Raw genomic sequence first — 55,389 nt, 5'->3', positions numbered from 1 at the left:
TGAAGCGCCTGACGCTCAAGAAGACGGGACCGGGCGCCGTCACCGCCGGCGACATCCAGGTGACGGGCGACGTGCAGATCCTCAACCCTGAGCTCGTCATCTGCACGCTCGATGAGGGCGCCGAGATCCGCATCGAGTTCACCGTCGCGAACGGCAAGGGCTATGCGCCCGCTGACCGCAACCGCGCCGAAGACGCGCCGATCGGCCTCATCCCGATCGACAGCCTCTATTCGCCGGTTAAAAAGGTCAGCTATCGCGTCGAAAACACCCGCGAGGGCCAGGTTCTCGACTATGACAAGCTGACGCTGACGGTCGAGACGAATGGCGCGATGAGCCCGGAAGATGCGATCGCCTATTCAGCGCGCATTCTGCAGGACCAGCTCAACGTCTTCGTCAATTTCGAAGAGCCGCGCCGCGAAGAGGCCGCGCCGTCGATTCCGCAGCTCGCTTTCAATCCGGCGCTGCTGAAGAAGGTGGACGAGTTGGAGCTTTCGGTGCGTTCGGCGAACTGCCTGAAGAACGACAACATCGTCTACATCGGCGACCTTATCCAGAAGTCGGAAGCCGAGATGCTGCGCACGCCGAACTTCGGCCGCAAGTCCTTGAACGAGATCAAGGAGGTGCTGGCGCAGATGGGTCTGCATCTGGGCATGGAAGTTCCCGGCTGGCCGCCGGAGAACATCGACGATCTCGCGAAGAGATTCGAGGAGCATTATTGAGTTTCCCCCTTCTCCCGCTTGCGGGAGAAGGCGTCGCGCGAATGCGCGACGGATGAGGGCGCGGGAAATACCCTCACCCGACCCCGCTTCGCGGGGCCACCCTCTCCCGCGAGCGGGAGAGGGAAATAATGGAGACGGCCGTTCCTTGGCACGGCGGCCGCATAATCAACGGAGAGCCGCATGTATCACGGTCACAAGAAGCGCCGCTTCGGGCGCACGCATGAGCACCGCAAGGCGATGTTCGCCAATATGGCGCAGGCGCTCATCAAGCATGAGCAGATTGTCACGACGCTGCCGAAGGCGAAGGATCTGCGTCCGGTCGTCGAGAAGCTCGTGACGCTCGGCAAGCGCGGCGACCTCCACGCGCGCCGGCAGGCGATCGCCAAGATCAAGGACGTCAAGCTCGTCGGCAAGCTCTTCGACGTGCTCGGACCTCGTTACAAGGATCGCAACGGCGGCTATACGCGCGTGCTGAAGGCGGGCTTCCGCTATGGCGACAATGCGCCGCTCGCGGTCATCGAATTCGTCGACCGCGACGTGAACGCCAGGGGGCAGGACTCCGGACCGGTCCACGAAGGTGAGGCGGCGGCGTAAACGGCTCAAGGACGAACGCTTCGATCGTCATGATGATCAACAAACGCGGCGTCGCACCCGGTCATCGGGATGCGGCGCCGAAAGTGTTTTAAGGGCAAGAAGCGTCCGAGAACTCGCACGCCGCCGGACGTCCGGCTGGCGCTCGACGACGCATCTCGCGCAGAACGAACATTGCGGCGCATTCTTATCGTCTCGCGTCTTTGCGTCTATAAATGCGCCGGCAAAAACGAGCTACGGAGCGCTTCATGAAGATTTCGGCGCGTCACATTTTTATGGCTGCGGCGCTCGCCTGCGCCCTCGCGGCGCCTTTGGCCTTCGCGCGCGCCGAAGTCTCGCCCGAGGCGGCTCAGACCGCCTCGCCAAGGCCGCCTGGCCGTGTCGAGAGCTTTACGCCGCCGGCGCCCGATCGCGCCGTGCCGACCAGCCGCGGCGAGCTGATGAATTCCTTCGCGCCGGTGGTCAAAAAGGCTCAGCCGGCCGTTGTCAACGTCTTCGCGTCGCGCGTCGAGCGCATGCCCGCCAATCCGCTGTTCGACGACCCGATCTTTCGTCGCTTTTTCGGCGAGGGTGGCGGCATGCCGGGGCGCAACATGGCGCAGTCGCTGGGCTCGGGCGTCATCGTCGATCAAAGCGGCCTAGTCGTCACCAACAACCACGTGATCGAGGGCATGACCGACGTGAAAGTGGCGCTCGCCGACAAGCGCGAATTCGCCGCCAAGATTTTGTTGCGCGATCCGCGCACCGATCTCGCGGTGCTGAAGCTGGTCGACGGCGCCAATTTTCCGACGATGGAGCTTGGCGATTCGGACGCGCTCGAGGTCGGCGATTTGACGCTCGCGATCGGCAATCCCTTTGGCGTCGGTCAAACGGTGACGCAAGGCATTATTTCGGCGCTTTCCCGCACCCATGTCGGCATCAGCGACTATGGCTTTTTCATTCAGACGGACGCGGCGATCAATCCCGGCAATTCGGGCGGACCGCTGGTCGATATGAACGGGCGCGTCGTCGGCATCAATTCCGCGATCTTCTCGAAGTCCGGCGGATCTGTCGGCATCGGCTTCGCCATTCCCGTCAATATGGTGAAGAGCGTGATCGCCGCCGCGAAGGGCGGCGGCAAGCAGGTGCGGCGGGCCTGGATGGGCGCGACGCTGCAGACGCTCTCGCAGGAGATCGCCGACGGCCTCGGGCTCGATCGTCCCACCGGCGCTCTGCTGGCCGACGTCGATCCGAAGGGGCCGTCAGCTGAAGCCGGCCTAAAGCGCGGCGACGTCATTATCTCGGTTGACGGCCAGACGGCCGATGACCCGGAGGCGGTCGGCTATCGGCTCGCCACCAAGCCGATAGGCGGGCAGGCGACGCTCGGCGTGTTGCGCGGCGGCAAAAAGATTGTCGCGCAAATTCGCCTCGCGCCGGCGCCGGAAACGCCGCCGCGCGACGCGATAAAGATAAAGGGCGCGTCGCCCTTCGCCGGCGCGACGGTGATGAATATTTCTCCCGCGGTCATCGAAGAGATGTCGGTGCAGGGAACGACCAATGGCGTCGTCGTGTCCGAGGTCGACGACGGCTCCTATGCGCAGCAGCTCAATCTGCAGCGCGGCGACATCATTCTCGCGGTCAATGATCAAAAGATCGGAACGACGCGCGATCTGGAGAGCGTAACGGCAGGGCGCGCCTACTATTGGAAGATCACCCTGGCGCGCGGCGGGCAGGTGTTCACGACCGTCATCGGCGGTTAAATCGGCATGAGCGGCCTTGTGATCCTCGTCACAACGATCGACGACGAGGAAAAGGCGCGCGCGCTTGCCCGGGCGGCGCTCTCCGCGAAGCTCGCCGCCTGCGTTCAGATATATCCCACTCGCAGCCATTACGTCTGGAAGGATGAGATGCGCGAAGAGCCGGAGTTTTTACTGCACATGAAAGCGCGCGGCGACGACTATCCCGCGCTTGCCCAACTGGTCCGCCGTCTGCATAGCTATGAGACGCCGGAAATTCTGCGCATCGACGTCGCTGAGGCGGACCGAGATTATCTCGCCTGGGCGATGGAGGCGACGCGACGGTAAGCGCGCCGGCGGAGCGTCTTCCAAAGCGTCGATCTCGGCATTACGTTCTGCGCGGCGAGCCTCCGCGCGCCACGCTAGCCATCGGGACCCCTGGATGTCACCTCCCACCGACTATTTCGTTGATCGCCGCAGGCTTCGCCGCAAGCTCGGCTGGTGGCGTCTCGCCGCTCTGATCGCTTTGGGTGTCGCGGGCCTCGTCGCCGTGGTTCGGCTCGGCGGAGCCGACTCGGCGGATAAGCTCACGCCGCACATCGCCCTTCTCGAGCTGCAGGGCGTCATCACTGGCGACGATGATACGATCGATATGATCAAGAAGATCGGGGAATCGAGCCAGACGAAGGCTCTGCTGCTGGAAATTGAGAGTCCTGGCGGCACGACGACGGGCTCGGAACGGCTCTATGAGGAGCTTCGGCGCGTCGCCGAGAAGAAGCCCGTCGTCGCCGTTGTCGGAACGGTGGCCGCGTCCGGCGCCTATATCGCCGCGCTCGCCGCCGACACGATCGTCGCGCGCGGCAATTCGCTGGTCGGCTCGATCGGCGTGCTGTTCCAATATCCCAACGTCTCGAAGTTGCTTAATAATTGGGGCGTCGAGGTCGAGACGATAAAATCGTCGCCGCTCAAGGCCGCGCCGAACGGGCTCGAACCGACGAGCCCCGCAGCGCGCGAAGCGATCGCCAGTCTTGTCGCCGACTCCTTCGCTTGGTTCAAGGCGTTGGTTCAGGAGCGGCGCAAGCTTGACGACGCGGAACTCGCGAAGGTCTCTGACGGCCGTGTCTTCACCGCGCGGCAGGGCGTGCCGCTGAAGCTCGTCGATCTCATCGGCGGCCAGCGCGAGGCCATTGACTGGCTGGTCGCCAACAAGGGAATTGCGAAAGACACGCCTGTGCGCGAGTGGAAGAAGAAATCCAGCCTCGAGCGGCTTGGGCTTGTCGGCGCCGCCGCCGGCCTCGCGCGGGTCGCCGGATTGGAATCGATCGCCGGTTTTTTAGAAAAATCAATTCTGCTCGAACGGAGCGGCGAGCTTGACGGCCTTTTGGCGATTTGGCAGCATTCGGCCGCAAACTGACTCGGGCGTCCGCGCTGTGTTCGACGCCAACATATTGGATCGGCTCATGATAAAGTCGGAACTTATTCAACGTATCGCGCGCCGAAACGGCCATCTGTACCAGCGCGACGTCGAGACGATCGTCAGCACGATTCTTGACGAGATCACCTCGGCGCTGGCGCGGGGCGATCGCGTTGAATTGCGAGGCTTCGGCGCTTTCTCGGTCAAGAAGCGCGATGCGCGCACCGGCCGCAATCCGCGCACGGGCGCGCAGGTGTCGGTGCAGCAAAAGAGCGTGCCGTTCTTCAAAACCGGTAAAGAGATGCGCGAGCGCCTCAACGAGAATTATCCGGGCTGAGGCGATTTAAAGCGGCTGCGTCCTCTGGGTCTCGGGACGCGCGGCAGCGGCGAAGCGGCGGCTGTATGTGGCGGCTGCCCAGCGTGTTGCGCGGCGCCGGCAAGAGGGAGATGTTATGAAGTCCATCCTGCGCGTCATCGTTTTCGTTCCTCTGGCGCTCATCATTTTGTTTTTCTCGATGGCCAATCGTGGCTCGGTGCGCATCGGGCTTGATCCCTTCGCACCGAGCGACGGATCGGGTCCTTCTTTCGAGGCGCCGATCTTCCTTGTCGTTCTGGCGTCGATGGCGATTGGCGTGCTTGCGGGCGGGATCTCTTCCTGGCTGGGGCATCTCTCCGTGCGCCGCGCCGCGAAGATCGCTCGCGCCGAGGCGCGCAAGACGCGCGTGGAGATCGATAAGCTGCGTCAGCAGGCGTTGGCGAGCCTGCCGGCCGATAAGAGAGTGAAGAGCAGTTAAGCGGCTGTTGCTGTCGCTGCGCCTTCAATGGAAATCCCGCGACTTCGGCAGAACGCGGACATTGCGCGGATGGCCGCCGCGCGGATGCTGGGGATGGATGAATTCGTCGGCGCGAGACAGGACGATTTCCGGCCGATGCGCTTCTGACAGCCTATTGAGATCCTGGCTGCGGTCGATAATGCGCTGCGCCATCAGATGCACGACATTTTCGGGGCTCTTCTGCACCCTTCCTTCCACCAGCATGAGTCGTGACGCCATCGTCTCGCGGCGGTAGCGCTCGAAGAGCCGCGCCCAGATGACGATATTGAGGATGCCGGTTTCATCTTCGAGCGTGACGAAAATGGCGTTGCCCTGGCCGGGCCGCTGGCGCACCAGCACGACGCCGGCGCCGCGCGCAAAGGCGCCGTCAGTGAGCGCCGAAACTTCCGCGCAGGTCCTGATGCGCTCGCGCGCGAAAATCGGCCGCAGCACCGCCATTGGATGGGCTTTCAGCGAGAGCCGCAGCGTCTGATAGTCGGCGGCGACATGTTCGCCAAGCGACATGGACGGCAGCAGCGGATCTTGTTCCTTGGCGAGTTCGCGCGCGTCGGCGGCGGCAAAGAGCGGCAGGGGTTTGGCGTCGGGCAGACGCCGCACGGCCCAGAGCGCGTCGCGGCGGTCGCTTTGCAATGAGCGGAAAGCGTCGGCGTCGGCGAGCGCGCGCATCGTCGCCCCGTTGAGCGCCGCCCGCCGCGCAAGGTCTTCGACGCTGTCATAGGGCTTCGTCCGCGCTTCGACGATGCGCCGTCCTTCGTTCTCATGCACGCCGTCCGCTTGCCGGAAGCCGAGACGCAGCGCCAAATCTCCCGTACGTTCCAGCGTATTGTCCCATTCGCTGAAATTCACGTCGACGGCGCGCACGTCGACGCCATGCTCGCGCGCGTCGCGCACGATCTGCGCCGGCGCATAAAAGCCCATCGGCTGCGAGTTGAGCAGCGCGCAGGCGAAGATCGCCGGATAGTGGCATTTGATCCAGGAGGAGATGTAGACGAGCTTGGCGAAGGACGCGGCGTGGCTTTCGGGAAAGCCATAGGAGCCGAAGCCCTTGATCTGCTCGAAACAGCTTTGCGCGAAGCCGCGATCATAGCCGCGCGCCGCCATGCGTTCGACCATCAGCGCCTCGAATTCATGGATGGTGCCAAGATTGCGGAAAGTCGCCATCGCGCGGCGCAGACGATTGGCTTCAACGTCGGAGAATTTTGCGGCGACCATGGCGAGCTTCATCGCCTGCTCCTGAAAGAGCGGCACGCCCTTGGTCTTTTCGAGCACCTTGCGCAATTCATCCGCCGGCCCGTGCTCGGGCGCCGGCGAGGGATAGATCACCGGCTCGCTTCCGGAGCGGCGGCGCAGATAGGGATGCACCATATTGCCCTGAATGGGTCCCGGCCGCACGATCGCCACCTGAATGACGAGATCGTAGAATTCACGCGGCTTCAGACGCGGCAGCATGTTCATCTGGGCGCGGCTTTCGACCTGAAAGACGCCGATGGAATCGCCCCGGCACAGCATGTCGTAGGTCGCTCTATCGTCGGCCGGGACGTCGGCGAGGCCCATGTCCTTTCCTTCATGGGCGCGCAAGTAATCGAAACATTTGCGAATGCAGGTGAGCATGCCGAGCGCCAGCACATCGACCTTCATCAGGCCGAGCGCGTCGATGTCGTCCTTGTCCCATTCGATGAAAGTGCGCTCCGGCATCGCGGCGTTGGCGATGGGCGTCAGCTCGTCGAGTCGTCCGCGCGCGAGAACGAAGCCGCCGACATGCTGCGAGAGATGGCGCGGAAAGCCGAGCAGCCGCGTCGCGAAACGAATGGCGCGGCGGATGATGGGATTTTCCGGATCAAGCCCGGTCTGGCGGATGTAAGCCTGCGGAATGTCGGAGCCCCAACTGCCCCATTGCGTGCTGGCGAGCGCGGCGGTCACATCCTCGGTCAGTCCGAAGACCTTGCCGACTTCGCGAATGGCGCTGCGCGGCCGGTAGCTGATGACGGTCGCGACGAGGCCGGCGCGCTCGCGGCCGTATTTGCCGTAAATATGCTGGATGATCTCTTCGCGCCGCTCATGCTCGAAATCGACGTCGATGTCGGGCGGCTCCTTGCGCTCCTGCGAGATGAATCTGGCGAAGAGCAGATCGTTCTCCGCCGGATCGACGCAGGTGACGCCGAGCACATAGCAGACGGCGGAATTGGCGGCGGAGCCGCGCCCCTGGCAGAGAATCCCCTTGTCTTCGGCGATCCGCACGATGTCGTGAATAGTAAGAAAATAACGTGCGTAGTCGAGCGTCTCGATGAGCGCCAGCTCCTCGCGCAGAAGCCTCTCGACCTTCTCCGGCACGCCGTCTGGATAGCGCATGACGGCGTGGCGATAGGTCAGCTCCTCGAGCCATTCCTGGGGATTGCGCCCCGGCGGGACAGGCTCGTCCGGATATTCATATTTAAGTTGATCGAGCGAGAAATCGACGCGCGCGAGAAAACATTGCGTCTCCTCGATCGCCTCCGGCGCGTCAGCGAAGAGACGCGTCATTTCGTCGGGCGTCTTCAAATGGCGCTCGGCGTTGATCTCGAGCCGGCGTCCAGCTTGCGCGAGCGTCACGCCTTCTCGAATGCAGGTCATGACGTCTTGCAGATCGCGCTGGGCGGGATCGGCGTAAAGCGCGTCATTCGTCGCGAGCAAGGGCGTCTGCGTTCGCGCGGCGATCTCTTTCAATCTGGAAAGACGCCGCCTGTCGTCGCCGCGCCGCGGCATGGTCGCGCCGAGCCAGACGTCGCCTTGCGCAAGATCGCTCAGACGCGCGAGCGTCGAGGGCAGGCGCGCCAGATTGCGTGAAGGCATGACGATCAGCAGCAGATCGCGCGCGGCTTGTGCAAGATCGTCGAAATAAAGACGGCATTCGCCTTTCTTGGCGCGAAGATTCCCTATCGTCAGCAGCCGCGTGAGCCGTCCCCAGCCGTCGCGGTTTTGCGGATGAACGACGATGTCGGGCGTCTCGTCGGCGAAGACGAGCCGCACGCCGACGACGAGCTTGAAGGATTGGGCGCGCTCTGCGTCGAGCTGCGCCAGAAGCGCCGCATCGTCGCCAGCTGGCGGATCGCTTAATTTTTCGCGCAGTTCCTTAAGCGCGGCATAGGCGCGCACGACCCCGGCGACGCTGTTGCGGTCGGCGACGCCAATGCCGCTATGGCCGAGCAGCAGCGCCGTCAGCGCCATGTCTGACGGATGCGACGCGCCGCGCAGAAAGGAGAAATTCGTCGCCGCGACGAGTTCGGCGAAAGGCGCGCTCATGCGAAGAGCCCATGCAGGAACCAGCGCGGCGCGGCGGTTTCGCTTTCATAGAGCCCTTCGCGAAACACCCAGAAGCGGTGGCCTTCGCGATCCTCCAGCCGGTAATAGTCGCGCGTTCGCCTGTCGCGGCCGACTGCGTTGCGCCACCATTCCGGCGCGATGCGCTCAGGCCCTTCGGCGCGGGCGATCATGTGGCGCACGCGGCGCCATTTGAAATGCATCGGCGGCCCGTCCGGCGTCTCGGCCATTGTGTCGATGGGCTGCGGCGGATCAAACAGAAACAGCGGCCGCAAGGGCGGTTCGCCCGGCTCCGGCTTCTCCCAGGAATTGGGTTTGGAAGGAGACGCCGCGTAAACATAGGAGGCGGCGCGCACGGGATCATGCGTCTCATGCGTCGCAAAGCGCAGCACGCGTTCGCGGCCAAAACGCGCCGCCAGGCGATCGACGAGATCGGCGACGTCGCCTTCCTGCGCGTCCTGCCGCTCGAAGCCGATCTGGCTTTGCGCCAGAGTTTCGGCGTTGAGGACGCAAAAGCGGATAACGTCGAAGCCGAATCCCGGATCGAGCGGATCGGCGAGCGACTCGGCCTTCAGGCGAAAGAGCCGCAGCAGCGCCTCGACATTGCGCGAGGGCGCGCCGGTTTCGAAATTGAGGGCCGCGACGGCGCCGTCGGTGCGAAAGAAGCGCGCTTCAAAAGCGCGCCCGCCCTCGCCGCGCCTTTCGAGAATGCCCATCGCTTCCGCGATCAGCGGCCGCAGAACATTCTCTATCGCGGAGAGATCGAGGAAAGGCTCGGCGAAGCGCCGCTCGACCATGCATTCCGGCAAGGGCCGCAAGGGCGTGATGCGCGCGTCCTCGCGTCCCAGAATGCGGGTCAGCCGCCGCATGGTTTCGTCGCCAAAACGCGCCGTCAGCGCGGCCGAGGAACGATCGGCGAGATCGCCCAATGTCGTAAGGCCGGCGCGCGTCAGCGCCACGCTCGTCTCTTTTGGCGCTTCGAGCGCGGCGATGGAGAGCGGGCGTGTGAAAATTTCATCTTCGCCCGGAGGCGTGACGCCCTCTTGGCCAAAACGCGCCAGAGCGCGCGTGGCGTCCGGCGTTCCGGCGACGGCGGCGCGTCCCGTGAAGGAGAGGCGCGCCATCGCCTGTAAGATGCAGGCCCGCATCGCCGCTTCGCCGCCGAAAAGATGCGCGCAGCCGGTCGCGTCGAGTATGAGGCCGCAGGGCGGATCGAGCGCGACGAGCGGCGTGAACTGTTCACAAAAGGCGGCCAGCCGCAGCATCAGCCGCTCGTCGGCGTCAGGGTCGGCCTGCGCGACTGAGAGATGGGGCGCGCGCGCCCTGGCGTCGGCGAGCGTCATGCCCGGCGTCAGGCCGAGCGCGATCGCCTTTCGATCGAGCGCGTCGATGCGCAGCGCGCTGCGTTCTTTTTTGACGAGGATGAGCGGCGCGTCATCCGAATTTGCGTCCGGCCCTCTGCGACGCGCCTTCGCCAGGCGTTCCGCCGACAGGAAGGGAAGCCACAGGGCCAGATAGCGACGATGCGTCGAATGTTCTGTCCTCGAAGGCGCCACGGTCACGGTTCCACTCCACACGCCACTCATGCGACTCTTGCCCCGCCGCGCCGCCGCGCTGGCGCAGCAGAAAAATCGTAAAAGCCGCTGATCCCGGCGCATTCGCCGCAAGCGCGCGGGAAGGCGCGGCGCGCACAAGCCAGCGGCTGGCGGCGGCGCTCGGCGCAGGGGAGGCGCCGACGCGGGCCACGAAGATCGGCGCGCCGGCGGTGGCGGCCGCCAGAGCCAGGCGCCGGCTCGCGGTCAGATCATAGGCGCGCGCTTCGCCGAAGAGTTCGATCAGCGTCGCGCCCACAGTTGCGCAGCGTCCGGCTTCGACGCCCGCCTGCAGCGCCTCCTTGGCGTCGCGCACGCGAATGAAGGCGACGGCGGCGGGATCGAGGCCGATGTCGGCGAGGCCCGGCGGATAGGGCGCGCCGGATTCGGCGCTCAGCGCCTCGGGGCGCGCCCAGAGCAGCGGCTTTTCCGCGCCCGCCAGTGCGCGCCTGGCGAGCGCCAAAGCGAAGCCCGTCGCCGCCGGAGCGTCGGCGGCGGTCTCGGCATAGGCCTCATGCAGCCCGGCGCGGAGAATGCCGCCGCCGAGCCGCCGATCGAGGCTTTCCGCTCCGAGCGCGATCGTCTCGGAAGGGACGGCCGAATAGGCGCAAGCCAGGCTTTGCCGCAGCGACGCCAGCGGTTGGGTCATCTCATGAGTTCCTGTTATGTTCTTATAATGACTCGCCATGCGGGAGAGTCAAGGCGGGGCTGCAGGGCTCCGTATCCAGGTTAACAAGGCGTCATCTCACCGCGTCATGGCCGCGCTTGTCGCGGCCATCCACGCGATGACACGACGCAAATGTCAGGACATGAGCCGAACATGCCGTCTCCACGTGATGCGTTTCGCGATGTCCCGGCGTGGATGCCCGGCACAAGGCCGGGCATGACGGCTGCGGGGAGGAAGATTCCGGACGGCTGATGCCCGCCGCGCCGGGCTTCGAATGTCACTTCGTCTTCAGATATTCGACGATCGCCATGGCGCCGGGGATGTCGTCAGACCAATCGAGCTTCAAGGTCTTGCCGTCCTCGACGACGTCCTTGTCGTGCCCCTTGTTGGAAAGCGCCGGAAAGGACGCCGTGTCGAAACGATAGCCCTCGCGCGAGAGCGTCTGCGCCGGCTCCCAGGAGAAGCCGACGAGCTTCTTGTCATAGTCGAGCCGGCTCTTGATGAAGACGGCCGGGCGCTCGCGCGGCACGAGGAGATGATAAAGCGTCGGCACTGAGCCGTTGTGCAGATAGGGCGCCTGCGCCCACACGCCGCCAAGCGGCAGGGCGTTATAGCCCTCATGCGTCGCGGGATCGGCCATGGAGACGTCGGCGCGGTTCTCCAGCGAGACGTCTTCGAACTTCGCGCAGGGCGCAAGCCGGTCGCCCGAGGGCGGCATCTCGACGACTCTCGTCGGCGGACAGATCTTCGTAAAACTGTCGCGGGCGTTTTTCGCAATCGTGTCGCTGACGACGCGCGCCCGTCCGAGATCGGTGCCGAGGTCGTAGACCTTGCCGTTATGCGGCCGATGACACGCCGCGCAGTTCTCGTCGAACAGCGCCGCGCCTTTTTTCGCGAGCGCGAGATCGACGGGGAAGGGGTACACGGGCGCCGGCAGATCGCGCAGCAGATCCTCGCTGAAGGCGGCGATGCGGATGTCGGTGTCGCGTCCGAGCCCCAGCGTCAATTCGGCGGCGAGGTTGCGGAAAATCGGAATCGGAATATTGCCGTTCCATTGCCCGCCGCCGTCGACGAGTTGCGTGTGATCCGGGGACCAGCGGGCCAGACGCTTCTCCTGCTCCCACACGGCCATGAAGTCGGTGATGCCCGGCGTCGGCGGCAGGCTTGTTTTCGGATCGGGAGTTTCGCCGCGCGCTTCGGCGGCGGCGTAGACCATCGACGTGCTGACGCCGGTCGCGTCGGCCATGCCGCCGAAGCCTTGCGTCATCTGCTCCTCGAAGCCTTTGTAGTTCTTGAAGACGAGATCGAGGAGCGAGACGTATTCGAGTCCGGCGCGCGTCAGGAATTTTTCGACGATCGCCGGCGCGTCCTGCATGAAGAGTTCGATCTGACGCGTCTCATAGGCGGCGTCGAAGCGGCGGCCGGCGAAAGAGTAATTCTTGTAGAAGTAATTTCTGTCTTGGGCATGCGCCTTGTCGAGCGCGACGAGAATGGCACGCGTCGCGCGTTCGATCTTCTCCTCGGGCGTTGTCGCGTCCGCGGTGATCTTCTTGATCGTGTTTCTCACTCTGACGCGATATTGGACGAGGTTGAACTGCGCGTTCACGCCGCCGTCGAGATAGCGCAGACTGCCGTCGTCGAGCCGCACCCGACCGATATGGCAGGCGCCGCAACTCAACGCCGCGTAGTCGAGGGCGCCGCTGGGATCGTTGCGCGCCAGGCCGGTCCAGCCGAAGCCGCGCGCGATGGGGTAGGTGGGATCGCGCTCGTCGATGAAGAGGCCGGCGACGTCGAGAAAATTATCGGCGCTTCCCCATTCTTCGGGCGCGAGCTTTGGCAGGAGCTTCAAAATGATGAACGGAGCGCCGTCGGTCAGGCCGAAGGGAAAATCCGCAAACCAGCGATAGGCGACCGGCTTTCGGCTGATATAGGCGTCGAGCGCCTTCAATCTTTTTTCCTGCTCGGCGCGCCACTCGCCGCCGGCCGGCGCCGTTTGCGCGAATGCCGGCGCGTGGAGACAGGCGTGTGACGCCAGAGTCAGGCATGCGACGAACGAAATGCGCGCGATCGCGCGTGTGAGACGCGTCACCACGGCCATTTTGGGAATCCCGTCGGCTCTTTGGGCTGGGACCGGAACTTCGAGGAGGCGATATAGACGTCGCGACGCAGCCGATTGATGCCGCCGATCGGCTGATGCGCCGTGAGTCCGTGCCATGGCGTGAACGCCATATGCTCGCATTCCGTCACCTGAAACGCATTGTCGAAATCTTGCTGGTCGATCTCGATGGTCGCGACATTTTGCGGCGGCGCGGTCGTCTCCGACCATTCGGCCGTCGCATCTTCGATCGGCAGCGAATCGTCATTACGCAGCTGGACTTTGAAATCGAAGACAGCCGGCTTGCCATTGGCGGGATCGAGGCTCTTCTTCATCGCCTCGCGCAGATAATTCGTGGTTGGATTTGCCGGCACGGGCGTCTTTTCCGCGCTTCTCGGCGTCACGCTGAATTTCGCGACCCTGTCGGAGCCATAAAGAAACGGCGCAGCCGAAAAATACGGACTCTCGAGCGGATTGCCGACATTGGTTTGCTGGATCTTCTTGACGACGCCCAGGGTCTTCTTCTTCTCGGGCGAGAGCGGCGGCGCAAAAAAAGACGAGATGTCGTCGTGTTTGGCGAGCTGGATTTTTGTAACTTCCAAATATTCGGAGACGTTCGGAAAGGCGAAGCCGGGAAGATTGATCAGCAGGAAATCCTGCGTCTTCGCTCCCGGCTCGTTCAGCAAGGTTTCTCCCTCGACGCCGATGAGCTTGATCGCCATGCCGCGGCTGTCGGGACCATTCTTGCCGAGATCTGGCGCGAGAAACGGCGTGGCGTTGGAGAAGCGAATCCAGGCGGGATATTTCTTGCCCGGCGTCGCGAAGACGCCAGCCCGGTAATTTGGGGGAATATCCGAATTGACGGTAAATGTCGCTTTGACACAGCCGTGATCTTTTGGATGCACGCCGCGCCGCGCCATCCCTTCCGGATAGCGCATCTGCAGAAGCTGCGTGGTGAGCGAAATGATCTGCCCGATCTGCTCGGCTTCGCCCTGAGGCGCTTTCTCGAATTTGGTGAGCGGGGCAGCCGGTACGGCGGCCGCCGCCTGTTCGGCGCTGGCTTGGCGCTGGCTTGCTGACATCGCCAAAAGCATGGCGGCCGTCGCGACAGACGCGCTCCGTCTTCTCATCATGTTTTCCCTCCCCTCGAGAAAGCGATTTCTTGAATTGCGCATTTGAAAGAAGTCCGCCGCAAGGACGTTATACGCCCGCGTGACCTTGACGCCTAGAATGGCGCTAACGACGTTGTGCAGAATGTTGAGCCGGCGACAGCAGATGCGGTTGCGGCGAAGTTCGCCGCAAGCAACTCGCTCAAGACCATTGTTCGCTCCCACCCGAATCGACGAAACTGAAAACGCTAACACTATCAGATTTGCAAACTGGCAAAGCCGCAATATAGGCTTGCCGCTTGTGGGGAACGCCGATCCTTCGTTAAGGTTCCGCCGGCAGTCGATTTTGCAGCGCAGGATGCGCAGCGCGCACCGCAGTGGCCGCGGTTGCGCCTATCCCTTGCGCGCAACTATAGTAGCGATCTCCAACATTGCGGAGCGCGCCCATTGCGCGTCGCCGTTTACGATCGGCTGCCGACGACATGAATCAGACAGCGGTTTTGCGGAAGCGATTCCGCAGAGCGGAAAATGTCATCGAACGGTCGTGAAAAGCGGGCTTCGATGCGCGTCAGACAATGTGCTCAATGATCCTGGCTGAAGCGAACTCAGAGAACGCGCCCGTAGGTTCACGTCGCTTCGGCGTGGAGTCCTGTGCGCAATCTGGCGCCGAGCTTATTCATGATGCTTGTTGCGGCCGCGCGCGGATCCGCCATATGGGGCTGCGCGGCCGCGCAGCGCTCGCGCGGGCCGTCGAGAAGCGGCTTCGACGTCTACCCGGCGTCCTTTTCGTTCGCTCCAGCGAATTGACGGGTTCGACTCTCATCGAATTCCAGCAGCCTCTCACGAGCGCGCGACTGATGCAGGCGCTCGAAGCGGCGGTCGCCGAAGAGCCGGCATGCGACGTCGGCGAAGGCGCGTCGCCAACGCCGGAAAACGCCGCTCACGCCGAGGCGATGGACGCGCTCGCGGCGCGGTTGGAAACGGATGTCGATCGAGGCCTAACGGCGGAAGACGCGGCGGAGCGACTGCGGAAATGGGGGCGCAACGAGCTCCGCCGCGCAGAGCCGCGCTCGGCTGCGATCGTTTTCGCGGAACAGTTGACCAGTCTCCCGATTGTTTTGCTCGGCGCATCGGCGGTGGTGTCGCTGGCCACCGGCGGCGTCGCCGACGCGGTGATGATCGCTGCGGTGGTGCTGATCAACGCCGGCATCGCCGCGGCCACCGAACGTCAGGCGGACCGAACGATTTCGGGCCTTGCCTCGGAGGAGTTGTCGGACGCCGCCGTCGTCCGCGACGGCGCGCGACTGAGGATTGACGCGCGCGATCTCGCGCCGGGCGACCTTTTGCTGATCGAGCGCGGCGCCTTCGTGCCGGCAGACGCGCGACTGATCGCCAGCGACGATCTGACCGTGAACGAATCGCCGCTGACCGGCGAAGCGCAACCGGCCCCGAAAGACGCAAAGATTGTTTTGTCGCCGGAAACGGGAGTCTCCGACCGTCGCAATATGGTGTTTCGCGGCACGGCGGTGACCGGCGGATCCGGCGTAGCCATCATCACCGCCATCGGCGCGCAGACCGAGATTGGCCGCGTGCAACAGTTGCTCGGCGCGCTACAACGGCCACAAACGCCGATTCAGCGCGAACTGGGCGACGTCGAGCGCGAACTTGTCATCGTCAATGGCGCCATTTGCGCGTGCGTCTTCGCTCTTGGCCTTCTGCGCGGCCACGGGCTTATCCCGACCTTGCGCAGCGCGATTTCGCTTGCCGTGGCCGCCATCCCCGAAGGGCTGCCCGCCGTCGCGACCACGACGCTCGCCTTGGGCGTGCAGGACATGCGCAAGCGCAAGGTGCTGGTGCGCAAGATCGACGCCGTGGAGACGCTTGGCGCGATCGAGACGATCGGACTCGATAAAACCGGCACGCTCACCGAAAACCGCATGGCGGCGGTTCGCGTTCACGTCGACGATGGCGCGTTTGAGCTACAGGAAGGCCGACTGTTGCGCGACGGCGTCGATGCCGACGCCGCGACAATCGCTATTGCGCGTCGCCTCTTCGAAGCCGCGACGCTGTGCAGCGACGCCGCCGTCGCGCCCGCGGCGAAAGGTTGGGAAATCGACGGCACGCCGACCGAAACAGCATTGGTGCAAGCGGGCGTGGCCATGGGCGTCGATCCCATCGCTCTGCGGCGATCTGCGCCTATGGCGACCTGCGTGGCGCGCGGCGAGGGCCGCAAGCGCATGAGCACGCTCCACGAAGCGACCGGCGGCGCGCGCGTGCTCTGCGTCAAAGGCGATCCGGTCGAGGTGCTGGCGCGTTGCGCGGCCCGCAGCACGGCCGATGGCGCCGCGCCGCTCGACGGCCCGGCGCGGACCGCCATTCTCAAGGCCAATGAGCGCATGGCCGGCGACGCGCTGCGCGTTCTCGGCGTCGCGGTCGGCGAAGCCGGCGGCGATCCCCGTGACGAGCATGATCTCGTGTGGCTCGGCCTTGCCGGCATCGCAAATCCGATTCGCGCCAGCGTCGGCCCGGCGCTCAAGCAGCTGCATCGCGCCGGCGTGCGCACGGTGATGATCACCGGCGATCAAAGCGCGACCGCCTTCGCCATCGCGCGGCGCCTCGATCTCAATCACGGCGGCGAGCTGCGCGTGCTCGAAGCCGGGCAGATGGCGAAGATGCAGCCCGAGATGCTCGAGGCGCTGGCGAGGCAGCCGCATGTCTTCGCGCGCGTCAGCCCCGTCGACAAGCTCAATATCGTCAAGGCGCTGCAAGGCCACGGCCATATCGTGGCGATGACCGGCGACGGCGTCAACGACGGCCCCGCCTTGCGCGCGGCGGACGTCGGAATCGCGATGGGCGGCGAAGGCGCCGACGTCGCCCGGCAGGTCGCCGACATCGTGCTCGCGACCGACGACATGGACGGCGTCGTCGAGGCCATACGACTCGGCCGCGCCACCTATGCGAATATTCGCAAGGTCCTGCGCTATCTCGTTTCGACCAACGCATCCGAAACGATCGCCATGCTCGGCGCCGCCCTTGTCGGGGGCGAGCCGTTGACGCCGATGCAGCTGCTCTGGCTCAATCTGGCGACCGACGCGCTGCCGGCGATCGCGCTGGGACTTGAGCCGCCGGAGCCCGACGTGCTCGACAGGCCGCCGCATGATCCGAAAGCGCCCATACTCGCCGCCTCCGATTTCCGGCGCATTCTTCGCGAGGGGTCGGTGATGGGCGTCGCGGCGCTGATCGGTTATTTCAGCCTCGGCGGCGGCGCCGGCGGCGCGCGCGCTGGCGCCGTCACCTTTCACGGCCTCACCTGCGGCCAGTTGCTCCACAGTCTGGCCTGTCGTTCGGAGTTACGCGGATTAAGCTCCGAGGTCGGCAGGCCGCCCAATTCGACGCTCTATGGCGCCGTCGGCGCGACCCTGCTGCTGCAGGCGGGCGTGCAACTCTTTCCGTTGACCCGGCGCCTTCTCGGCCTGTCGCCGCTCGGCGCCGGCGACCTGTTGCGGATCGGCGCCATCGCGCTCGGCAGTTCGCTCGCCAACGATATCATCGGCAGAATCGCCGATCGCGAAGAGACGCCGCCGCGCGGCAACGGAGAAAGCCATGTCGCCTGACATGATCTTCACGTCGGAGTCGGTGACTCCGGGGCACCCCGACAAGCTCTGCGATCAGATCAGCGATGCGGCCATCGATGCGCTGCTGCGTGAAGACGATCGCGCGCGCGCAACTGTGGAATGCGCCCTGGCGACGGGCGTCGTCTTTCTCGCCGCGCGATACGCCGCCGACGCGCTCGTCGATTTGCCGGCGCTCGCGCGCGCGGTCATGCAGGAGGCCGGTTACGCCGCTGGGAGCTTCGACGCGCGCAACTGCTCGATTCTGACGAGCTTCGTGGAATTGCCGCTCGAGGCGCGCGAGCCGCCTTTAGCGGAACTGGATGATGATGCAGCCGTCGGCAGGCGGGTGGCGCGCGAGCAGGCCAATGTTTTCGGCTACGCCTGTCGCGATACGCCTGAATTCATGCCGGCGCCGATCAGCCTCGCGCATAAGGTCGCCCGCGCCCTCGACGCCGCTCGGCGCGACGGATTCTCGTCGCTCTCGCCGGACGCCAAGACGCAAGTCTCCGTCGAATTTCGCGGCGGTCGTCCCGCGCGTATTTATGGGGTTTCGCTGACCGTCGCCTTTGACGGCGCGACGATCGACGACGCCAGTTTCGACCGGCTGCGCGCGATCGCGCTTGATGCGCTTTCCGCGGGCGACATGAGCCCCGACGCTCACACGACGGTTCACATCAACGCCGGCGAACCCTTTGAAATCGGCGGACCGGCGCGCCACGCCGGCCTGACCGGGCGCAAGAACGGGATCGATACTTATGGCGAGATCGCGCGCCAGAGCGGCTCCGCGCTGTCAGGCAAGGACCCTTCGCGCATCGAACGCGCCGGCGCTTACGCCGCGCGGCACGCCGCCAAGAACATCGTCGCGGCGGGCCTTGCCGAGCGTTGCGAAGTCCACCTGGCGTACGCGGCGGGGCGGGCGGAGCCCATCAGTCTCTCGGTTGAGACCTTCGGCACGGGCCATCTTGCGGATGAGAAAATCGCCAGACGCCTCACCGCGCTCCTTGATTTCCGGCCTGGCTCGATCGTCCGCCGCTTCGGCTTGCGCACCGCGCCCCAGATGTGCGGCCCGGCAGGCTTCTATCTGCCGCTGGCGACCTACGGACATTTTGGCCGCGCCGATCTCGATCTCCCGTGGGAAGCGACCGACGTCGCTGAGGCGCTTAGGGGCTAGGACTAATCGCCATTCCCGCCGTCGCCATCCAGCGACCAGACGCCGCCCAGTCGGCTCGCGTACCACAGCAGGGTGATCGCCGGCGGCAAAACGCTTTCCTTCGACATTTGCCACAGCGCGGCGGCAAAGAGCGCGAGCGCCGCGACGGCTTTCGGGTCGATCGAGACTGCTGGCGCCGCGCGCGCGGCGTGAGGCGCTTCGCCGACGACAAAGAGCCGCGCCTCCTGCGCCGCGACGCCGATGCGCGCCAAAGGTCCGCTGTGCTGAATGAGCACGCTGCCCGTCATTGGCGCCACTTCGACGTTGCGAACGCCGGCGATCGCCGAAAGGCCCTTGGAGACCGAAGCGAAATAAGCGGCGTCGCCGCGGCGGTCGGCGACGCGCAGCCGCGCGCGGCCGGGCATGGCGTGGGCCACCTGCGCGAGTGGCAGGATTGCGTCATTCATTTACGCGCTCTCGCTTGCGGCTCGCGACGCGTGAGCCTCGCCTGCTGGCGTCGCGCTCTCGGGCTTTGACGTCGCTTCGGGCTTGGTTTCGGGCTTGGTTTCGGTCTTTGTTTCGGTTCTGGCTTGCGCAGCCTTCGTCTGCGCGGCGGCCATCGCCGCAGCGAAAATATCGGCTACGGCCTCGGCCTTGGCTTCGGCGAAGAGATCTTCGGCGGCTTCGGCGAGTTCGGCGCCCTGCACGCGCGCTTCGTGATAGGCCATCACCGCGGCTTTCATCGCCGCCTTGGCGACCGGGCGCACGCGCTGCGTTCCCTGACGGTTCAGGAGCAAAACGGCGGCGGCGCCCGTCAACGCGCCCAACGCAAATCCAAAGGGTTTCATCACTTCGACTCCGGTCCGATTCGCTACGGGCCACCAGGGCCAAGCGAAGACGGCGAGGAAATTCTATCAAGACATCCTATCATGCAACAATCGACGCGCTCGCGAAAAGAGCGCGCGGACGCCGTCACATAATTGTAACGTGGCGCGTTCCTATGATCTGCGCTGCCCGCTGCTCAATTGGCCCGGACGCCGCTCGTTTCTCAGAACATCATGGAAGCCATGACCGCAATGCCCCGTATCTCGACGCTAGACCGCCTGCCTCCAGTGGAGACGAACGGCCAGACCGTGGCGCGCTATCTCGTGACGTCCGTGCCAGTGGCCCGCTCGCGGGAAAGCGCCGGCGAGGCGCGGGGGCGGTTGATCGGCCAGCGCTTCGACGACGCCTCGCATGTTTTCGTGCTTGCCGAAGACGGTCGCCTGATTGGCGTCGTCGCCATACGCGATCTGCTTGGCGCGCCGGAGTCGACGCCGCTGCATGACATTGCGCGAACGGCCGACGCCTACAGCGTCCCGCTCGGCGCGGATCGCGAAGCTGCGGCCAGCGTCGCCATTCACTCGGGCCTGTCGATCTTGGCCGTCTGCGACGCCGAAGGAAGATTTCTCGGCGCCGTGCCGGCGCGCGCGCTCATGACCATCCTGCGCGACGAGCATCTTGAGGATCTGCATCACATGGTGGGCATCCTCGGCAAGTCGGAGGCTGCAAGAGACGCGTTGACGGCCGCGCCGCACCGTCGTGCGCTTTATCGATTGCCCTGGCTGCTCGTCGGCATGGCCGGCAGCGCCGCGGCGACCGCCATGATGTCGCGCTTCGAAACCGCGCTCAGCGCGCATATCGCCGTCGCCTTCTTTATCCCTGCGATCGTTTATCTCGCGGATTCGGTCGGCACACAGTCGGAAGTCGTGGTCATCCGCGGCATGTCCCTGACGGATTCTGCGCTGCTGCCGCTTTTCGCCGGGGAGCTGGGCACCGGGGCGCTGCTCGGCGCGATGCTCGGCGGTCTCGCTTTCCCGATCGTCTGGTTCTTCTTTTCAAGCGTCGGCCTCGCCGCGACCGTCGGAATTTCGCTGGCGGTCGCGAGCACCATCGCAACGACGTTCGGATTTCTAATGCCCTGGATTTTCGCGCGGCTCGGCTATGACGCAGCGCTCGGCTCCGGCCCGGTCGCGACCGTGGTGCAAGACACGTTTTCCCTCTTGACCTATTTTGTCGTCGCTTCTTGGCTGGTGTTCTGAGCCGCGCGTTTAAAAGCGTGCGGCGGTCAGTCGCGACGCCTGAAGGCCGCGACGCCGCAGGGTACGAGAAGGCGCTCGCCGATCAAGAGAGTCTCTTCGCCGACCAGCGCCGAAATATCCGTCGTTGACGCGCCGTAATTGAAAATATAACGCATCGCCCCATTGTCGCGGACGCGGATATCTTCTGGAAGATCGAGCGTCGATACGCCGGCGACATGAACAACATGGCGCAGCAGGTTCGTCAGCAATTCTTCGTCCGGCCAACCGGCGAGATAAAAGACGTTGTCGGCTCGCGCGAGCGCAGTTTGGCCGTCTTCCGATGTGAACTCGGGCGCGACGCTCTCGCCGAGGGCCAAGAATTCGCGCCACCGCACGAAAGCGCCATGTCCAGAAAGCGTAATCCGTGCGCCGGGCCGAAGGCTCTCGACTCGTCTGACGCGAATGTCGATCACGCGTCGCAAAACTCCGGGAGGGAGATCCGCCGGTATCTGAAAATCCGCCGTCTTCGATCCCGTGCGCGGACCAAGCAGGATCGTCGCGCCGCTTTTCGCCAGCGCCTCTGCGAAGTTCTCAGACGGCGCAAAAAGCGCGGGCGCGATGATCAGCCTGCGTTCGGCGACCTCCGCCGCGGTCGGCGGAACGACGTCGACAGAAAGCCCCGCGCGCCGCAGCGCCCGATAGAAGCACATGACAAGATCGAAATAGGCGAAGTCCTGGCCTTGCGGCTCGATGCGCCACGCCCAGGCGCTTTCATAATCGAAGACCAGCGCCACCTCTGCGCGCGCTGTTTCGACGCGCGCATCGAGCATGGCGAGCTCCTCAGACATGCGCGCGACTGTGTTAGAGGCTTCGTTCGGTGCGGCGTTTGGCAGCAGCAGCGCTTCATGCATCTGCTCTTGCGCGAAAGGCGCCTGCCGCCATCGAAAATAACTCACTGTCTCGGCGCCGGCGGCGAAGGCCTCGAAGGTCCAGAGCCGTACGGCGCCTTTCGCGGGGGCCGGATTCCATGGCGCCCAGTTCACGGCGCCGGGCTGCTGCTCCATCACCTGCCATCGGCCGCGCCCGCAGGCGCGGTAGAGATCGTGATGAAAGGCTTGAAAGTCTGGATCGCCGACGCGCATGTAGCGCAGCTTGAAGGCGTCGTCGTGAGAGGAGCGTTCGAGAAAGCCGAGCGGGTAGCTGTCCCACGCGGCGACGTCGAGATCGTCTGAGAGCGCATAGTGATCAAAGTCGGCGAATGCGCCCATGAAATTATGCAGGATCGTCGCACCGGGCGCATGACGTCGGATGACCTGGGCTTGGCGCCGATTGAAGGCGACGACCTGATCCGACGAGAAGCGCTGAAAATCCATCAGATGCGATGGATTGGCTTCGGTGACGGTTAGGTTCGGCAGCTCGATCTCGTCGAAGCATCGATATTCCATCGACCAGAAGACATTGCCCCAGGCTTCGTTCAGTGCCTCGATCGAGCGATATTTAGCCTCGCACCAACGCCGAAACGCCTGCAGAGCGGCCGGCGAATAGCTGAGCACCGTGTCGTGGCAGCCATACTCATTGTCGGTCTGCCACGCCGCTACGGCGGGATGCCCGCCGAAAGCTCGCGCCAGATGCTCGACGATGCGCTCGCATTCTTGAGCGTAGCCTTCGTGGCTGAAGCAGTAATGCCGGCGCGAACCGAATTTGCGCGGTCGCCCATTGGCGTCGAACGCCGCCATCTCCGGCATCTTATCGACGAGCCATTTCGGCGGCGTCGCCGTTGGCGTGCCAAGCACGACCTTGAGGCCGGCGCGATCCAGCGTATCCACGGCGTGGCTTAGCCACTCGAAACGATAGGCGCCCTCGCTCGGCTCCAGCCGCGACCAGGCGAATTCGCCAATCCGCACGAAGGAGAGACCTATCTCCTTCATCATGGCCGCGTCTTCGCTCCAGCGTGACTGAGGCCAATGTTCAGGATAATAGCAAACGCCAAGCCGTTGACGTGTCATGCGCGGACTATCATTTGATCCCCTACCGCCGATCCGATGCGGCGTCGCCTTGACGATTTGATGACAATGGGATTGTGGCCGGAATGGAGTCGAGGATCGAGCAAGATCTGATTGCCGCCTTCCGCCAGAGTTTCGAGCGCGAGCCGCGCCTTTTTCGGGCGCCGGGCCGCATCAATCTGATCGGCGAGCATACCGATTACAACGACGGCTTCGTCATGCCGGCGGCGCTTGACCTCTCGATCTGGGCCGCGATCGCGCCGCGCGCCGACCGGCGCTTGCGCATACGCTCGCTGATTATGGACGAAGTCGTCGAATTCGATCTCGATGATGCGAACGCACAGCCGCGCGGCGATTGGACCGATTATGTGCGTGGCGTGGCGATTTTTCTTGAGCGCGCCGGTTACAAGCTGAGCGGCGCGGATCTCGTCCTCGACGGAAATCTGCCCATCGGCGCCGGACTCTCGGCCTCGGCGGCGTTCGAAGTCTCTGCGGGCTTTGCGCTTTTGACAATTTCCGGCGCCGAGGTCGACCGAGTCGAACTCGCCAAGATCTGTCAGCGCGCCGAAAACCAATTCGTCGGCGTTCGCTGCGGCATTATGGACCAATACATATCGTGCTGCGCCGTCGCTGGGAGCGCCCTGCTGCTCGACTGCCGCAGTCTCGTTTCGCGGAAAGTTGCGATAGATCCGGACGCGCGTCTTGTCCTTTGCGACACGATGGTGCGCCATCAACTCGCGAGCGACGAATATAATTCGCGTCGCGAGGACTGCGAGCGCGCCGTCGCGGCGCTCTCGACGCGACTCGACGGCGTATCGGCGTTGCGGGACGTGACATTCGCCCAACTGATACGTCACGCCGACGCGATGCCCGAGCTCATCTTTCGCCGCGCGCGGCACGTTGTCGGCGAGATCGATCGCACGCTGCGCGCCGCTGCGGCGCTGGACGCGGGGGACCTTAAGGAATGCGGCCGTCTCATGTATCTTTCGCATGAAAGTCTGCGCGACGATTATGAAGTGAGCTGCGCCGAGCTTGATCTCATGGTTGATATCGCCCGCAGCCTTCCGGGAGCCTATGGCGCTCGGATGATGGGCGGCGGATTTGGCGGCTGCACCATCAATCTGGTGGAAGCGAGCCGCGCTGAAGCCTTCGCGCAGGCGATGGCTGACAGATATCGCACAGCGACCGGCGTGACGCCGCCCATCCTCACCTGCGTGCCCGGTCCTGGCGTAGGCCCTGTCGGCGATTAGGAGCGGCTCGTGTCCTTGCTGAGTAACGCCTCGCATCGCCGACTTAATCAGCTCACGGGCGAGTGGGTGCTCGTCTCGCCGCATCGGACCAGCCGTCCCTGGCAAGGCCAAGTCGAAAAGACCCACGCTCCAGAACGACCTCGATACGATCCGACCTGCTATCTGTGTCCTGGAAATGAGCGGGCGAATGGCGAACGCAACCCGGCCTACAGGGGCGTTTTCGCCTTCGACAACGACTTCGCGGCGCTCACGCCGCTGGCGTCAGCGGAGGAGATCGTTCAAGACGGGCTGCTTGTCGCCCAAGGGGAGACGGGCCGGTGCCGCGTGCTGTGCTTCTCACCGCGCCACGATCTGACTTTAGCGCGCATGACCGTTCCCGAGATCGTCCCCGTCGTCGAGGCGTGGCGCGACGAGAGTATGCGCCTCGGCACTCTCGATATGATCAACTACGTGCAGATTTTTGAAAATCGCGGCGCGGCGATGGGCGCGAGCAATCCGCATCCGCACTGCCAGATCTGGGCGACGCAGAGCATACCGAACGAAGCCGCCAAGGAATCGGCGCGGCAGGGCGCATATCTCGCGCAGAACGGATCTTGTCTCCTCTGTGACTATCTGGCGCTTGAAGAAAGACTCGGCGAGCGGATCGTTTGCCACAACGATCATTTCGTCGCGCTCGTGCCGTTCTGGGCGATCTGGCCGTTTGAAACGATGGTGCTGGCCACGAGGCATGTCGGCTCTTTTGACGATCTTACCGCAGACGAGGTTGAGGCGCTCGCCGAGATCCTTCGACGCCTGACCATTCGCTACGACAATCTGTTCGAAACCGACTTTCCTTATTCGATGGGATTTCACCAGCGCCCCACCGACGGCGCGGCTCACGCGAACTGGCATTTTCATGCGCATTTCTATCCGCCGCTGCTGCGTTCTGCGAGCGTGCGGAAATTCATGGTGGGCTTTGAGTTGCTGGGCGAACCGCAACGCGACATCACCCCGGAAACAGCGGCGGCGCGTCTGCGTGACGTCTCCGAAACTCATTATCTCGACAAGCCCACACGATAAGCAGGGCTTGGCGAATGAGAAAAAGCGCGATCACCGTCGAAGCCGCAGCGCAGCTCGTTCCCGACGGGGCGCGCGTCATGATCGGCGGCTTTCTTGGCGTCGGGTCGCCTGAGCGGTTGATCGACGCGCTCGTCGCGCGTGGCGCGCGCGCATTGACGATCATCGGCAATGACACAGCCTATCCGACCGTCGGCGTCGGCAGGCTGATCGAAGCGGGATGCGTTGCGCGCGTGGAGGTCTCGCACATCGGCACCAATCCGACCACGCAGCGATTGATGAGCGCCGGCGCGATCGACGTGGAGCTCATACCGCAAGGCACGCTTGCCGAACGCATTCGTGCTGGCGGCTCGGGACTTGGCGGCGTCCTGACGCCGACCGGCGTGGGGACAATCGTCGCGCAGGATAAGCAGGTCATCGAGATCGATGGCGCAAGCTTTCTCATCGAAAGGCCGCTGCGCGCGGATTTCGCCCTGCTGCGCGCGCATGAGGCCGACTATTACGGCAATCTGACGTATCGTCTGACGGCCGCTAATTTCAACCCGGTCATGGCCTTCGCCGCGGACTGCGTCATCGTCGAACCCGACGAGATTGTCCCCGTGGGAGTCATTCCGCCCGACGCGGTGCGCACGCCGGGCGTGCTCGTCACGCACATCGTGGGCAGGGCGCGCTGATGGACGCTAAGGAAATCATCGCGCGCCGCGTCGCCCTGGAGCTGCGTGACGGCATGCTCGTTAATCTCGGAATCGGCCTGCCGACTCTCGTGGCGCGTTTCATCCCGCAGGGGATGTCGGTCGCCATGCAGAGCGAAAATGGCCTTATCGGTTTCAGCGCGCCGCCGCCGGATGGCATGGAGAATCGCGATCTCATTGACGCCGGCGGCGGATTCATCATGTCGTTGCCGGGCGCCGCCAGTTTCGACAGCGCGACAAGCTTCGCGCTGATTCGAGGCGGCCATGTCGACATGGCGGTGCTTGGCGCGTTGCAGATCGACGCCACGGGACATCTCGCCAGTTGGATGATTCCCGGAAAGTTTACGCCGGGAATGGGCGGCGCCATGGACCTCGTCGCGGGCGCCAAGCGCGTCATCATCGCGATGCAGCACGTCGCCAAGAGCGAGCCGAAGATCGTCGAAACTCTTGCCCTGCCGCCGACGGCGGCGCGGCGCGTCAGCCTCATCGTGACGGAGCTCGCTGTGATCGAGCCGACGGATGAAGGGCTGGCGCTACGCGAACGCGCGCCCGGCGTCAGTGTCGCGGATATCGTCGCCTCTACTGGCGCGCGGCTGATCGTGCCGGAAGTAACGCCTGAGATGCTTCTCTGTCGCGATTAGCAGGCAGGCGTCGACACTTGATATCGGCCACGCTCGATACAGATATTCGCTCTGGCCGCGTCGGGCGCTTTGCGCAGCGGTCGTTAGCGCTAAACGAAAGAGCAACCGATGAGTAAGCTGTTGATCTTTTCTCTTTCCGCCTTCATTGGCCTCGCCGCGTTCAATCCCGCGACAGCCCGGACGATGGACAAGCAGCGCGCAGCCTGCGAGCGCGATTCCCACAAGTTCTGCGCGGCGGAAGAGCCCAATGCGATCGCCGTCGAAAGGTGCCTGCGCACGCATGTGAACGAGCTTTCAAGCGCCTGCAAACGCCAGTTCAGGGCAAAGGGCCGCTGATTCAGCCCGTCGCTTGAGGATTGCCGGCGCCGGCCGCGCATTCCGCCAAGGTCGTTGGGCGCCGTGAGGGTGCGCGGCTGATTGCAGCGCCTTCGCAGGCCCACTAAACTGCCGGGCATGAACCGGCTACCGAAAAGCGCCAAGGCGTGGGGCGCGTTGCTTGCCGCCAGCGCGCTGGCTTTGGGCGCTTGCGTCGTGTCGGCGCGCGCCGCGCCCTGCGGATCGTCGGCGGCAGGTTTTAGCCAATGGCTCGACGAGGTGAAACGCGAGGCCGCCGCGGAAGGGGTGTCACAACGGACGCTCGACGCTGCTCTGGCTGGCGTAACCTATGATCACGCGGTGATTGGCCGCGACCGCGGACAGCGGATTTTTCACCAAAGTTTTGAGAAGTTTTCGAGCCGCCTGGTGACGCCTGGTCGCTTGAGCAAAGCGCGGGCGCTGCTCCAGCGGCACGCGGCGCTGCTCGCACAGATCGAGGCGCGTTATGGCGTTCCTCGAGCGGCGCTCGTGGCGATCTGGGGATTGGAAACGGGCTTTGGCGCCGACAACGGGCGCTTCAGAACGATGCAGGCGCTCGCGACGCTCGCCTATGACTGCAGGCGCTCCGCGCAATTTAACGAAGAGCTGAAGCATGCGCTGAGAATCGTCGAGCGCGGCGATATGTCCCCGGCGCAGATGCGCGGCGACTGGGCTGGAGAAATCGGCCAGACGCAGTTCATGCCGTCCTCCTATTTGAAATATGGCGTCGATTTCGACGGCGACGGCAGACGCGATCTCATACGATCCACGCCAGACGCGCTCGCTTCGACGGCGAATTTCCTCAAGGGCAAAGGCTGGCGCGCGGGCGCGGGCTGGAATGAAGGCGAGCCCAACTTCGCGGTTTTGCTCGAGTGGAATCAGGCGCGCGTTTACGTAAAAACGATCGCCCTTCTGGCGACGAAGCTCACAGGCGCGCAATGAGCGGCGCCGCGTTGTTCAGACGCATGTCCAAAAACGCTGAACAAAATCCACTTGAAAAAGTTCATTGTTCTAAATTTTGACTGAGCTATAAGCTCACGGTTCCGTCGCTTCATCAGCGCAGGTTTTGCCATGCCTTACGCCTCAGTCTCGAAATTTCGCCGCGGCATATTCATGCTTGCGCCTTGTGCTTTGGTTGTCGGCTCGCTTCCAGCATTGGCGGAAGCTGTTCCCAAATGCACGCAAGAAAACATCTCGAAACATTGCGTCGGCGTTATAACGGCGCCCGACGGCAACCGTTATGTCGGAGAGATGAAGGGCGGCAAAGCCAACGGCAAAGGCGCGCTCATTTTCACGGATGGCAAGCAATACGTGGGTCAATTCCGCGACGGCGCGCCAAACGGCAAGGGAACCATCACGCATCCCGACGGCGAGTCCTACACCGGCAGTTTCAAGGACGGGAAGAAAAGCGGGCAGGGAAAGTTGGTGGCTGCTGACGGAAAAATCTACGTCGGCCAGTTCAAGGGTGACGTTCCCCATGGCGCGGGCGCCGTCACCATGCCCGATGGCAAGAAATTCTCTGGAAATTTCGTTGACGGCGAGCTTGCGGTGAAGCCGAAAGCCAGCGGCGCGGCGCAAAGCGAACAGACGAGGCCGAAAAACGGCCTGCCGCCGTGCGACGTCAGTCTGGCGACGCCTTGGAAGCGCTGCGTCGGGGGGCTGAAGTTTCCGAACGGCGACTTTTATGCGGGCGAGTTCCGCGACGGAAAAGCGACCGGTCGCGGCACGATCACGTTCGCGTCCGGCGGCCAATACGTCGGCGAGTTCCGCGACGGCATTCGTCACGGCAAAGGCACTTACACGATCGCCAACGGCGAAAGCTACAGCGGCGAATTCGTCAAGGGTCGGATCGTCGGCAAGGGCGCTTACACATTTCCCGACGGCAAGAAATATGTGGGCGAATTCCGCGACGGCCGTCCGCACGGCAAGGGCATTCTCACCCTGCCGAACGGCGCCTCCTACCGCGGCGAGTTCCAGAATGGCGAGCCGGACGGACAGGGAACGATGAGCTTGCCCGATGGCCAATCGCAGAGCGGAATCTTTAGAGCGGGCAAATATCAGCCCCAATAGACCGCGTGGGCTCGGCGCGCCAGCGGGCGCAGGATCGTTCTGATCGGTGCTCGCCAAGGCGGGCCGCCTCGCCGAGGCGACATCCTTGAAAGCGCAAACCCCAGCCGGGGGCTGGGGTTTTCTGGTCTCGGCCGTCTTTCGTTTCCCCGCGCCTATTGGATGGGCGTGACGATCGAGGCTTGCGCATTATTATTAATGGAAATGTTGTCAGAGTCCGTCTTGCTGATCGTGGCGCCTGCGGAGTCGATGATGCTGCCGATCGCGAAGGCTTGCTTATCGATGTTTACATTGCTCTGATTCTGGTTGCCCGAACCAAGATCGACCATGCTTCCGCCGACCGAGCCGTTTTGAACGACGGCGGCGTTATTGTTCACGCCGATCTGTGTGACGGCCGAATAATTGTTGCCGTACGCTTGGGACTGATTCTGGTTCTGATTGTTCTGACCGTCGGCGAGGGCCGAACCGGCAGCGAGCGTGCAGAAGGATATTGTCGCGATCAGCTTTTTCATGAGTCTGGTCCCTGGAAGTTGGCCTTCGTTGTTCGGATACTGCCTACAGTCACCCTAGCTTTGCAGCGTGCCGCGGTCGATCGTTTCGACCTCGACGAACTGCGATAGAATCCTCGATGTGGCCGAAACGCCACATGTCTCCAGCCTCATCAAAAGGCCTTTCGCATATAGGTGAGGACGTTCGGGAAGTTGACGGCCACCGGCAGGCCGCGTCCGCCGAGGTATTGGCCGTTGGCCTGGCTCCATGTCCAACCGCCTTCCAGCCCGAACGCCCATCCCTCGCCGGCCCAATATTCGGCGTTTCCGACGACGCGTTGACCTCTGACTTGCGTATTGAAGCCGAAAGCTGCGTTGCCGAAGCCGAGAAATTCCGGGGCGGAGCCCATGTAGCTCTGAAACGCCGCTCCGGTGATCGAAGTCTTGAACACGGGAGTCCAAAGATGTTCGTAGGATGCCATCAATGATTGACCGGAGCTCCGCTGGATCGTTCCAGTCGAGCTGCTCACATAGTCGATCGACATATACGGCATGCCGAGGTACGACAGCGCGCCTTGAGTGGCGGTCGCCGACAGCATGGCCTTGCCGTACATCTCGCCGCCGATCGGACCAACGAGCCCGCTCCACTTCCAACGATATTCGCCGGCAAGCTGCGCAGCCCAGCCCCAAGTGGAGTATTTCGGCATGAAGGTATTGTACGCGTTGGCGGAAACATCCCTGATTTCGTGCATCGCTCCCGACGCGTGGACGACGAAGGCGGGGGCGCCGACGCGCAATTGCGCGACAAAGTCCGGGTATCCCATGCCCGTCGGATATCTCGACAGAACCCCGTCCGGATAACGCCTCAGCGTCGGATCTTCAGCCGATACGCTGATCGAGGCGCCCAAGCGCGGCAGGAGACCTGGGAGAACGTTGATATTTTCGATTCTGTGAGTGTACGAAACCGCCGGCGTCGTCATGTAGGACGCGTAGCCCGGCATGAAGGTGTAGCCGGTACGGCTGAAACTGAACAGCGACGGCTGGAGTCCAACGCGCAGCCCGCCCCATTGAACCCAGGCCTGATCGAAGGCGCCCCTCCAGTAGTTTCCGTAAAGTTGATTCAGCGTGATGCGCGTTTCGCCTTCATAATTTTTTACCGTCCTGGCGAACAATCCGGCGTTGATGAAAACGGAGATCGTTCCGTAATCCGTGTTCCGGAACGCCAGAAAATTCACCATGCTGTATGTGCCGGTATAAGCGCCGGACGTCGTCTTGCCGACGAGCGGATTTTTCCAATAGTACAACATCGGAACGGCGGCGCTCAATCCGAGACCGTTCCATCCATATCGATAGGCAGGAAGCCGCTGCGTCGTGAACGCTATGTCTTCGGTCGCAAAGTCCTTGCCCAGGAAACCGGTAAAGGATCCGTGGACCGCGCCGCAAAAGCCGATATAGGGAATTTGAAAAAACTGGGTGTTGCCGTTCAGATTGCACGGCCCCGTCATTCTGACGACGGGCCGCGGCGCCGCTTTTGCTACCGGCTGACTGACAGGACGCTTCTCTTTCACTCGCGTTTTTGACGCGGCGTTGAGCTCTTGGATGGCGCGCTCAGCTTCCAGAATCGAAGCGTCGACGCCCTTATCGAAGCTTGCCGGCTGTGCGAGCGCAGTCGACGCGCCGGCCATTCCGGCGGCGCAGGCGAACGATACGACGATTTTTGTTCGCTTTTTCACGTAGTCCTGTCCTTTGGACATCAAGTCAAAGGTTCGTCGTTAGTGCATTCGTCCAAAGCTGTTCGTCGCCGTCAGACCTGGCGGCGTCCATATCGCCAGACTCATGCTGTCCGTGGCGAACAGAGAGAGATAGCCTTCTGGCGTTTGATAGGACTGGTAGATCGGGCCGTCGGTCGGCACCAGCACGCGAGGCGCCGAACCATTTCCGACATGGGAGTTTTGCGCGACCGCCGCGACATTCGTGCCGCCCATTTGCGTGATCTGCGAACTGTTCTCCACGCCGTTCTGGGTCACGGAGGCGTAATTCTGTGCGCCATAACGCGGACCGTCGCCGCGAACGCTCGCGCCGCCGCTAGACTGACCCGTGGAGTCGCCGATCTGCTGCATCTGCGAATAGTTGTTGAGCCCGTTCTGGTTGATCACCGCTTGATTCGCCTGATTGGAATCCTGAACGCCGTAGTAGACGTTCACGAAGCCGGACTGCGAGAGGTCGATGGACGACTGCGATCCGCCGGTGAACCCATATGCGAAATTGAAAGGCGCGCTTTGCGTCGCCATCTGCGCAAAGGCGCAATTCATGACGCTCAGGAGGAAGATTGCGGCTAAAAGCGAGGTTCGCGACATCGTCTATTCCCAGCTCTCGAAAAATGACGACCAAGCGCGCGGCGGCGCTCTCTCAAAGACAAAGCGCTAAGAGCTAACGCCTGAAAAAAACCGGCTGCCGACAGTCGAAGCGATACGGGCGATTGTCGCTGCCCGGAACCGGCTCCAAGACCCAGATGTCGTCTCTGAGATAATCCTGGGCTTCCGTCTGCGCCAAATAGCCGCCGAGACATGCCGGCGAACTGTCCTCAGTCACGACCGCTACAGATCGTCTCTGCCTGTGGCTCTTGGCTGCGTCGGCGGGCGACGCGAATGCGGAGAGACTGAAGAGAACGACGAGGGCGGCTTGCAGTATTGGCTTCATAGGACTGATCCTTTGAACATATGCTGCACGCCGCCCTCGATGTTAGCCAGGCTCGCTAAGATCAGGGAGCGCCGTTGCCGATGGCGTTGTGGTTCGCGGTGACCGCGACGCCGGCGAGCGCGATCGCATTGTCCTGGATATCGATCGGGTTGAAGGAGTCATCGATCCGCAGGCCGCCAGCGACGCCGCCACGATCGGCGACATTGATGTGGGTGTCGACTTCGATCCGCGACACCGAGGTGTTGTCGATGCTGGTGTTGTTGGAGCCGATGGTGATCATGAAGGCCTGGCCGTTGCCGCCGTTAGCGTCGATGCCGTTGCCGATGCCGTCCTGGGTGGCGCTGGCGGCCGTGGCCGACTGCTGGGACGAGAGATTGGCCTGCACCGTGGTGAGTCTCGCGGCCGACGCGGTGGTGCTGTCGCCGGTGCCGACGCCAACGTTAATCGGAACGATCGGGGTCGCGGACGCGTCCTGCAGCGCCGTGCCATTGGCCGAAAGCGCAACCGGGATCGCGAGGCCGCCGGCAAGACCGGCCTGAGTCGTTTCAGTATCAGACACCGCCACCGCGGCGTTGATCGCCACGACGTTGACGTCGCCGCCGTCGCCGCCATTGCCCGAGTCGACGATGCTGCCGACGCTGAAGGCGTGCGTGTCCATGTTGAAGACAGCAGAGGTCTGGCTGAACGCGCCGGTCGCCAGATCGATGCCGCCGCCGACGGCGACGTTCTGGTTGACGACGCCGACGTTGTTAAGGCCGAGGTTGGTGACGCTGCCGACGTTCACGCCCTGCGAGACGGAGGTGTTGATGCCGACGTTGGCGCCGATCGGGTCAGCGAAAGCGGGGGTAGCGAGCACGGCGGCGATCGCCACAAGCGAGAGCTTCTTCATGGGGAGGATCCTTCTAGAGATTTTTTCTAATCAGACGACCAGCACGCCAGTCATCGTGGCGCAGAGTTGGCGAAGAGCGGTCGATCCGTCCAGCCACTAAATAACCCGATAACCACTTTTAGTAACAACTGTGGCGAAAGTGCAACATCATCTTGCAGTGCAATGTAGAATGGCTAAAACCTAGAAGTTACACCGATATTTGCAGTTTATCTTGGAAAAAACATGGCCATTCGACCCTATGTGGATAACCTCGGCGATGAGAGGTTAACGTCGTTGGTGAAGTGCAAATGAGAATTATGGAACGCTTCCGAATTATGAACTTTAGATGAATGTAAGACGCCTTCTTGTATTCGATCGAAGTACAATGATAGCTAATAAGCTGAGCGCTCTACCTGGTAAATTGGGGAAAAAGCATGAAATGTCGCGGGGTTAACCTGATTTCGTCGGTGTTTGTCTCATTGGCGGTCCTAAGTCCGACTTCCCTTGTGGCTCAAGGAGATATGGGCCCGATCGGGACCGTGGTCTTGGAGAACATGGTGCGGGAGCAAAATCCGCCTGGGGATGGCTATGAGACATTCAGACCACGGCCGTCTTACAGATACGGAAGCTGCAAGACTCACAAGATGCGCAGTTGCCGGCGCGGAATGCGCTCGAGCAAAGCTAATTAGCGCTCCTGTTCCGGCGAGATGCGCAGTTTTACCTGCGAGTTATTTTGCTTAACCGCCGCTCGATCTCGCCTGCGCGAGTCCGGCATGGCGCGCTGTCTCTAAAGACGTTTCCAGGACGACGATGGGTGAGCGCATCGACAGCTCTGAACGTCGCCAAAGGCTTCGCTGAGTTGTCGAAATGTCGCGCGCGCACGCGCCGGCTGCCAAGCCTTGAACCCCGCAATTCTGCGTCTTCAACGTGCGCCGCGTCCGCGCTCTGGGATCGCCGCGCTGGCGAGCAAGCCCGCTCCTGTTTCGGCGGATCCCTGTCGAAGCGCGGCGTGAAACGCGTCGGCGCCCGCGAGCCTCTTCCTTACCTGAGACGCGCCAATCACGACTTCGGCCAGAGAAATTGCGATAGGCCAGGAATCGAATCAGTCATGCTGCGGAGCTTCTCTCTGCCGATAACCTGCTCCGCGCCGCCGAAGATCTCTCTGGCCAGCTTCTGAAGCTGGTCGGGAGAGAGACCCAGGCTCGTCAATCGAGCCGTCAGCGCAAGGACGTCGCCCTTCGCGCCGCCCACCAGGCCGCCGACCCCTCCGAGCACGCCGCCGAGCAGACCCCGCCGCGGCGCCGCCGCAGCGTCTCTTATCGCGGCTTCAGCGCCCGGGATTTTCTCGATCAGCTCGTCGGCGGGGCCATTCGGATGGCGCTTCTGGAGGAAGCCAAAAACGTGACCGACGGCGAGTCTCGCGACCGCGGGCGCGATGCCGACTGACGCCGCGATATGCGCGACCCATTCGTCCATATTCGGCCCTCGAAATTCTCAATCTGATGGCGATGCCGGCGCCTTGACCAATTGATGATGTTGGTGAGCGCGCTGGGGCTCGAACCCAGGACCCCCTGATTAAAAGTCAGGTGCTCTACCGACTGAGCTACGCGCTCGCTCCAGAGGCGGCGGGCGGCGCCGCCGAAGTCGACTGAGCGGGTCGGTCCGTTCGGCCGTGCGGGTCGTCTGTCCCGCGCTTGGCGATCAACTACCGGCGGGCGGCGGGCCGGTCAACCCCCGGAGGGCCAGCGCCCCTGTCACGCCGTCACCTTGGCGAAAAGCGCCAGCAGGCCGAAGAGGACGGCCGAGACCACTGTCGTGATCCCCGCTTTTTTTAAAAGATCTGGCGAGGCGGGAGCGCCGGGGTCGGCGCCCTCGGGAAGATCTTCTTCGGCCTCTTCGGAAGAGCGAATGCCGAGCGGCAGCACGGCGAACAGCACGATCCACCAGATCGTCAGGTAGATCGCCGCCGCCAGCGGCAGGGAAAAGGGCATGCGCCTAAGCCTGCTCGAGTTCGATCAAGGCGCCGCAGAAGTCCTTGGGATGCAGAAACAGCACGGGCTTGCCATGCGCGCCGATCCTCGGCTCTCCATCGCCCAACACGCGCGCGCCCGAGGCCTTAAGCTGCTCGCGCGCCGCGATGATGTCTTCGACCTCGTAGCAGATGTGGTGGATGCCGCCCGCTGGATTTTTCGCGACGAAGCCGGCGATCGGCGAGTTTTCGCCGTAAGGCTCGAGCAGCTCGATCTTGGTGTTCGGCAATTCGACGAAAACGACCGTCACGCCGTGCTCAGCGACGCGTTCTGGCGCCGAGACCTTCGCCCCGAGGGCGTCGCGATAGACGGCGGAAGCCTTTTCGACGCTATCGACAGCGATAGCGACATGGTTCAGACGGCCGATCATTGTCACCTTCCGGAAGAATGCTGTGCAGCGCCAATAAGCGCTGAGGCGGGCAATTTCAACCGGCGGGGCGCGCCTCGGCCTGCAGCGGGCGGCCAAATCCGTCGAACGCGCCACGCAAGGCGACGAAGCGCGGATCGACGCGTGCGAAGGAGCTCCAGGGACAGCCTTCGGAAAGGCCGCGCCGAATCGCTTCGAGCGCCTCGGCGCGCTTTCCCAGAGCGAAAAACGCCGCGCCGAGAAAGCAGGGCGGCGCATAGAGCTCGGCGTCTTCGACGAGCTTGCCGATGAGCGCCTGCACTTCCTCGGCGCGGCCGGCGCGGGCGAGCGCATAGGCGAGCACGGTCAATTGGAAGGGATCGTCTGGGCTCGAGGCGACGGCGCGGCGCGCCGTGCTCACCGCCTGTTCGTGAACGCCCTGAAGGCTATAGGCGATGGACATCACGAGATGCAGAGTCGCCGCGTCGGGCCTTACATCGAGTCCGTCGCGCGCATAGCGTCGCGCCCGCTCGAGGTCGCCGGCGCAGAGAAGGAGCCATGCGCGCAACGACAGCAACGCCTGATCGTGCGGCGAGTTGACGAGTCCCTCTTCGCAATCGGCGAGACCCTCGTCGAGACGATCGGCCGCCGCGAGCAGCCAGCTGCGGTAGGCGCGCGCCTTGCCGTAAAGCGGGTCATCGGCGACCGCCTGATCGAGGAGCGCGAGGCCCTCGGAAAGCTTGCCCCTCAGCGCGCCGCGGGCCCAGCCGAGAACGGCCAGCGCCGGCGTATGATCGCGCAGGACGCCGAGCGCCCGGCCGGCGAAGTCCTCGATCATCGCCGCCGCCTGGGCGGGACGAAGAAACCCTCGCACGACTCGGCCCGCGGCGATGTCGGCGGCGAGCGACCAGACCGCGGGGTTGCCGGGGTCGATCTGGGCGGCGGATGCAATCGCTTCCTGCGCGCGGGCGAAGCCCTCTCGCGTGCGGTCGCCGGCAAGCTCATAGGCGGTCTGCCAGAGATCGAGAATATGCGGCTCGCTCAGCGGCGCGAGACGGAGCGTTTGCGCCGCGCCCTCGTCGATGGTTTCGACCGTTCCGCGGAGCAACAGCCCGCGGCCGTAGGCGGTGGCGATCAGCTCCTCGCCGCCGGCCTCGCGCAGCGGCTTCCGCAAAAGATAGGCGCAGCGGTCGATCGAATCGTCGGAAGCGGCGCGATCCGGCCACAGGCGCGCGGCGATTTCGGCCTTGGTGAGCAGGACGCCAGGCGACTCCAGAAGCATTTCAAGGAGTTGACGCGCCTGCGGACCCAGATGAATGCGCTTGCCGTCGCGCTGCAGTCCGCCCTGCGCGCTGTAACTAAATCCTGAAAATCGCTTAACCAATTCGCCCATGGCAGCCCCCAACCGGCCGCGATGATGGCAAGACAGCGCGGCTTCGGCAAGAGGCAGAATAAGGTTAAGTCTTCAAAATTGCATAGTTTTTTGAAATCAGGCCGTTCCGAGGGGCTCCCTAAAATAAAAAACGCCGGACGTACCTCCGGCCCGGCGTTTGAGCCTTCCTTAATACGCAGCACGCTCGGAAAGGCTCGGCGCAGTCTATGCGCGTCCAAATTGACGGCCGCATGACGCTGCGCCGCACATGGCAGGTGTGGAAAAGTTGACGGACTTTTTCGATTACAACGCGATCAACATTTTAATTGTGAGCGATTCCTTGTTGATCACAAGATTGCATGTGATCGGCTCTGGTCATCCTTTCCCCGAACGAAAAGCACGAGAGCGAGAAAGCCAGCGGCGCGCAGGCGAGCGCCGCCGTCATCAGCAAGCAAATGACGCTGAGTGGCTTCGACATGCTTCAAGGTTGGATGACGCTGCCCTGAAACTCAGCTTGCGCGTCATCCCTTCGTCGAATAGCGGTTCGGTGCGTCGCCCACGCGCGTGCGATAGGCTGTCCCAGGACAGGAAAGAACCCGGCAGGAACGAAAAAGATGCGCCCGGTGTCGAAATTCCTCATTGTCGCGCTGCTTCCGCTTCCGGGTGCTTGGGCGCGGGCGGCGGATCTCAACGACTATCCGACCGCCGCGCGCGCCGATTACGTCTTCGGCTGCATGAAGGCGAACGGCGATACGCGCCTCTCCTTGGAACAGTGCTCTTGCTCCATAGACGTCATCGCGACCATTCTGCCTTATGAGCGGTATGTCACGGCCGAGACCGTCGCGAGCGTCAATCAGCAGGCGGGGCAGGTCGGCGCGCTGATGCGCAATACAGATGCGGCGCGCGATGCGCTCCAGGAATTGCGCCGCGCCCAGGCCGAGGCGCAGGTGCGGTGTTTTTAGAAGCCAATCGATGCAAGAGCTGGAGAACCCATGCTTATTCTCATTCTCGGAATCGTGATTTTTCTCGGGGTCCATACGCTTACGGCGTTTCGCGAGACGCGCGCCAGTCTGATCGAACGCTACGGCCTTCAAACCTATAAGGCCGCCTACGGGATCGTCGCCGCCATCGGTCTCGGGCTGATCGTCTATGGCTTCATTCGGTATCGCGCGGAGGGCCTGATCTATGTCTGGACGCCGCCGTCATGGGGACGCCATCTCGCCATGCCGCTCGTCTGGTTCGCCTTCGTCGCGATCGCGAGCCGTCGCGCGCCGCCGGGCCGCATTCGCGGCGCGCTGCGCCATCCGACGCTCGTCGCGATAAAGAGCTGGGCGCTTGCGCATCTGCTCGTCAACGGCGATCTCGGCGGCATGATCCTGTTCGGGTCTTTTCTCGCCTGGGGCGTCTTCGACCGCATCGCGGTGAAGAAGCGCGGGGACGGGGGCGCGCCGCGGATTTCGCAGTTCACGCGCGGCGACGCGATCGCGCTGGGCGTCGGAACGGCGCTGTTCCTCATCGTGCTCTATCTGCATCCCTGGCTGTTCGGCGTTTCGGTGCTGCCGGCGTGAGCAACGCTCGACTTAATCCTATGACGGCGCCGATTCGTCTTCGCTTGGCGCCGCCGTCTCCAGGCTTCGGCCCTGCCAAGGCCAGCGGCCTTCAAGCTCCGCCTCCATCGTAAAGCTCATCCCCGTGCGGATCATCACGATCAGGCCGAGCACGAAGACGTTTTCGAGGCTTGGATGTTCGACGGAGACGGTCCGGATGATGTCGCCGCCGACGAGGAACTCTAACCCGAGCAGGATCGAGCGGCCGACATTCTTTCGGTAGCCGCGATAGGTGAGGGGATGCGCCCTCCAGGGCGTCAGAAAAGCGAGCGTCGACAGGACCGCGCCAATGACGATGATCAGCACGCCGACGACGTCGAGCGCCAGACCGGCGAAGTTGATGATCTCGTGGATGCTGGCGAGATAGGACACTAGCGCTTCGCTCTCATGCGCCGGCGCCCACGAGCCGCGTGAGCGCCTTGGCGTGGCCGATGAGCGGCAGCAGCGCGGCGAGCTCCGGCCCGCTCTCGGCGCCGGTCAGCGCTAGCCGCAGCGGATGAAAAAGCGCCTTGCCCTTCCTGCCGGTCGCCGTCTTGATGTCGCTCGTCCAGGCCGCCCATGTGGTCTCGTCCCAAGGCTCCGGCGGCAAAAGCTGCGCCGCGTCTTTTAGGAATGACTCGTCCTCGCGGATCGGTTCGATCTCGGCGTCCACGACGCGCCACCATGTCAGAATATCGTCGAAACGCGCAAGATTGCCGCGCGCCGCGCGCCATAGAGGCTCCGCCTTGCGGCCGACGATCGTCAGGGCTTCGAGCCGCTCGCGCACGTCATCATATTCGTAAAGCGCGAGAGTGCGATGCGTCAGAGTTTCAAGATCGGCGGGGTCGAAACGCGCCGGATTGCGCGAGACATGCGACAGATTGAACCTCTGTGCGAGTTCGCCGAGCGAGCGCACGGCGTGGACATTGTCGGAGGAGCCGGTCAGCGTCGCCAGCGCGGCGACGGCGAGGGGCTCATAGCCGTCTTCGCGCAGCGAGGCGATGGAGAGCGATCCGGTTCGCTTCGACAGAGCCTCGCCGCCCGCGCCGATGAGAAGATTGTGATGTGCGAAAATCGGCGTCGGCGCATGCGGCGCGAGCGCTCGCATGAGCTGCAACTGCACGGCCGTATTGGTGACGTGGTCTTCGCCGCGAATAACATGGGTGATCCCCATGTCGATGTCGTCGACGACCGAGGGCAGCGTGTAAAGAAAACTGCCGTCCTCGCGGATCAGAACCGGGTCCGACAGCGCCGAACAGTCGATATGCGCCGGACCGCGCACCAGATCATTCCATTCGGCGACGCCCGGCTCGAGCATGAATCGCCAGTGCGGCTGTCGGCCTTCGGCTTCGAGCGCGGCGCGATCAGATGCGGAGAGGCGCAGCGCCGCGCGATCGTAAACTGGCGGCAGCCCGCGCGCCTGCTGCATTTTGCGGCGCTTGTCCAACTCTTCCTGGGTTTCATAGCAAGGGTAGAGGCGGCCGGATCGCCGCAAGCGATCGGCGGCGTCCTCATAGAGCGCGACGCGCTCCGACTGGCGGAAAACCTCATGTGGAACGACGCCCAGCCAGGCGAGATCAATCTCGATTCCACGCGCGAATTCCTCGCTGGATCTAGCAAAATCAGTGTCATCGAACCGTAGCGCGAATCGTCCAAGGTTGGCGGCGGCGAACAGAAAATTGAATAGCGCGACGCGCGCATTGCCGATGTGAATGCGGCCGGTCGGCGAAGGCGCGAAACGAACGATCGGAGAGGTCATGAGGAAGCTTCGTCAGGAGTTTCAACAGGGAATTCGGCAGCAGAGCTTCCAGCAGGGATTTTCAACAGCCGCGCGTCGGGAGAAGATTCTCGCGCCACCATCCTTTTGCCAAGACCCCGCGTCTTTGTCAGGCGGAATTTCAAATTGGCCGCGCCCCGGCGTCGCGCGCCGGAAGCCGAGCCACTCCGCTGGCGTTCGGCGTTCAGATTCTCTGCGTTACGACTCTTAAGAAAAAGCGCCGTTCATGATCCTGGCCTATATCTGCGCCGGCTGGTGCGCCGTCATTCTCATCCTCAATTTCACAAGCGTGGCCCTGATGTCCCGAAAATGTCGGGCGCGGGCGCGGACTCTGCCTCCCCCCGACAATGCGCCGCCGGTGAGCATCGTGCGGCCCTTGCGCGGGCTGGAGCCCTTCAGCGAGGAGACGCTCGGCGCGACCTTCAACCTCGACTACCCCGACTATGAGATCGTCTTCTGCGTGCAGTCGCCGAGCGATCCGGTCATTCCGCTGGTCGAGCGGCTGATCGCGGCGCATCCCGAGCGCGAGGCGCGGCTGCTCGTCGGCGACGATTATGTCAGCGCCAATCCCAAGCTCAATAATTGCGTCAAAGGCTGGGATGCGGCGCGCCATCATCACGTGATCCTCGCAGACTCCAACGCGCTGCCGCCGCGCGACTATATCCAGACGATGCTCGCCGCGTTCCGCGACAATACGGCGATGAGCGTCTCGATGCCGATCGGCTCGCGGCCGAAAGGCTTCTGGGCGATGGTCGAATGCGCGATCCTCAATACATTCCAGGCGCGCTGGCAATATGGCGCCGAGGCGATCGGGGCCGCCTTCGCTCAGGGCAAGAACATGATGTGGCGGCGCGACGTGCTCGACAGAGCTGGCGGCATTCGTGCGCTGGCGAGCGAAATCGCCGAGGACGCCGCCTCGACCAAAGTCATCCGCGCTCAAGGCATGGATGTGCGCCTCGTCGACATGCCTTTCGAACAGCCGCTCGGCCAACGCACCGCCCGTGAAGTCTATTCACGGCATGTGCGCTGGGCGCGGCTGCGGCGCGCGACCTTCCCCGCGCATTACGCCCCCGAATTCATGAACGGCAGTTTTGCGGCGATCGTGCTCGGCGCCTACGCCGCCGTTCAGCTCGACGGCGGGATTTCGACGGTGGCGCTGGTCACGACGCTCATCGTCTTTTCGCTGCATGGCGGCGAGATCTGGCTGGCGCGCGTCTGCGGCTTCCCGCTCGACTGGCGCACGCCCTTCGCGCTCATCGTGCGCGACCTGATGCTGCCGGTGATGTTCATCGACGCGCTGCTTTACGACGATTTCGTCTGGCACGGCGCCGAGATGACGGTGCGCGAGGCGGAAGAGACGACGGGCTAGCCAGCCCTCGCGTCTTGCCTCACTCCGCCGCGTGCTGCTCCTGCACGCCGCGGGCGACGCGCTCCGCCTTCAACAGCTCGGCCACCAAGAAGGCGACTTCGATCGCCTGTTCGGCGTTGAGGCGCGGATCGCAATAGGTGTGATAGCGGTCGCGCAGATCGCTCTCTGAAATTGCCCGCGCGCCGCCCATGCATTCGGTGACGTCCTTGCCGGTCATCTCGAGATGGATGCCGCCGGCGTAGGATCCCTCCGCCTGCTGAACGGCGAAGAAGTTGCGGATTTCCGACATGATCCGATCGAACGGCCGCGTCTTGTAGCCGCCGGCGCTGACCGTGTTGCCATGCATCGGATCGCAGGACCAGACGATCTTGCGGCCTTCGCGCGTCACCGCCCGCACCAGCGCTGGCAGCGCATCCTCGATCTTGTCCGCGCCGAAGCGGCAGATCAGCGTGAGCCTGCCGGGCTCGTTCTCGGGATCGAGCGCGTCGATGAGGCGCAGCAGCGCGTCGGGCTTCAAGCTCGGACCGCATTTCAGCCCAAGCGGGTTTTTGACGCCGCGGACGAATTCGATATGGGCGCCGTCTTCCTGGCGGGTGCGGTCGCCGACCCACAGCATATGGCCGGAGGTCGCGTAATAGTCGCCCGTCGTCGAGTCGATGCGAGTCAGCGCCTGTTCGTAGCAGAGCAGCAGCGCCTCATGCGACGTGTAGAAGTCGGTGCCGCGCAATTCCGGATGATGCTCCGGATCGAGACCGATCGCGCGCATGAAGCTTAAGGTCTCGGTGATCTGATCGGCGAGCTTCTGGTAGCGCTCGGACTGCGGGCTGCTTTTGACGAAGCCCAGCATCCAGCGGTGGACGTTTTCGAGATTGGCGAAGCCGCCCGCCGCAAAGGCGCGGATGAGGTTCAGCGTCGCCGCGGATTGCCGATAGGCGAGCAGCTGGCGCTGCGGATCGGGTTCGCGCGCCTGCGGGTTGAACGCGAGGTCGTTGATGATGTCGCCGCGATAGCTCGGCAACTCGAGGTCGCCCTGCTTTTCGAGCGGCGAGGAGCGCGGCTTGGCGAACTGGCCGGCGATGCGCCCGACCTTCACCACCGGCGAGGCGGCGGCGTAGGTCAGCACGACGGCCATCTGCAGGAAGACGCGGAAAAAGTCGCGGATATTGTCCGCCGAATGTTCCGAGAAACTCTCGGCGCAGTCCCCGCCCTGCAGCAGGAACGCCTTGCCGGCGGCGACTTCGGCTAAGTGGCGCTTCAGGTTGCGCGCTTCTCCGGCGAAAACGAGCGGCGGAAAGCCGGCGAGCTGGCGCTCGACATCGGCGAGCGCCGTCTGGTCCTGATAGACCGGCGTCTGCTCGATCGGTAGATTTCTCCAGCTGCTCGGCGACCAACGTTCCACTTCGCAAAACTCCGCAAAATCAGGCCCGATAGGCGCTGGGGTCGTTCTCGCAGCGACGCCAGCGGCGCTTATAGTGGATTATTGCCCTTAATGCGACCCTGCGCTTGGCCGCGCGATTTGGCGAAGCCGGGGGCGACCGGCTATAAAGCCGGGGCGCGAGCGCGGCCGAGAGCGAGGGGGCGAACCGGGGCGATGCCGTTCATTCTGTCGCAATTCATCGAGGCGTCCCGCTGGCTCGGCGCGCTTGTCGTGCTGGCGGTCCACACGAACAATATGTTCACCAACCAGGCGGACATCATGAGCGCGCCGCATGGGCCGCTCGCCTATGTCTGGTGGTTTTACTCGGCCTTCGAGCTGGGGCATCAGGCGGTGCTCGCCTTCTTCGTGATGTCGGGCTATCTCGTCGGCGGCGCGGTGCTGGCGCATATGCGCAAGAACCAAGGCTTCCTGCGCGAATATTTCATTCATCGCGTGTCGCGAATCTATCTCGTCGTGGGGCCTGCCGTCGCGCTCACGCTCGTTCTCGATTCGCTCGGCAGATGGCTGTTCGCCAGTAGCGGCGTCTACGAATGGCCGCTGTTCAAGGGCCATTTCTCTTCGGTTCTGTTTCTTGCAAGTTTTCTCAATCTGCAAGGCATCGCCTTCGACTATTTCGGCACCAACGGGCCCTTGTGGTCGCTCGCCTGCGAATTCTGGTACTACGTGACCTTTCCGCTGCTGCTGCTGCCCTTCGCGCGCAACTACCCGCTGGCGCTGCGCTTTTTGGGTTTCGCGCTGGGCGCGGCGCTCTTCCTGGCGCTCTCGACGCCGCCGAGCTGGTTCAAATTCGGCTATATTCTCTGGGCCGGCGGCGCCTTCGCCACGCTGCTTGCCCGGCCGATGATCCGGTCGCGCTGGCAGGCGCTTATCCTCTACGCCGCCGTCGTCGCGGTCATCCGGCTGGTCGTGCGCGGCCATCTTCTCGAGGCCCATCCCTGGCTCGCCGATGCTGGCGATCTTCTCGCGTCGGGCCTGTTCGTCAATGTCCTGCTCGCCTTCCGCTATGGGCCGGCCGAAGGCTTTTCATTGCTGCGTCCGAAGTTCCACAAGACGCTCGCCGATTTTTCCTTCTCGCTCTACAGCATCCATATGCCGATCCTGATCTTCGCGCGCGCGGCGGTCGGCAGCACATTGGGGAATGACTGGGCGACGCAGCTGGCCACCCCGCAAAATTATGCCGTGGCTTTCTCGGTGATGGGGGTCGCCATCGTCGCGGGCTATTTCTTCTCCCGAGTCACCGAGGCGAAGACGGGCGCGGCGCGGCGCAAGCTTCGCGCCCTTCTCGACAGATGGGCGCCCGAGCCCGCCGCTCCGGCTCCGGAGCAGCAGCCTGTTGCGGCGCAGCCGCCGCGCCAGCGGATCGAAGCCTAAAGCATTTTCCGCCGAAGTGGATGCCGGTTCGGCGTAGAAAATGCGTCAATTCAAGAAACTGGCGCGCATTCATGAAATCGATGTTTCATGAGTGCGCGCTAAGCCTGAGGCCTCAGCAAACGAGACGGCGCGCGCATCGTCACGAGTTCTTCCGCCATCGTCGGATGCACGGCCATCGTCGCGTCAAAATCGCGCTTCGTCGCGCCCATTCGCAGGGCGACGGCGACGAGCTGCGCCATTTCCCCCGCCTCGGGACCGAATATATGCGCGCCAAGCACGCGCCCGTTTGAGCCGTGGACGATCAGCTTCATATAAACGCGTTCGCCGCGTCCAGAGAGCGTCGCGCGCATGGGGCGAAACTGCGTCTCATAAATATCGAACGCGCCATGCTGCGCGAGCGCCTCGGCCTCGGTCAGACCAACTGTTCCGATTTCAGGCGTGGTGAAGACGGCGCTTGGCGTGCATGCGTAATCGACCGCCGTCGGCGTCGCGCCGAACACGCTGTCGGCGAAGGCTTGCCCTTCGCGAATGGCTACAGGCGTCAGATTGATCCGATCGGTGACGTCGCCGACGGCGTAGACGGATTCAAGGTTCGTGCGCGAATTCTCATCGACCGCAACCGCGCCATTTTCGCGTAAGACCACGCCTGCGGCCTCGAGCCCCATGTCTTGCGTCATCGGCCTGCGCCCGGTCGCGATGAGCAGGCAGTCGACCTCGAGCGGCGCGCCGTCGCTCATCTCGACCGCCAGAACGTCGCCGCTTTTCGTAATGCGCGTCGGCAGGACGCCGGCCCGATGTTCGACGCCAGCCGTCTTGAGCGCTTCGCAAAGACGCGAACGCAGATCGTCGTCGAAGCCGCGTAGCGGCAGATCGGCGCGATAGGCGAGATGCACCTTCGCGCCGAGCCGCGCGAACACGCTGGCGAATTCGACGGCGATATATCCCGCTCCAACGATCAACAGCCTTTGCGGAAACTTCTGCAGATCGAAAATCTCGTTTGACGATATGCCGAATTCGATGCCCGGAATGTGGGGGGCGAGCACCGGCGCGCCGCCGGTGGCGATGAGAATATAGCGGGCGCGGGCGGAGCGGCCGTTGGAAAAACGCACGCCGTTTGGATCGGTGAGCGTCGCGCGCGCGCGGATGAGTTCGACGCCAGAACTCGCGAGCGTTTCAGCGTAAAGGTCTGAAAGGCGCGTGATCTCCTTTTCCTTGGCGGCGACGAGGGCCGGCCAATCAAAAGACACATCGCCGACGCGCCAGCCGAAACCGGCGGCGTCCTGGAAATCATCGTGGAAGCGGCTCGCGAGCACGTAGAGCTTTTTGGGAACGCAGCCGCGTATGACGCAGGTGCCGCCGACGCGAAATTCCTCGGCGACCGCGACTTTCGCGCCATGGCTTGCGGCGACGCGCGCCGCACGGACGCCGCCGGATCCGGCGCCGACGACGATAAGGTCATAGTCGAAAGTCATAAGGGGTCGCCCGATATGTTTCCCAGGATGCGCACGCCTTCGGCGCCGGCGATGAAGATCGCCGTTGCGAGTCCGATGAACAGTCCGTGATCCACGACTCCGGGAATCGCCGAAAGCCGCGCGGCGAGGACGTCAGCGTCGTCGATGGCGCCGAACGCGCAGTCAACGATGTAATGGCCGCCGTCGGTGATGAAGCGCTCGCCAGGCTCCGCTTCGCGCATCGTCAGCGGGCCGATGAGTCCCAGGCCGCGCGCGACCCGTTCGATATGCAGCATGGTGGAGCGCGCGCCGAATCGATCGATTTCGACGGGCAGGGGGAAGGCGCCGAGCGTGCGCACCTCCTTCGTCGCGTCGGCGATGACGAACATGCGCGTCGAGGCGGCGGCGACGATCTTCTCGCGCAGCAGCGCGCCGCCGCCGCCTTTGATCAGGCGAAGCGCCGCGTCGAATTCGTCAGCGCCGTCGACGGTGAGATCGAGTTGCGGGGTCTCGTCGAGGGTGGAGAGCGGTATCCCGAGGCTTTCGGCCTGCGCGCGGGTGCGCTCGGAGGTCGGCACGCAAACGACCTCCAGCCCCTGTTTGACGCGGGCGCCGAGAAGATCGACGAAATGCGCCGCCGTCGATCCCGTGCCGAGCCCCAACTGCATGCCATGCGTGACGGACTCGAGCGCCGCTTGCGCGGCGGCGCGCTTCATGGCCTCGGCGGAAAAAGCGCTCATGCGGACATTCGCTTCGCTTCGTCGCTCGCTCATTTGGCCGGCGGCGTGCAGACCACCGACGTTTCGTTCAGCACGAAGCAGATCGACATTATGCCGGAACGCAGATCGACGCGGAATACGCCGCCTTCGCCGGTATGGCGCGAAGCCACCAGCGCATATTCGCTGAATACGCCGGCGCGCGCGCCTTCGCCAGGCGGATAGCACAGCGTGACGCCGATCGCCGCGCCTTCCTTCAGGCCGTATTGGCAGGCGCCGACCTCGCCATTGGAGCGGTCCAAGCGAAACACGCGATTGAGATCCGTCTGCGGCGCCGCCAGAAATTCGTAATTTCCGGCCGCCGCCATCGACGCCCCGGAAAGGGCGAAGACAAGCGCGCCGGCCGTCAAAGCTGCACGTCGGCGCGTATGGAAATGGCGCGTTCCACGCATATTTGCGCTCCCTGTCCCGAATCGGTCGGCGCAGTCTACACGCAGAGCCCTCGCGTGCGGAGGCGGCAAAATTCGCCTATCGGATCAACGGCGCTTGATCCCGGGGGGCGGCGCGGCTACCCCCTGCGTTATGACAGCCCGCTCCCCTGTTCTCGTTTTCGATCTCGACGGCACATTGGCCGACACCGCCTATGATCTCATCGGCACGCTCAATGTGCTGCTCATGCGCGAGGGACTGACGCCGCTCGCTCTCGAGGCCGGACGGCCGCTTGTCGGCGCCGGCGCGCGGGCGTTGATCGAGCGCGGCTTCGCCCATCAGGGCGCATCGCTCGATCCGGCGCGCGCCGAGGGGCTGGTGCGCGACTTCCTGGTTTATTACGAGGCGCACATCGCCGACGAAAGCCGGCTGTTCCCCGGCGCCCTTGCGGCGCTCGATCGGTTCAAGGCGGCCGGCTTTCGCCTCGCCGTCTGCACCAATAAGCCTGAAGAACTGGCGCGGCTGCTGTTGCAAAAACTCTCGGCGGCGGACCGCTTCGCGGCGATCTGCGGCCGCGGCAGCTTTCCGATGCACAAGCCCGATCCGCGCACGCTGTGGTTGACGGTCGAGGCGGCGGACGGCGACCCCAGGCGCGCGGTGATGGTCGGGGATTCCAAGACCGACATCGACACCGCCCGCGCCGCCGGAACGCCGTCGGTGGCGGTCGATTTCGGCTATACCGACACGCCGGTCGCTGCGCTTTCGCCCGATCGCGTGATTTCGCATTTCGACGAGCTGTGGGACGCGGTGGCGTCGCTGGACGAGGCGCTGTTCCACCGCGCGATTGAGGCGTCTTGATCTTTTGAGCCCCGCTTCGCCGTCGAGGCTGGCGCCGCGCACGTTCCGGAAGGGATCGCAATATGGAGAAAATGCATTTCACGCGGATGGACCAGGGCACCGACGAAGATTTTCAGATCCTCAAACAGGTTCACGAGCACACGCTCAAGGAACTGCCGGACCGGCTCTTTGGACTGCTGAGCGATCTCGGCAAGGACACGGCCTATAACATCACGCGCCGCGATCATTGTCTGCAATCGGCGACGCGCGCGCTGCGCGACGGCAAGGACGAAGAATATGTGGTCGTCGCTCTGCTGCACGACGCTTGCGAAACGCTTGGACCTTTCAACCACGGCGAGGTGATCGCCGCGATCCTGAAGCCCTTCATCAGCCGCGACAATTACTGGATGCTGGCGCAGCACGGCCTGTTTCAGACCTATTTCTATGCCGCCCACCTTGGCCTCGATCCGAACGCCCGCGACAAATTCCGGTCGGACCCGGCCTATGAGCAGACGATCGAGTTCTGCGCCAAATATGACGAAGTGTCGTTTGATCCCGCTTATAAAAACGAGCCGCTTGCGACCTTCGAGCCGATGGTGCGGCGCGTTCTCTCGAAGGATTGGACCCCGCCGTGAGCGCCGAGGGGCGCGGCGGCGCGGGACGCGGCGGCTCAGCCCAGGCTTGAGCCTCGGCGGAGGGCAGGGCCATCTCCGACGTGGGAGGGCGATCTCCGATCTTGACGGAGGGCGCCGGGCTCTCATACAGGATGAGGATCGATCGCCGATGGCGACGGGCGGCTAGCTCAGCGGGAGAGCACTCCCTTCACACGGGAGGGGTCACAGGTTCAATCCCTGTGCCGCCCACCATTAGGCTCCGCACAGCAAAAACCTCCCCCTCGTAACGAGGGGGAGGTTGCCAGCGGCGTCTCTTATTCGGTAGCCTTGTGAATGGCGTCCTTGGCGTTCTTGGCGACTTCCTTCGCCTTGGTCGCCGCGGCATCAAGCGCATCGGCAATGGCGTCCTTGGCCTCTCCGAGCGCCGTCTGGCCCTTCCCCTTCATTTCCTGCAACACGCCCTCGCCTTCCAGCTCGGGAGAGTCGATCACCTTTCCGGCCGCCTGCTTCGCAGACCCTGCCGTTTCATTCAGGGCGCCTTTGAATTTATCGCTGGTCGAACTCATGAAAACTTCCTCCTTGTGAAGATCGCTACGTGACCATCGCCACGGTCAAGACAAAGGAATAACCGCCGTGCTGCAGATATGTTCCGAACATTTTGCGGTTTATAGTCGCGCTTCGATGCAATGACGAAGGCGGACGCAATGCCTGACGTCTCCGCCGGGGCGCGCGAGATTGAGAGAGCCGCCGTCATCTCAAAGTGCGGCGCCTATCGCTACAGCCTCACGCGCAAATGGAGCGACGCGCCGCTTCTGTCCTTCGTCATGCTCAATCCGTCGACGGCCGATGCGAAAGACGACGATCCGACAATTCGCCGCTGCATCGGCTTTGCGCGGCGCGAAGGCGCCGGCGGACTCATCGTCGCCAATCTTTATGCGCTGCGCTCCCCCTCGCCCGAGGCGCTCTGGTCGGCGCGCGATCCGATCGGCCCGAAGAATCGGCGCACGCTCGTTGGCCTCGCCGCGCAAGCGTTCGCTCAGTCGGCGCCCATCGTCTGCGCCTGGGGGGCGCTGGCCCGACAAGATCAGATCGATGAGGCGCTCCTGATGTTTCAGGTCTCGGGCGCGCGTCTCGCCTGCCTCGGCAGGACGCAGCGCGGCGCGCCGCGCCATCCGCTCTATGTTCGCGCCGACCAGCCGCTGGAGCGTCTTCCGTAAAAGGCCGCGCCGCGCCTGCGCGCTCGGCCTGAAGCCCTCATGCGCAATGTGAAAGCGCCAAGGCCGGAAACAGAGTCCATGCGCCCGCGACGAGAGCCGCGACCGCGAGAATGATGCTGATGTGCGCGACAAAGGGAGAGGCGGAGCGAAAGCGCGGCGAGCGCAGCGCGACGAGAACGGCGACGAGAATCAAAAGCGCGACGAAAAACGCAAGCGTCATGGCGGCTTGGAAGAGCGTCGCGCCATTGATTGGGATGCGATGCCAGCCTGCCGCGCAGCCCACGCCCTCCAGCCCATAGAGGGCGCTGAACACGGCGAGCCACACGAGCATGGCGATGACGATCCGAGCGACGTCCTTCATGTGAGATAGCTCGAGAACTGCGTCACGACGAGGCTGGTTGTCGCGACGAAGGCCGCATAATCGGTCCAGAGGCGCACAATGTTGACGTTGGATGTTCGGGGGCGCGACGCGCCGCCGCGCAGGGTTCGGTAAGCGAGCGAGCAAATCATGATCGCCGCGATCGCCGCATGAATGAGCGCATAGGCGATCATCACGAAAATCGTCGCGCCATAGGCGTAGTCCGTCAGTTGGCTCGCACGCGCAAACGTCATCGAAAGCGCCGCGATTGTCATTGCGGCGCCGGCGAGCGCGATGAGAAGTCCGCGCCATAGAGACGCGCCGCGCGAAGCGGCGCGCGCCGCGGCGTGGAGGCCAATGGCCGCCGCCGCCGCGCCGATGAGACCGAGAACCAGTTCGAGAACGGAGAGCGAGAGCCATTGCGGCGGCGGCCAATTGGGTCCGACGGTCCAAAGAAAGGCATATCCGAAGAAGAGGGAGCCGTAGAGAACGGCGTCGGCGCCAAGCAGGAAGGCCGATCCCCACCAGCCGGGAGACCGATCAGTCTCGATGGCCTGGGGCAGAAGCGTCGCGCGCCCGACATTCTGAAGTCCAGGATAGGCAGCCGCGTTTTGCGACCAGCCCCAGCGCAGCGACAGGCCGACGACGAACAGCAAGGCCAATGGGATGGCCCAATAGACTCGTATCAAAGCACCGAGAAAGGCCGCTCCGGTGGCCGCCGCGAGCGCGATAGGCAGCGTCGAATTGCTTGGGAAAATGACCAGAGCTTCAGGCCTGCCGCTCGCCGCGTCGACGGTCAACGTCTCGCGCAACTCTCCGCGCGGCTCGCCCAGAAAATATTCGCCGCGGGCGATTTTGTTCGCGAGTTCCGGGTCCCTCGCCAGCGGCTCACGATCGCCGACAATCGGTATGCTGGCGAAGTTATACGCGGCGGGCGGCGTCGGCATCGCCCATTCCAGCGTCCCGGCGCCCCAGGGATTGCGAGACCCTCGGATCGCGAGAAGCGCATGCAGCGCAATGTCGAAGACCACCATCGCGACGCCGATCGCCATGACGAAACTGGTGATCGAAGAAAACAGATTGATTGCGGTCCAGCCGGCGTCCTCGGGATACCAGGCGATCCGCCGGCGCTGGCCGAGGAGGCCAACCCAATGCATCGCCAGGAAGGCGCCGTTGAATCCGAGAAAGATGAGCCAAAAGGCCATCTCGCCGATTCGAAAGAAACGCTTGCGGCCGGTGATCTGGGGAAGCCAGTAATACAGCCCTGCGAGCATCGGAAAGACGAATCCGCCAAACAGCACATAATGGAGATGCGCCGTGATGAAAGCCGTGTCATGCGCCTGCCAGTCGAAGGGCACGATAGCCACCATAACCCCCGTCAGGCCGCCAATGACGAAGGTAAAGAAAAAGCCAATGATGTAGAGCATCGGCAGCGTCAGCCGCGGCTGACCCTTCCATAGCGTGCCAAGCCAGGCGAAGATTTGAATCCCCGTGGGAACCGCGACGAGCGTCGAGGCGGCCGAGAAGAACGCCAGTCCCATATGCGGGATGCCTGTCGCGAACATATGGTGCACCCAGAGCCCGAAGCTCAGGAAGGCAAGCGCGACGGCCGCCGCCACGACCCATCGATAACCAAGCAGCGTCGTGCGCGCCATCACCGGGAGGACTGTGGAGATGACGCCGGCGGCGGGCAGGAAGATGATGTAGACCTCGGGATGGCCGAAGAGCCAAAAGAGGTGCTGCCAGAGCAGGGGACTTCCGCCGAGTGCGGATTCGAAAAAGGGAAAGCCGAAAGCGCGTTCCAGTTCGAGCAGAATCGAACCGAGGATCAAGGGCGGAAAGCCCATCAGGATCATCAGCGCGGTGACGAGCGCATACCAGGCGAAGATCGGCATAAGATCCAGCGACATGCCCGGGGCGCGAAACTTCAGGATCGAAACACAAATCTCAACCGCCGCGGCGATGGCTGACACTTCGACGAAGGTGACGCCGATGAGCCAAAAGTCGGCGTTGACGCCGGGCGAATGCGCGCTTGAAGACAACGGCGGATACATGAACCAGCCGCTGTCTGGCGCAAGGCCGGCCAGCATGGCGAAGATCAGCATCGACCCGCCGAACGCGTAGCACCAGAAGCCGTATGCCGAGAGGCGCGGATAGGCGAGGTCGCGCGTACCCAGCAGCTTCGGCAGCAGATACACGGCCGCCCCTTCGAAGAGCGGGATCGCGAAGAGGAACATCATCACTGTTCCATGCATCGTGAAGATCTGATCGTAGATCGCGGGCGCGACGAACGCCGAATGCGGCGTGGCGAGCTGCGTTCGGATCAACATTGCGAGGACGCCGCCGATCAGGAAGAAGAGCGCCGCGACAAGAAGAAACATTCTCCCGATATCGCTGTGATTGACGGTCGAAATGACGCCTCTCCAGCCGGGCTGCGAAGACCAGATGCGACTAAGGGCGCGATGGCGCGCGAGCGCGTTCATTCTGTCGCGCGTCCGAGAAAGGCCGCCCAACCCGCTGGATCATGCGCGATCACGGTGAAGGCGTCGCCGCTGTATCCGGGGCCGCTGAATTCGGCGCCGACTCCGTGATATTCTCCCGGCGCCGCGGCTTCGATCCTCAGCACGTTCACCTGCCCCGGAATGGCGTCGAGCTTGCCGGCGAGCCGAGGGGCCCAGAAACTGTGGATCACGTCCACCGTCGTGATCTCGACGTCGACGGGCCGTCCGGCGGGGATGTGCAGAACGCCTTGCGTGCGCAGTTCGGCGGCGTCAGCATAGCCGAAGCTCCATGACCACTGACGCGCCTCTGCGCGCACCGTCACGACGTTTTCGCTAGCTTTGGGAAGAAGCGTTTCCCCCAGAACCAGCCCGTAGATAAGAAGCGCCGCAAGGATGACGAGCGGGAAGGCGAGGCCGAGGCCATACAGCCAGAAGCGCTCCTGCCGAGGCTCGCTCTGATGAGGGGCAGGCGTTCGGCGATAGGCGATCAGCAGCAAGAGCATCACCAGGGCGAAAATCGCCGCTGATCCCGCCAACATCGTCCACCACAGCGTGGCGATCCGTGCGGCGGCCGGGCCTGCGGGATCCACGGCTGATAGACCTCCGGCGCAACCTGTGACCGCCAGAGGCGTTAAGAGGACGAGACGACGCGCGGAGGAACGCTGGTGGCGAACAAACGAAACGGTGAGCAAAGCGGCTTCATTGATCCGATCAACCAGCTGCCCGAGTTTCACGAAACCGAATCTCGAGTGGCGGTGCTCGGCCATCCGATCCACGCGATGTCCGTCGCTTTTCCGATCGCGCTGACATTCACCCTGCTTGGCGCCGATCTCCTTTACTGGTGGACAGGCGATCCGTTCTGGGCGCGCGCCGGCGTGTGGTCCGCGGGCGGAGGTTTCCTGCTTGGCCTTGTGGCGGGGCTGTCGGGAACCGCGGAATTGTTGCTTGTCGCCGGCATACGCGCCAGGACCGCGGCCTGGTCGCATTTCATTCTTGCCGTATTGCTGCTCGCTCTTCTCGGCGTGAATTGGGGCTACAGGCTGTATGACTACGAAGCCGTCGTGCTGCCCTACGGACTTCTTTTGTCGTTCTTCTGCGTGATCATGGTGTCGGTGACCGGATGGCATGGCGGCAAGCTCGTCTTCGACTATCGGCTGGGCGCCAAAAAGGGGAGCTGACCGCCCTGCGGCTGCGAGAGCCAGTGCGGAAAGCGAAGCTCGCTGAAGTCAGGCTTGTCGAGCACCAGAAACAGGATGGCGAGGATGGGGATGAACGCCGCCACCGGCTGCAGGGCAGGATGCGGCGGCTGGTGAAGACCCTGGGTCTCCTCCATCGATGTGACCGTGTGCCCGACCCAGCCATGGGTGAGGACCAGAGCGCCGACGAAGACGAGCTTCAAGAACATCCATGGCGTGAACGCGTCGCGCAAAAAGACGAGCACGGTCCCTGAGGCCACCGCCAGAACCGCGGCAGGCGTGACGCCAAGCGTATAGGCGAAATGCGTATAGCGCCGAATTCGCGCATAATCCGACTGGCTGATCGACGGGTCGTGGTGCGACAGCATCAGCGGCAGGGCGATAAGGCCTGCGCACCAGAGCGCAAGGGTTAGGACGTGGAACGCCAGGAAATGGGGAACCAGCGGCGCGAGCGGACCCATCACCGAAGGCCGTCCTGAGGTTTCGCGCGGAGGTTGGAGGCGCGCACTGCTCCGATATCCGCGCTGCCGCCCGGAGGAATAATGCATGCAGCCATGCGCGCGGAGAGGACGATCAATGTGCGATGAACCACGGGCGCTTTCGAAGGAAAAATTCAAAACTGTAACGATTGAAGCTGCGCTGTGTTCCCAATCCAGAGCTAATCTTTACGCGAGGCGTGGGCCAAATGCGGCGTGAATGAAGCGAACCGCTGCGTTGAAGCTGAGGATGCGGTTCAATCTTTTGCGCCGGATCTTACGGCTGCTCCATCAGCTCCTCGGCCGTAAGCCGGGTGAGCGTCTGCCGGCGCTTCTTGGACGCATAGCTTGGGGAGGCGAGCCAGATGACTCCCGCCAGCAAGATGAACGTCATCGCGCCGAATAGAAAGGCGTCGTTGAGCGCCAGGATCCCGGCCTGCTGGCGGATGAGCTGCGCCGCCCGGCTGCGCGCGGCATTCGGCGACATGCCCATCGCCTGCATACGCTCGAGGAACGAGGCGAGCAGGTCGAGCGAGGCGAAGCGGCGTCCGCCGAAATGATCGGCGAGCTCGAGCTGATGGAAGGGCGTGCGGCGGAAAAAGAGAACGCCGAGCAGCGTGATGCCCATGGCGCCGAACACCGTGCGCAACATCGCGAGTTCCTCCGCGGCGCGGATCAGTCGTTCGCCGGCGAGTCCGGTCATGGCGAGCGTCGCGAGCGGCGCAAAGAACATCGCAAGAGAGAAGCCGAAGAAGAACATCGGCGTCGTCACATTATCGAAAGAGGCGCTCTTGTCGTAGTGGCCGAGCCACACGAAGGTCACCGCGAGGCCGATGAAATTGAGGAAAATGATGAGTCGCGCATCGACGTTTCTCGTGATCTCATGCACAACGGCGGCGGCGGCCATCGCCAAAAAAATCATGGCCAGATAGACCATGCCGGCCAGAGAAGACGTGTAGCCGAGCAGCACCTGCAGCTGCACGATGAACACCGACAGCAGGCCCTGAATGATCAGAAAGCCGATCAGCGAACAGAATGTCGCGATCGCGAAATTACGGTGCAGAAACAGCCGCAGGTCGAGGGCGGGCCGCCGCTCGCCGAACTCCCAGAAGATGAACATCGGCAAAGCGAGGAGAACGACCAGAAGCAGCCATGCGAGCACGGGCGAGGCGAACCAGTCGAAATCATTGCCCATGTTGAGAATGGTCTGCACGCAGAGCAACACCGTCGCGAGCAGAATGAAACCGATCGTGTCGAAGCGCGTCACGCGGCGCTCAAAGCCGCTCCCATAGAACAGCGCAGCAATGACGCCTGCCGCGGGTAAGGCGAC

Annotated in this window: 54 protein-coding genes and 2 tRNA genes (2 of these 56 only partly in view); 26 read left to right on the top strand and 30 right to left on the bottom strand. The window is 63.6% G+C overall.

The annotated features are described in order from the left end of the window. The 7 genes from EHO51_RS12535 to EHO51_RS12505 form a co-directional block, all read left to right on the top strand. A protein-coding gene (locus EHO51_RS12535) for a DNA-directed RNA polymerase subunit alpha (protein WP_124739178.1) crosses the window boundary here: on the top strand, positions 1–719 show its 3' portion. Its footprint begins 301 nt before the window's first position; the window shows 719 of its 1,020 coding nt (coding positions 302–1,020); the start codon falls outside the window, past its left edge; it ends in the stop codon at positions 717–719. A 180-nt stretch (positions 720–899) separates the two neighbouring features. Continuing rightward, on the top strand, positions 900–1,313 hold the full coding sequence (gene rplQ, locus EHO51_RS12530) for a 50S ribosomal protein L17 (protein WP_018406001.1): 414 nt from the start codon (positions 900–902) through the stop codon (positions 1,311–1,313). A gap of 245 nt (positions 1,314–1,558) precedes the next feature. Next, positions 1,559–3,049: a DegQ family serine endoprotease gene (locus EHO51_RS12525; RefSeq protein ID WP_124739177.1), complete on the top strand. Its 1,491-nt coding sequence runs from the start codon at positions 1,559–1,561 to the stop codon at positions 3,047–3,049. Between the two features lie 6 nt (positions 3,050–3,055). Continuing rightward, the gene (gene cutA, locus EHO51_RS12520; RefSeq protein WP_124739176.1) at positions 3,056–3,373 is read left to right on the top strand and encodes a divalent-cation tolerance protein CutA; all 318 of its coding nucleotides are present in this window, start codon (positions 3,056–3,058) and stop codon (positions 3,371–3,373) included. Between the two features lie 94 nt (positions 3,374–3,467). Next, positions 3,468–4,439, top strand: coding sequence for a signal peptide peptidase SppA (sppA, locus tag EHO51_RS12515; protein WP_124739175.1), 972 nt, complete (start codon positions 3,468–3,470; stop codon positions 4,437–4,439). A 46-nt stretch (positions 4,440–4,485) separates the two neighbouring features. Beyond that, on the top strand, positions 4,486–4,776 hold the full coding sequence (gene ihfB / locus EHO51_RS12510; RefSeq protein WP_014890734.1) for an integration host factor subunit beta: 291 nt from the start codon (positions 4,486–4,488) through the stop codon (positions 4,774–4,776). Positions 4,777–4,891: 115 nt separating this feature from the next. Next, positions 4,892–5,233 carry a LapA family protein gene (locus EHO51_RS12505; protein WP_124739174.1) on the top strand — a complete coding sequence of 114 codons (342 nt, stop codon included), beginning with the start codon at positions 4,892–4,894 and terminating at the stop codon, positions 5,231–5,233. A gap of 24 nt (positions 5,234–5,257) precedes the next feature. Here the strand turns inward: EHO51_RS12505 and EHO51_RS12500 are convergent, their stop codons facing one another. From EHO51_RS12500 to EHO51_RS12480, 5 genes are all read right to left on the bottom strand, one after another. Further along, complete coding sequence (locus EHO51_RS12500) at positions 5,258–8,551, bottom strand: error-prone DNA polymerase (RefSeq protein WP_124739173.1); 3,294 nt, start codon at positions 8,549–8,551, stop codon at positions 5,258–5,260. After that, the gene (locus EHO51_RS12495; protein WP_245434882.1) at positions 8,548–9,912 is read right to left on the bottom strand and encodes a Y-family DNA polymerase; all 1,365 of its coding nucleotides are present in this window, start codon (positions 9,910–9,912) and stop codon (positions 8,548–8,550) included. Before EHO51_RS12495 ends, EHO51_RS12500 begins: the two co-directional genes overlap by 4 nt. A 91-nt stretch (positions 9,913–10,003) precedes the next feature. After that, positions 10,004–10,810 carry a hypothetical protein gene (locus tag EHO51_RS20885; protein WP_124739172.1) on the bottom strand — a complete coding sequence of 269 codons (807 nt, stop codon included), beginning with the start codon at positions 10,808–10,810 and terminating at the stop codon, positions 10,004–10,006. A 295-nt stretch (positions 10,811–11,105) separates the two neighbouring features. Further along, positions 11,106–12,926 (bottom strand): c-type cytochrome, encoded by a 1,821-nt coding sequence (locus EHO51_RS12485; RefSeq protein ID WP_124739171.1) that lies wholly within the window; start codon positions 12,924–12,926, stop codon positions 11,106–11,108. Beyond that, entirely contained in the window at positions 12,914–14,056 is a 1,143-nt protein-coding gene (locus EHO51_RS12480; protein WP_245434583.1) for a catalase family protein, read from the bottom strand. Before EHO51_RS12480 ends, EHO51_RS12485 begins: the two co-directional genes overlap by 13 nt. Positions 14,057–14,745: 689 nt before the next feature. Here EHO51_RS12480 and EHO51_RS12475 point away from each other — a divergent pair. Then, complete coding sequence (locus EHO51_RS12475) at positions 14,746–17,646, top strand: cation-translocating P-type ATPase (protein WP_245434582.1); 2,901 nt, start codon at positions 14,746–14,748, stop codon at positions 17,644–17,646. Next, the gene (locus EHO51_RS12470) at positions 17,636–18,817 is read left to right on the top strand and encodes a methionine adenosyltransferase (RefSeq protein ID WP_124739169.1); all 1,182 of its coding nucleotides are present in this window, start codon (positions 17,636–17,638) and stop codon (positions 18,815–18,817) included. Before EHO51_RS12475 ends, EHO51_RS12470 begins: the two co-directional genes overlap by 11 nt. Positions 18,818–18,819: 2 nt before the next feature. On the opposite strand, the gene EHO51_RS12465 is transcribed toward EHO51_RS12470, so the two are convergent. Both EHO51_RS12465 and EHO51_RS12460 read right to left on the bottom strand, forming a co-directional pair. After that, positions 18,820–19,263, bottom strand: a complete 444-nt coding sequence (locus tag EHO51_RS12465; protein ID WP_124739168.1) for a hypothetical protein — start codon at positions 19,261–19,263, stop codon at positions 18,820–18,822. Further along, a complete protein-coding gene (locus tag EHO51_RS12460) occupies positions 19,264–19,644 on the bottom strand; it encodes a DUF5132 domain-containing protein (RefSeq protein WP_124740145.1) in 381 nt (126 codons plus the stop codon). Positions 19,645–19,863: 219 nt separating this feature from the next. On the opposite strand from EHO51_RS12460, the gene EHO51_RS12455 reads away from it, so the two are divergent. Then, a complete protein-coding gene (locus EHO51_RS12455) occupies positions 19,864–20,877 on the top strand; it encodes a magnesium transporter (RefSeq protein ID WP_245434581.1) in 1,014 nt (337 codons plus the stop codon). 26 nt (positions 20,878–20,903) lie between these two features. Here the strand turns inward: EHO51_RS12455 and EHO51_RS12450 are convergent, their stop codons facing one another. Then, complete coding sequence (locus EHO51_RS12450; RefSeq protein WP_245434580.1) at positions 20,904–22,787, bottom strand: beta-galactosidase; 1,884 nt, start codon at positions 22,785–22,787, stop codon at positions 20,904–20,906. A 158-nt stretch (positions 22,788–22,945) separates the two neighbouring features. Here EHO51_RS12450 and galK point away from each other — a divergent pair, with 158 nt between their 5' ends. From galK to EHO51_RS12415, 7 genes are all read left to right on the top strand, one after another. Continuing rightward, positions 22,946–24,109 carry a galactokinase gene (galK, locus tag EHO51_RS12445; RefSeq protein WP_124739166.1) on the top strand — a complete coding sequence of 388 codons (1,164 nt, stop codon included), beginning with the start codon at positions 22,946–22,948 and terminating at the stop codon, positions 24,107–24,109. A 9-nt stretch (positions 24,110–24,118) separates the two neighbouring features. Then, positions 24,119–25,168: a UDP-glucose--hexose-1-phosphate uridylyltransferase gene (locus EHO51_RS12440; RefSeq protein ID WP_124739165.1), complete on the top strand. Its 1,050-nt coding sequence runs from the start codon at positions 24,119–24,121 to the stop codon at positions 25,166–25,168. A gap of 14 nt (positions 25,169–25,182) precedes the next feature. Next, positions 25,183–25,839 (top strand): CoA transferase subunit A, encoded by a 657-nt coding sequence (locus EHO51_RS12435; protein ID WP_124739164.1) that lies wholly within the window; start codon positions 25,183–25,185, stop codon positions 25,837–25,839. Further along, positions 25,839–26,498: a 3-oxoacid CoA-transferase subunit B gene (locus EHO51_RS12430; RefSeq protein ID WP_124739163.1), complete on the top strand. Its 660-nt coding sequence runs from the start codon at positions 25,839–25,841 to the stop codon at positions 26,496–26,498. Before EHO51_RS12435 ends, EHO51_RS12430 begins: the two co-directional genes overlap by 1 nt. A gap of 108 nt (positions 26,499–26,606) precedes the next feature. Further along, positions 26,607–26,834 carry a hypothetical protein gene (locus EHO51_RS12425; RefSeq protein ID WP_124739162.1) on the top strand — a complete coding sequence of 76 codons (228 nt, stop codon included), beginning with the start codon at positions 26,607–26,609 and terminating at the stop codon, positions 26,832–26,834. A 117-nt stretch (positions 26,835–26,951) separates the two neighbouring features. Then, positions 26,952–27,794 carry a lytic murein transglycosylase gene (locus tag EHO51_RS12420; RefSeq protein ID WP_124739161.1) on the top strand — a complete coding sequence of 281 codons (843 nt, stop codon included), beginning with the start codon at positions 26,952–26,954 and terminating at the stop codon, positions 27,792–27,794. Between the two features lie 129 nt (positions 27,795–27,923). Beyond that, entirely contained in the window at positions 27,924–28,922 is a 999-nt protein-coding gene (locus EHO51_RS12415; RefSeq protein WP_124739160.1) for an MORN repeat-containing protein, read from the top strand. Positions 28,923–29,074: 152 nt separating this feature from the next. On the opposite strand, the gene EHO51_RS12410 is transcribed toward EHO51_RS12415, so the two are convergent. From EHO51_RS12410 to EHO51_RS12365, 10 genes are all read right to left on the bottom strand, one after another. Continuing rightward, positions 29,075–29,431: a hypothetical protein gene (locus EHO51_RS12410; RefSeq protein ID WP_124739159.1), complete on the bottom strand. Its 357-nt coding sequence runs from the start codon at positions 29,429–29,431 to the stop codon at positions 29,075–29,077. 149 nt (positions 29,432–29,580) lie between these two features. Then, entirely contained in the window at positions 29,581–31,140 is a 1,560-nt protein-coding gene (locus EHO51_RS12405; protein WP_245434579.1) for a porin, read from the bottom strand. Between the two features lie 39 nt (positions 31,141–31,179). Beyond that, positions 31,180–31,764 carry a hypothetical protein gene (locus tag EHO51_RS12400; protein WP_245434578.1) on the bottom strand — a complete coding sequence of 195 codons (585 nt, stop codon included), beginning with the start codon at positions 31,762–31,764 and terminating at the stop codon, positions 31,180–31,182. Between the two features lie 73 nt (positions 31,765–31,837). After that, positions 31,838–32,107 (bottom strand): hypothetical protein, encoded by a 270-nt coding sequence (locus tag EHO51_RS12395; protein ID WP_029650400.1) that lies wholly within the window; start codon positions 32,105–32,107, stop codon positions 31,838–31,840. Positions 32,108–32,168: 61 nt separating this feature from the next. After that, positions 32,169–32,996 (bottom strand): hypothetical protein, encoded by an 828-nt coding sequence (locus EHO51_RS12390; protein WP_124739157.1) that lies wholly within the window; start codon positions 32,994–32,996, stop codon positions 32,169–32,171. Positions 32,997–34,034: 1,038 nt separating this feature from the next. Beyond that, positions 34,035–34,451, bottom strand: a complete 417-nt coding sequence (locus tag EHO51_RS12385; protein WP_124739156.1) for a DUF2267 domain-containing protein — start codon at positions 34,449–34,451, stop codon at positions 34,035–34,037. Between the two features lie 61 nt (positions 34,452–34,512). Continuing rightward, positions 34,513–34,588: transfer RNA gene (locus EHO51_RS12380), tRNA-Lys, on the bottom strand. A 141-nt stretch (positions 34,589–34,729) separates the two neighbouring features. Then, entirely contained in the window at positions 34,730–34,966 is a 237-nt protein-coding gene (locus EHO51_RS12375) for a DUF1467 family protein (protein ID WP_124739155.1), read from the bottom strand. A gap of 4 nt (positions 34,967–34,970) precedes the next feature. After that, positions 34,971–35,375 (bottom strand): methylmalonyl-CoA epimerase, encoded by a 405-nt coding sequence (gene mce / locus EHO51_RS12370; RefSeq protein ID WP_029648811.1) that lies wholly within the window; start codon positions 35,373–35,375, stop codon positions 34,971–34,973. A 55-nt stretch (positions 35,376–35,430) separates the two neighbouring features. Next, complete coding sequence (locus EHO51_RS12365) at positions 35,431–36,744, bottom strand: winged helix-turn-helix domain-containing protein (RefSeq protein ID WP_124739154.1); 1,314 nt, start codon at positions 36,742–36,744, stop codon at positions 35,431–35,433. A gap of 593 nt (positions 36,745–37,337) precedes the next feature. On the opposite strand from EHO51_RS12365, the gene EHO51_RS12360 reads away from it, so the two are divergent. Next, positions 37,338–37,685 (top strand): hypothetical protein, encoded by a 348-nt coding sequence (locus EHO51_RS12360; RefSeq protein WP_124739153.1) that lies wholly within the window; start codon positions 37,338–37,340, stop codon positions 37,683–37,685. 30 nt (positions 37,686–37,715) lie between these two features. Then, positions 37,716–38,291 (top strand): NnrU family protein, encoded by a 576-nt coding sequence (locus tag EHO51_RS12355; RefSeq protein ID WP_124739152.1) that lies wholly within the window; start codon positions 37,716–37,718, stop codon positions 38,289–38,291. Positions 38,292–38,309: 18 nt separating this feature from the next. Here the strand turns inward: EHO51_RS12355 and EHO51_RS12350 are convergent, their stop codons facing one another. Further along, a complete protein-coding gene (locus EHO51_RS12350; protein WP_124739151.1) occupies positions 38,310–38,702 on the bottom strand; it encodes a DUF1622 domain-containing protein in 393 nt (130 codons plus the stop codon). A 13-nt stretch (positions 38,703–38,715) separates the two neighbouring features. After that, a complete protein-coding gene (gene gltX, locus EHO51_RS12345; protein ID WP_124739150.1) occupies positions 38,716–40,068 on the bottom strand; it encodes a glutamate--tRNA ligase in 1,353 nt (450 codons plus the stop codon). 244 nt (positions 40,069–40,312) lie between these two features. On the opposite strand from gltX, the gene EHO51_RS12335 reads away from it, so the two are divergent. Beyond that, positions 40,313–41,455 (top strand): ceramide glucosyltransferase, encoded by a 1,143-nt coding sequence (locus EHO51_RS12335; RefSeq protein ID WP_029648804.1) that lies wholly within the window; start codon positions 40,313–40,315, stop codon positions 41,453–41,455. A 19-nt stretch (positions 41,456–41,474) separates the two neighbouring features. Here EHO51_RS12335 and EHO51_RS12330 read toward each other — a convergent pair whose 3' ends face one another. Continuing rightward, on the bottom strand, positions 41,475–42,854 hold the full coding sequence (locus EHO51_RS12330) for a class II 3-deoxy-7-phosphoheptulonate synthase (RefSeq protein ID WP_124739149.1): 1,380 nt from the start codon (positions 42,852–42,854) through the stop codon (positions 41,475–41,477). 192 nt (positions 42,855–43,046) lie between these two features. On the opposite strand from EHO51_RS12330, the gene EHO51_RS12325 reads away from it, so the two are divergent. Then, a complete protein-coding gene (locus EHO51_RS12325; RefSeq protein ID WP_124739148.1) occupies positions 43,047–44,264 on the top strand; it encodes an acyltransferase family protein in 1,218 nt (405 codons plus the stop codon). 98 nt (positions 44,265–44,362) lie between these two features. Here the strand turns inward: EHO51_RS12325 and gor are convergent, their stop codons facing one another. Genes gor through EHO51_RS12310 form a run of 3 tightly spaced genes read right to left on the bottom strand, consistent with a single transcriptional unit; the run spans position 44,363 to position 46,883 of the window. Then, entirely contained in the window at positions 44,363–45,736 is a 1,374-nt protein-coding gene (gene gor / locus EHO51_RS12320) for a glutathione-disulfide reductase (RefSeq protein WP_124739147.1), read from the bottom strand. Next, positions 45,733–46,455: a ribose-5-phosphate isomerase RpiA gene (gene rpiA / locus EHO51_RS12315; protein WP_245434577.1), complete on the bottom strand. Its 723-nt coding sequence runs from the start codon at positions 46,453–46,455 to the stop codon at positions 45,733–45,735. Before rpiA ends, gor begins: the two co-directional genes overlap by 4 nt. A gap of 29 nt (positions 46,456–46,484) precedes the next feature. Further along, positions 46,485–46,883 carry a hypothetical protein gene (locus tag EHO51_RS12310; RefSeq protein WP_124739145.1) on the bottom strand — a complete coding sequence of 133 codons (399 nt, stop codon included), beginning with the start codon at positions 46,881–46,883 and terminating at the stop codon, positions 46,485–46,487. A gap of 130 nt (positions 46,884–47,013) precedes the next feature. On the opposite strand from EHO51_RS12310, the gene EHO51_RS12305 reads away from it, so the two are divergent. From EHO51_RS12305 to EHO51_RS12295, 3 genes are all read left to right on the top strand, one after another. Further along, positions 47,014–47,718, top strand: a complete 705-nt coding sequence (locus tag EHO51_RS12305) for an HAD family hydrolase (RefSeq protein ID WP_124739144.1) — start codon at positions 47,014–47,016, stop codon at positions 47,716–47,718. Positions 47,719–47,780: 62 nt separating this feature from the next. Next, the gene (locus EHO51_RS12300; RefSeq protein WP_029648798.1) at positions 47,781–48,332 is read left to right on the top strand and encodes an HD domain-containing protein; all 552 of its coding nucleotides are present in this window, start codon (positions 47,781–47,783) and stop codon (positions 48,330–48,332) included. A 156-nt stretch (positions 48,333–48,488) separates the two neighbouring features. Continuing rightward, positions 48,489–48,563 (top strand) — tRNA-Val (locus EHO51_RS12295). Positions 48,564–48,625: 62 nt separating this feature from the next. Here EHO51_RS12295 and EHO51_RS12290 read toward each other — a convergent pair. Further along, positions 48,626–48,877, bottom strand: a complete 252-nt coding sequence (locus EHO51_RS12290) for a CsbD family protein (protein ID WP_124739143.1) — start codon at positions 48,875–48,877, stop codon at positions 48,626–48,628. A gap of 138 nt (positions 48,878–49,015) precedes the next feature. Between EHO51_RS12290 and EHO51_RS12285 the strand changes: the two genes are divergently transcribed. After that, positions 49,016–49,528 (top strand): DUF1643 domain-containing protein, encoded by a 513-nt coding sequence (locus EHO51_RS12285; protein ID WP_124739142.1) that lies wholly within the window; start codon positions 49,016–49,018, stop codon positions 49,526–49,528. A 37-nt stretch (positions 49,529–49,565) separates the two neighbouring features. Here the strand turns inward: EHO51_RS12285 and EHO51_RS12280 are convergent, their stop codons facing one another. Genes EHO51_RS12280 through EHO51_RS12270 form a run of 3 tightly spaced genes read right to left on the bottom strand, consistent with a single transcriptional unit; the run spans position 49,566 to position 52,977 of the window. Beyond that, positions 49,566–49,889: a hypothetical protein gene (locus EHO51_RS12280; protein WP_124739141.1), complete on the bottom strand. Its 324-nt coding sequence runs from the start codon at positions 49,887–49,889 to the stop codon at positions 49,566–49,568. Then, positions 49,886–52,369, bottom strand: coding sequence for a cytochrome c oxidase subunit I (ctaD, locus tag EHO51_RS12275; RefSeq protein WP_124739140.1), 2,484 nt, complete (start codon positions 52,367–52,369; stop codon positions 49,886–49,888). Before ctaD ends, EHO51_RS12280 begins: the two co-directional genes overlap by 4 nt. Continuing rightward, positions 52,366–52,977, bottom strand: coding sequence for a cytochrome c oxidase subunit II (locus EHO51_RS12270; protein ID WP_348629938.1), 612 nt, complete (start codon positions 52,975–52,977; stop codon positions 52,366–52,368). The genes ctaD and EHO51_RS12270 overlap by 4 nt, the downstream gene beginning before the upstream one ends. Positions 52,978–53,052: 75 nt before the next feature. Between EHO51_RS12270 and EHO51_RS12265 the strand changes: the two genes are divergently transcribed. Beyond that, on the top strand, positions 53,053–53,565 hold the full coding sequence (locus EHO51_RS12265; RefSeq protein ID WP_124739138.1) for a DUF2231 domain-containing protein: 513 nt from the start codon (positions 53,053–53,055) through the stop codon (positions 53,563–53,565). Here EHO51_RS12265 and EHO51_RS12260 read toward each other — a convergent pair. Together EHO51_RS12260 and EHO51_RS12255 are read right to left on the bottom strand one after the other, a co-directional pair. Further along, positions 53,535–54,044, bottom strand: coding sequence for a CopD family protein (locus EHO51_RS12260; protein ID WP_245434880.1), 510 nt, complete (start codon positions 54,042–54,044; stop codon positions 53,535–53,537). The genes EHO51_RS12265 and EHO51_RS12260 overlap by 31 nt on opposite strands. A 292-nt stretch (positions 54,045–54,336) precedes the next feature. Further along, positions 54,337–55,389 carry the 3' portion of an MFS transporter gene (locus EHO51_RS12255; RefSeq protein WP_245434576.1) on the bottom strand. It continues 564 nt past the right edge of the window, so only the last 1,053 of its 1,617 coding nucleotides appear in the window; the start codon falls outside the window, past its right edge; it ends in the stop codon at positions 54,337–54,339.

The sequence above is a fragment of the Methylocystis rosea genome (genome assembly GCF_003855495.1).
Classification (GTDB): Bacteria; Pseudomonadota; Alphaproteobacteria; order Rhizobiales; family Beijerinckiaceae; genus Methylocystis; species Methylocystis rosea_A.
The sequence above is the reverse complement of the archived record's forward strand: the minus strand, read 5'-3'. Positions and strand labels throughout refer to the sequence as shown.

What these genes read in the sequence shown, in the direction of transcription:
- rplQ (WP_018406001.1), top strand. Translation starts at nt 900, where the DNA reads ATGTATCACGGTCACAAGAAGCGCCGCTTCGGGCGCACGCATGAGCAC.
- EHO51_RS12525 (WP_124739177.1), top strand. Translation starts at nt 1,559, where the DNA reads ATGAAGATTTCGGCGCGTCACATTTTTATGGCTGCGGCGCTCGCCTGC.
- cutA (WP_124739176.1), top strand. Translation starts at nt 3,056, where the DNA reads ATGAGCGGCCTTGTGATCCTCGTCACAACGATCGACGACGAGGAAAAG.
- sppA (WP_124739175.1), top strand. Translation starts at nt 3,468, where the DNA reads ATGTCACCTCCCACCGACTATTTCGTTGATCGCCGCAGGCTTCGCCGC.
- ihfB (WP_014890734.1), top strand. Translation starts at nt 4,486, where the DNA reads ATGATAAAGTCGGAACTTATTCAACGTATCGCGCGCCGAAACGGCCAT.
- EHO51_RS12505 (WP_124739174.1), top strand. Translation starts at nt 4,892, where the DNA reads ATGAAGTCCATCCTGCGCGTCATCGTTTTCGTTCCTCTGGCGCTCATC.
- EHO51_RS12500 (WP_124739173.1), bottom strand. Translation starts at nt 8,551, where the DNA reads ATGAGCGCGCCTTTCGCCGAACTCGTCGCGGCGACGAATTTCTCCTTT.
- EHO51_RS12495 (WP_245434882.1), bottom strand. Translation starts at nt 9,912, where the DNA reads ATGACGCTCGCCGACGCCAGGGCGCGCGCGCCCCATCTCTCAGTCGCG.
- EHO51_RS20885 (WP_124739172.1), bottom strand. Translation starts at nt 10,810, where the DNA reads ATGACCCAACCGCTGGCGTCGCTGCGGCAAAGCCTGGCTTGCGCCTAT.
- EHO51_RS12485 (WP_124739171.1), bottom strand. Translation starts at nt 12,926, where the DNA reads ATGGCCGTGGTGACGCGTCTCACACGCGCGATCGCGCGCATTTCGTTC.
- EHO51_RS12480 (WP_245434583.1), bottom strand. Translation starts at nt 14,056, where the DNA reads ATGATGAGAAGACGGAGCGCGTCTGTCGCGACGGCCGCCATGCTTTTG.
- EHO51_RS12475 (WP_245434582.1), top strand. Translation starts at nt 14,746, where the DNA reads ATGGGGCTGCGCGGCCGCGCAGCGCTCGCGCGGGCCGTCGAGAAGCGG.
- EHO51_RS12470 (WP_124739169.1), top strand. Translation starts at nt 17,636, where the DNA reads ATGTCGCCTGACATGATCTTCACGTCGGAGTCGGTGACTCCGGGGCAC.
- EHO51_RS12465 (WP_124739168.1), bottom strand. Translation starts at nt 19,263, where the DNA reads ATGAATGACGCAATCCTGCCACTCGCGCAGGTGGCCCACGCCATGCCC.
- EHO51_RS12460 (WP_124740145.1), bottom strand. Translation starts at nt 19,644, where the DNA reads ATGAAACCCTTTGGATTTGCGTTGGGCGCGTTGACGGGCGCCGCCGCC.
- EHO51_RS12455 (WP_245434581.1), top strand. Translation starts at nt 19,864, where the DNA reads ATGACCGCAATGCCCCGTATCTCGACGCTAGACCGCCTGCCTCCAGTG.
- EHO51_RS12450 (WP_245434580.1), bottom strand. Translation starts at nt 22,787, where the DNA reads ATGATGAAGGAGATAGGTCTCTCCTTCGTGCGGATTGGCGAATTCGCC.
- galK (WP_124739166.1), top strand. Translation starts at nt 22,946, where the DNA reads ATGGAGTCGAGGATCGAGCAAGATCTGATTGCCGCCTTCCGCCAGAGT.
- EHO51_RS12435 (WP_124739164.1), top strand. Translation starts at nt 25,183, where the DNA reads ATGAGAAAAAGCGCGATCACCGTCGAAGCCGCAGCGCAGCTCGTTCCC.
- EHO51_RS12430 (WP_124739163.1), top strand. Translation starts at nt 25,839, where the DNA reads ATGGACGCTAAGGAAATCATCGCGCGCCGCGTCGCCCTGGAGCTGCGT.
- EHO51_RS12425 (WP_124739162.1), top strand. Translation starts at nt 26,607, where the DNA reads ATGAGTAAGCTGTTGATCTTTTCTCTTTCCGCCTTCATTGGCCTCGCC.
- EHO51_RS12420 (WP_124739161.1), top strand. Translation starts at nt 26,952, where the DNA reads ATGAACCGGCTACCGAAAAGCGCCAAGGCGTGGGGCGCGTTGCTTGCC.
- EHO51_RS12415 (WP_124739160.1), top strand. Translation starts at nt 27,924, where the DNA reads ATGCCTTACGCCTCAGTCTCGAAATTTCGCCGCGGCATATTCATGCTT.
- EHO51_RS12410 (WP_124739159.1), bottom strand. Translation starts at nt 29,431, where the DNA reads ATGAAAAAGCTGATCGCGACAATATCCTTCTGCACGCTCGCTGCCGGT.
- EHO51_RS12400 (WP_245434578.1), bottom strand. Translation starts at nt 31,764, where the DNA reads ATGTCGCGAACCTCGCTTTTAGCCGCAATCTTCCTCCTGAGCGTCATG.
- EHO51_RS12395 (WP_029650400.1), bottom strand. Translation starts at nt 32,107, where the DNA reads ATGAAGCCAATACTGCAAGCCGCCCTCGTCGTTCTCTTCAGTCTCTCC.
- EHO51_RS12390 (WP_124739157.1), bottom strand. Translation starts at nt 32,996, where the DNA reads ATGAAGAAGCTCTCGCTTGTGGCGATCGCCGCCGTGCTCGCTACCCCC.
- EHO51_RS12385 (WP_124739156.1), bottom strand. Translation starts at nt 34,451, where the DNA reads ATGGACGAATGGGTCGCGCATATCGCGGCGTCAGTCGGCATCGCGCCC.
- EHO51_RS12375 (WP_124739155.1), bottom strand. Translation starts at nt 34,966, where the DNA reads ATGCCCTTTTCCCTGCCGCTGGCGGCGGCGATCTACCTGACGATCTGG.
- mce (WP_029648811.1), bottom strand. Translation starts at nt 35,375, where the DNA reads ATGATCGGCCGTCTGAACCATGTCGCTATCGCTGTCGATAGCGTCGAA.
- EHO51_RS12365 (WP_124739154.1), bottom strand. Translation starts at nt 36,744, where the DNA reads ATGGGCGAATTGGTTAAGCGATTTTCAGGATTTAGTTACAGCGCGCAG.
- EHO51_RS12360 (WP_124739153.1), top strand. Translation starts at nt 37,338, where the DNA reads ATGCGCCCGGTGTCGAAATTCCTCATTGTCGCGCTGCTTCCGCTTCCG.
- EHO51_RS12355 (WP_124739152.1), top strand. Translation starts at nt 37,716, where the DNA reads ATGCTTATTCTCATTCTCGGAATCGTGATTTTTCTCGGGGTCCATACG.
- gltX (WP_124739150.1), bottom strand. Translation starts at nt 40,068, where the DNA reads ATGACCTCTCCGATCGTTCGTTTCGCGCCTTCGCCGACCGGCCGCATT.
- EHO51_RS12335 (WP_029648804.1), top strand. Translation starts at nt 40,313, where the DNA reads ATGATCCTGGCCTATATCTGCGCCGGCTGGTGCGCCGTCATTCTCATC.
- EHO51_RS12325 (WP_124739148.1), top strand. Translation starts at nt 43,047, where the DNA reads ATGCCGTTCATTCTGTCGCAATTCATCGAGGCGTCCCGCTGGCTCGGC.
- gor (WP_124739147.1), bottom strand. Translation starts at nt 45,736, where the DNA reads ATGACTTTCGACTATGACCTTATCGTCGTCGGCGCCGGATCCGGCGGC.
- rpiA (WP_245434577.1), bottom strand. Translation starts at nt 46,455, where the DNA reads ATGAGCGCTTTTTCCGCCGAGGCCATGAAGCGCGCCGCCGCGCAAGCG.
- EHO51_RS12310 (WP_124739145.1), bottom strand. Translation starts at nt 46,883, where the DNA reads ATGCGTGGAACGCGCCATTTCCATACGCGCCGACGTGCAGCTTTGACG.
- EHO51_RS12305 (WP_124739144.1), top strand. Translation starts at nt 47,014, where the DNA reads ATGACAGCCCGCTCCCCTGTTCTCGTTTTCGATCTCGACGGCACATTG.
- EHO51_RS12300 (WP_029648798.1), top strand. Translation starts at nt 47,781, where the DNA reads ATGGAGAAAATGCATTTCACGCGGATGGACCAGGGCACCGACGAAGAT.
- EHO51_RS12290 (WP_124739143.1), bottom strand. Translation starts at nt 48,877, where the DNA reads ATGAGTTCGACCAGCGATAAATTCAAAGGCGCCCTGAATGAAACGGCA.
- EHO51_RS12285 (WP_124739142.1), top strand. Translation starts at nt 49,016, where the DNA reads ATGCCTGACGTCTCCGCCGGGGCGCGCGAGATTGAGAGAGCCGCCGTC.
- EHO51_RS12280 (WP_124739141.1), bottom strand. Translation starts at nt 49,889, where the DNA reads ATGAAGGACGTCGCTCGGATCGTCATCGCCATGCTCGTGTGGCTCGCC.
- ctaD (WP_124739140.1), bottom strand. Translation starts at nt 52,369, where the DNA reads ATGAACGCGCTCGCGCGCCATCGCGCCCTTAGTCGCATCTGGTCTTCG.
- EHO51_RS12260 (WP_245434880.1), bottom strand. Translation starts at nt 54,044, where the DNA reads ATGGGTCCGCTCGCGCCGCTGGTTCCCCATTTCCTGGCGTTCCACGTC.